This is a genomic window from Microbacterium sp. KNMS (assembly GCF_053851835.1).
Map to the genome: position 1 here is coordinate 1 of NZ_JBSQBP010000013.1, position 54,679 is coordinate 54,679.

At 70.5% G+C, this 54,679-nt stretch carries 58 protein-coding genes, 2 tRNA genes, 1 pseudogene and 1 riboswitch; of the genes and pseudogenes, 37 read left to right on the top strand and 24 right to left on the bottom strand.

The window, feature by feature from the left end; translation table 11 throughout:
• Nucleotides 1-124 precede the first annotated feature (124 nt).
• Genes ACWXWW_RS09480 through ACWXWW_RS09490 form a run of 3 tightly spaced genes read right to left on the bottom strand, consistent with a single transcriptional unit; the run spans nucleotide 125 to nucleotide 3,321 of the window.
• On the bottom strand, nucleotides 125-1,444 hold the full coding sequence (locus ACWXWW_RS09480) for an ABC transporter substrate-binding protein (protein WP_455969743.1): 1,320 nt from the start codon (nucleotides 1,442-1,444) through the stop codon (nucleotides 125-127).
• A 34-nt stretch (nucleotides 1,445-1,478) separates the two neighbouring features.
• Nucleotides 1,479-2,390: a carbohydrate ABC transporter permease gene (locus tag ACWXWW_RS09485; RefSeq protein ID WP_271172542.1), complete on the bottom strand. Its 912-nt coding sequence runs from the start codon at nucleotides 2,388-2,390 to the stop codon at nucleotides 1,479-1,481.
• A gap of 1 nt (nucleotide 2,391) precedes the next feature.
• The gene (locus ACWXWW_RS09490; protein ID WP_455969794.1) at nucleotides 2,392-3,321 is read right to left on the bottom strand and encodes a carbohydrate ABC transporter permease; all 930 of its coding nucleotides are present in this window, start codon (nucleotides 3,319-3,321) and stop codon (nucleotides 2,392-2,394) included.
• Nucleotides 3,322-3,439: 118 nt separating this feature from the next.
• Between ACWXWW_RS09490 and ACWXWW_RS09495 the strand changes: the two genes are divergently transcribed.
• The 3 genes from ACWXWW_RS09495 (at nucleotide 3,440) to trxA (ending at nucleotide 5,933) form a co-directional block, all read left to right on the top strand.
• On the top strand, nucleotides 3,440-4,501 hold the full coding sequence (locus ACWXWW_RS09495) for a LacI family DNA-binding transcriptional regulator (RefSeq protein ID WP_455969744.1): 1,062 nt from the start codon (nucleotides 3,440-3,442) through the stop codon (nucleotides 4,499-4,501).
• Nucleotides 4,502-4,575: 74 nt separating this feature from the next.
• On the top strand, nucleotides 4,576-5,544 hold the full coding sequence (gene trxB, locus ACWXWW_RS09500; protein WP_271172541.1) for a thioredoxin-disulfide reductase: 969 nt from the start codon (nucleotides 4,576-4,578) through the stop codon (nucleotides 5,542-5,544).
• Nucleotides 5,545-5,606: 62 nt separating this feature from the next.
• A complete protein-coding gene (gene trxA, locus ACWXWW_RS09505; RefSeq protein WP_271172540.1) occupies nucleotides 5,607-5,933 on the top strand; it encodes a thioredoxin in 327 nt (108 codons plus the stop codon).
• Nucleotides 5,934-6,014: 81 nt separating this feature from the next.
• Here the strand turns inward: trxA and ACWXWW_RS09510 are convergent, their stop codons facing one another.
• The 13 genes from ACWXWW_RS09510 to rpmH all read right to left on the bottom strand — a co-directional run bounded on the left by ACWXWW_RS09510 (nucleotide 6,015) and on the right by rpmH (nucleotide 15,407).
• On the bottom strand, nucleotides 6,015-6,368 hold the full coding sequence (locus tag ACWXWW_RS09510; protein WP_324013296.1) for a tryptophan synthase subunit alpha: 354 nt from the start codon (nucleotides 6,366-6,368) through the stop codon (nucleotides 6,015-6,017).
• Between the two features lie 161 nt (nucleotides 6,369-6,529).
• On the bottom strand, nucleotides 6,530-6,787 hold the full coding sequence (locus tag ACWXWW_RS09515; protein WP_271172539.1) for a DUF7218 family protein: 258 nt from the start codon (nucleotides 6,785-6,787) through the stop codon (nucleotides 6,530-6,532).
• A 14-nt stretch (nucleotides 6,788-6,801) separates the two neighbouring features.
• Entirely contained in the window at nucleotides 6,802-7,719 is a 918-nt protein-coding gene (locus ACWXWW_RS09520; RefSeq protein WP_271172538.1) for an SDR family oxidoreductase, read from the bottom strand.
• 118 nt (nucleotides 7,720-7,837) lie between these two features.
• A complete protein-coding gene (locus ACWXWW_RS09525; RefSeq protein ID WP_282978368.1) occupies nucleotides 7,838-8,236 on the bottom strand; it encodes a VOC family protein in 399 nt (132 codons plus the stop codon).
• A gap of 22 nt (nucleotides 8,237-8,258) precedes the next feature.
• Nucleotides 8,259-9,272: a ParB/RepB/Spo0J family partition protein gene (locus ACWXWW_RS09530; protein WP_455969745.1), complete on the bottom strand. Its 1,014-nt coding sequence runs from the start codon at nucleotides 9,270-9,272 to the stop codon at nucleotides 8,259-8,261.
• Complete coding sequence (locus ACWXWW_RS09535; protein WP_271172535.1) at nucleotides 9,272-10,198, bottom strand: ParA family protein; 927 nt, start codon at nucleotides 10,196-10,198, stop codon at nucleotides 9,272-9,274. The genes ACWXWW_RS09530 and ACWXWW_RS09535 overlap by 1 nt, the downstream gene beginning before the upstream one ends.
• Nucleotides 10,199-11,455: 1,257 nt before the next feature.
• The gene (locus ACWXWW_RS09540) at nucleotides 11,456-12,148 is read right to left on the bottom strand and encodes a class I SAM-dependent methyltransferase (RefSeq protein WP_455969746.1); all 693 of its coding nucleotides are present in this window, start codon (nucleotides 12,146-12,148) and stop codon (nucleotides 11,456-11,458) included.
• A gap of 200 nt (nucleotides 12,149-12,348) precedes the next feature.
• Entirely contained in the window at nucleotides 12,349-12,996 is a 648-nt protein-coding gene (gene rsmG, locus ACWXWW_RS09545; protein ID WP_455969747.1) for a 16S rRNA (guanine(527)-N(7))-methyltransferase RsmG, read from the bottom strand.
• On the bottom strand, nucleotides 12,996-13,490 hold the full coding sequence (locus ACWXWW_RS09550) for a Jag family protein (protein WP_324013303.1): 495 nt from the start codon (nucleotides 13,488-13,490) through the stop codon (nucleotides 12,996-12,998). The genes rsmG and ACWXWW_RS09550 overlap by 1 nt, the downstream gene beginning before the upstream one ends.
• 40 nt (nucleotides 13,491-13,530) lie before the next feature.
• Nucleotides 13,531-14,562: a membrane protein insertase YidC gene (gene yidC, locus ACWXWW_RS09555; protein ID WP_455969748.1), complete on the bottom strand. Its 1,032-nt coding sequence runs from the start codon at nucleotides 14,560-14,562 to the stop codon at nucleotides 13,531-13,533.
• A 5-nt stretch (nucleotides 14,563-14,567) separates the two neighbouring features.
• Entirely contained in the window at nucleotides 14,568-14,918 is a 351-nt protein-coding gene (gene yidD / locus ACWXWW_RS09560) for a membrane protein insertion efficiency factor YidD (protein ID WP_271172530.1), read from the bottom strand.
• Entirely contained in the window at nucleotides 14,915-15,253 is a 339-nt protein-coding gene (gene rnpA / locus ACWXWW_RS09565; protein WP_271172529.1) for a ribonuclease P protein component, read from the bottom strand. The genes yidD and rnpA overlap by 4 nt, the downstream gene beginning before the upstream one ends.
• A 16-nt stretch (nucleotides 15,254-15,269) precedes the next feature.
• Nucleotides 15,270-15,407: a 50S ribosomal protein L34 gene (gene rpmH, locus ACWXWW_RS09570; RefSeq protein WP_156242570.1), complete on the bottom strand. Its 138-nt coding sequence runs from the start codon at nucleotides 15,405-15,407 to the stop codon at nucleotides 15,270-15,272.
• A gap of 258 nt (nucleotides 15,408-15,665) precedes the next feature.
• Here rpmH and ACWXWW_RS09575 point away from each other — a divergent pair.
• The 8 genes and pseudogenes from ACWXWW_RS09575 to ACWXWW_RS09610 all read left to right on the top strand — a co-directional run.
• Nucleotides 15,666-15,834, top strand: a pseudogene (locus ACWXWW_RS09575) (chromosomal replication initiator protein DnaA); the annotation flags it as partial.
• Entirely contained in the window at nucleotides 15,807-17,066 is a 1,260-nt protein-coding gene (dnaA, locus tag ACWXWW_RS09580) for a chromosomal replication initiator protein DnaA (protein WP_374727778.1), read from the top strand. The pseudogene ACWXWW_RS09575 and the gene dnaA, both read left to right, overlap by 28 nt.
• A gap of 515 nt (nucleotides 17,067-17,581) precedes the next feature.
• Nucleotides 17,582-18,727, top strand: a complete 1,146-nt coding sequence (gene dnaN / locus ACWXWW_RS09585) for a DNA polymerase III subunit beta (RefSeq protein WP_271172527.1) — start codon at nucleotides 17,582-17,584, stop codon at nucleotides 18,725-18,727.
• A 115-nt stretch (nucleotides 18,728-18,842) separates the two neighbouring features.
• Nucleotides 18,843-20,027 carry a DNA replication/repair protein RecF gene (gene recF / locus ACWXWW_RS09590; protein WP_455969749.1) on the top strand — a complete coding sequence of 395 codons (1,185 nt, stop codon included), beginning with the start codon at nucleotides 18,843-18,845 and terminating at the stop codon, nucleotides 20,025-20,027.
• On the top strand, nucleotides 20,020-20,505 hold the full coding sequence (locus tag ACWXWW_RS09595; RefSeq protein WP_271172525.1) for a DUF721 domain-containing protein: 486 nt from the start codon (nucleotides 20,020-20,022) through the stop codon (nucleotides 20,503-20,505). The genes recF and ACWXWW_RS09595 overlap by 8 nt, the downstream gene beginning before the upstream one ends.
• A 122-nt stretch (nucleotides 20,506-20,627) precedes the next feature.
• Complete coding sequence (gene gyrB / locus ACWXWW_RS09600; RefSeq protein ID WP_282978355.1) at nucleotides 20,628-22,700, top strand: DNA topoisomerase (ATP-hydrolyzing) subunit B; 2,073 nt, start codon at nucleotides 20,628-20,630, stop codon at nucleotides 22,698-22,700.
• 98 nt (nucleotides 22,701-22,798) lie between these two features.
• Complete coding sequence (gene gyrA, locus ACWXWW_RS09605) at nucleotides 22,799-25,363, top strand: DNA gyrase subunit A (protein ID WP_455969750.1); 2,565 nt, start codon at nucleotides 22,799-22,801, stop codon at nucleotides 25,361-25,363.
• The gene (locus ACWXWW_RS09610; RefSeq protein ID WP_271172522.1) at nucleotides 25,360-25,764 is read left to right on the top strand and encodes a DUF3566 domain-containing protein; all 405 of its coding nucleotides are present in this window, start codon (nucleotides 25,360-25,362) and stop codon (nucleotides 25,762-25,764) included. Before gyrA ends, ACWXWW_RS09610 begins: the two co-directional genes overlap by 4 nt.
• A 58-nt stretch (nucleotides 25,765-25,822) precedes the next feature.
• On the opposite strand, the gene aztA is transcribed toward ACWXWW_RS09610, so the two are convergent.
• A complete protein-coding gene (aztA, locus tag ACWXWW_RS09615) occupies nucleotides 25,823-26,452 on the bottom strand; it encodes a zinc ABC transporter ATP-binding protein AztA (protein WP_455969751.1) in 630 nt (209 codons plus the stop codon).
• Between the two features lie 55 nt (nucleotides 26,453-26,507).
• Between aztA and aztB the strand changes: the two genes are divergently transcribed.
• The 6 genes from aztB (at nucleotide 26,508) to ACWXWW_RS09645 (ending at nucleotide 31,166) form a co-directional block, all read left to right on the top strand.
• Nucleotides 26,508-27,437, top strand: coding sequence for a zinc ABC transporter permease AztB (gene aztB / locus ACWXWW_RS09620; RefSeq protein ID WP_455969752.1), 930 nt, complete (start codon nucleotides 26,508-26,510; stop codon nucleotides 27,435-27,437).
• A gap of 14 nt (nucleotides 27,438-27,451) precedes the next feature.
• Nucleotides 27,452-28,699 (top strand): ABC transporter, encoded by a 1,248-nt coding sequence (locus ACWXWW_RS09625; RefSeq protein WP_455969753.1) that lies wholly within the window; start codon nucleotides 27,452-27,454, stop codon nucleotides 28,697-28,699.
• Complete coding sequence (aztC, locus tag ACWXWW_RS09630) at nucleotides 28,696-29,595, top strand: zinc ABC transporter substrate-binding protein AztC (RefSeq protein WP_455969754.1); 900 nt, start codon at nucleotides 28,696-28,698, stop codon at nucleotides 29,593-29,595. The genes ACWXWW_RS09625 and aztC overlap by 4 nt, the downstream gene beginning before the upstream one ends.
• Nucleotides 29,596-29,618: 23 nt before the next feature.
• Nucleotides 29,619-30,821 carry a zinc metallochaperone AztD gene (gene aztD, locus ACWXWW_RS09635; protein ID WP_455969755.1) on the top strand — a complete coding sequence of 401 codons (1,203 nt, stop codon included), beginning with the start codon at nucleotides 29,619-29,621 and terminating at the stop codon, nucleotides 30,819-30,821.
• Between the two features lie 184 nt (nucleotides 30,822-31,005).
• Nucleotides 31,006-31,079, top strand: a tRNA-Ile gene (locus tag ACWXWW_RS09640).
• Between the two features lie 14 nt (nucleotides 31,080-31,093).
• A tRNA-Ala gene (locus ACWXWW_RS09645) sits at nucleotides 31,094-31,166 on the top strand.
• A gap of 57 nt (nucleotides 31,167-31,223) precedes the next feature.
• On the opposite strand, the gene ACWXWW_RS09650 is transcribed toward ACWXWW_RS09645, so the two are convergent.
• Nucleotides 31,224-31,643, bottom strand: a complete 420-nt coding sequence (locus ACWXWW_RS09650; RefSeq protein ID WP_455969756.1) for a hypothetical protein — start codon at nucleotides 31,641-31,643, stop codon at nucleotides 31,224-31,226.
• A 99-nt stretch (nucleotides 31,644-31,742) separates the two neighbouring features.
• Nucleotides 31,743-32,729, bottom strand: coding sequence for a LacI family DNA-binding transcriptional regulator (locus ACWXWW_RS09655; RefSeq protein ID WP_455969757.1), 987 nt, complete (start codon nucleotides 32,727-32,729; stop codon nucleotides 31,743-31,745).
• A gap of 139 nt (nucleotides 32,730-32,868) precedes the next feature.
• Between ACWXWW_RS09655 and ACWXWW_RS09660 the strand changes: the two genes are divergently transcribed.
• Together ACWXWW_RS09660 and ACWXWW_RS09665 are read left to right on the top strand one after the other, a co-directional pair.
• The gene (locus ACWXWW_RS09660) at nucleotides 32,869-34,068 is read left to right on the top strand and encodes a Gfo/Idh/MocA family protein (protein ID WP_455969758.1); all 1,200 of its coding nucleotides are present in this window, start codon (nucleotides 32,869-32,871) and stop codon (nucleotides 34,066-34,068) included.
• On the top strand, nucleotides 34,065-35,081 hold the full coding sequence (locus tag ACWXWW_RS09665; protein WP_455969759.1) for a sugar phosphate isomerase/epimerase family protein: 1,017 nt from the start codon (nucleotides 34,065-34,067) through the stop codon (nucleotides 35,079-35,081). The genes ACWXWW_RS09660 and ACWXWW_RS09665 overlap by 4 nt, the downstream gene beginning before the upstream one ends.
• A gap of 111 nt (nucleotides 35,082-35,192) precedes the next feature.
• On the opposite strand, the gene ACWXWW_RS09670 is transcribed toward ACWXWW_RS09665, so the two are convergent.
• Entirely contained in the window at nucleotides 35,193-35,756 is a 564-nt protein-coding gene (locus ACWXWW_RS09670; RefSeq protein WP_455969760.1) for an NUDIX hydrolase, read from the bottom strand.
• A 211-nt stretch (nucleotides 35,757-35,967) separates the two neighbouring features.
• Between ACWXWW_RS09670 and ACWXWW_RS09675 the strand changes: the two genes are divergently transcribed.
• From ACWXWW_RS09675 to aroQ, 15 genes are all read left to right on the top strand, one after another.
• Nucleotides 35,968-36,723, top strand: a complete 756-nt coding sequence (locus ACWXWW_RS09675) for a DUF2520 domain-containing protein (RefSeq protein WP_455969761.1) — start codon at nucleotides 35,968-35,970, stop codon at nucleotides 36,721-36,723.
• Nucleotides 36,720-37,571 (top strand): pantoate--beta-alanine ligase, encoded by an 852-nt coding sequence (gene panC, locus ACWXWW_RS09680; RefSeq protein ID WP_455969762.1) that lies wholly within the window; start codon nucleotides 36,720-36,722, stop codon nucleotides 37,569-37,571. Before ACWXWW_RS09675 ends, panC begins: the two co-directional genes overlap by 4 nt.
• Nucleotides 37,571-37,960 (top strand): aspartate 1-decarboxylase, encoded by a 390-nt coding sequence (gene panD / locus ACWXWW_RS09685; protein ID WP_271172509.1) that lies wholly within the window; start codon nucleotides 37,571-37,573, stop codon nucleotides 37,958-37,960. Before panC ends, panD begins: the two co-directional genes overlap by 1 nt.
• Nucleotides 37,957-38,826, top strand: coding sequence for a 3-methyl-2-oxobutanoate hydroxymethyltransferase (gene panB / locus ACWXWW_RS09690; protein WP_455969763.1), 870 nt, complete (start codon nucleotides 37,957-37,959; stop codon nucleotides 38,824-38,826). The genes panD and panB overlap by 4 nt, the downstream gene beginning before the upstream one ends.
• Nucleotides 38,827-38,865: 39 nt before the next feature.
• A riboswitch (TPP riboswitch) is annotated at nucleotides 38,866-38,973 on the top strand.
• A complete protein-coding gene (gene thiC, locus ACWXWW_RS09695) occupies nucleotides 38,972-40,702 on the top strand; it encodes a phosphomethylpyrimidine synthase ThiC (RefSeq protein ID WP_324013332.1) in 1,731 nt (576 codons plus the stop codon). Its footprint overlaps the riboswitch before it by 2 nt.
• A complete protein-coding gene (locus ACWXWW_RS09700) occupies nucleotides 40,689-41,864 on the top strand; it encodes an FAD-dependent oxidoreductase (protein ID WP_455969764.1) in 1,176 nt (391 codons plus the stop codon). Before thiC ends, ACWXWW_RS09700 begins: the two co-directional genes overlap by 14 nt.
• Entirely contained in the window at nucleotides 41,861-42,100 is a 240-nt protein-coding gene (gene thiS / locus ACWXWW_RS09705) for a sulfur carrier protein ThiS (RefSeq protein ID WP_271172505.1), read from the top strand. The genes ACWXWW_RS09700 and thiS overlap by 4 nt, the downstream gene beginning before the upstream one ends.
• 1 nt (nucleotide 42,101) lies before the next feature.
• Nucleotides 42,102-42,866, top strand: a complete 765-nt coding sequence (locus ACWXWW_RS09710) for a thiazole synthase (protein ID WP_271172504.1) — start codon at nucleotides 42,102-42,104, stop codon at nucleotides 42,864-42,866.
• Nucleotides 42,863-44,035 carry a ThiF family adenylyltransferase gene (locus ACWXWW_RS09715; RefSeq protein WP_455969765.1) on the top strand — a complete coding sequence of 391 codons (1,173 nt, stop codon included), beginning with the start codon at nucleotides 42,863-42,865 and terminating at the stop codon, nucleotides 44,033-44,035. The genes ACWXWW_RS09710 and ACWXWW_RS09715 overlap by 4 nt, the downstream gene beginning before the upstream one ends.
• Before the next feature lie 78 nt (nucleotides 44,036-44,113).
• Complete coding sequence (locus ACWXWW_RS09720) at nucleotides 44,114-45,376, top strand: histidine kinase (protein WP_455969766.1); 1,263 nt, start codon at nucleotides 44,114-44,116, stop codon at nucleotides 45,374-45,376.
• Nucleotides 45,364-46,041, top strand: coding sequence for a response regulator transcription factor (locus tag ACWXWW_RS09725; RefSeq protein WP_282978334.1), 678 nt, complete (start codon nucleotides 45,364-45,366; stop codon nucleotides 46,039-46,041). The genes ACWXWW_RS09720 and ACWXWW_RS09725 overlap by 13 nt, the downstream gene beginning before the upstream one ends.
• The gene (locus tag ACWXWW_RS09730) at nucleotides 46,038-46,949 is read left to right on the top strand and encodes a hypothetical protein (RefSeq protein WP_324013339.1); all 912 of its coding nucleotides are present in this window, start codon (nucleotides 46,038-46,040) and stop codon (nucleotides 46,947-46,949) included. Before ACWXWW_RS09725 ends, ACWXWW_RS09730 begins: the two co-directional genes overlap by 4 nt.
• Before the next feature lie 343 nt (nucleotides 46,950-47,292).
• A complete protein-coding gene (locus ACWXWW_RS09735; RefSeq protein ID WP_271172499.1) occupies nucleotides 47,293-48,774 on the top strand; it encodes a threonine/serine exporter family protein in 1,482 nt (493 codons plus the stop codon).
• Nucleotides 48,775-48,783: 9 nt separating this feature from the next.
• On the top strand, nucleotides 48,784-49,203 hold the full coding sequence (locus ACWXWW_RS09740) for an NUDIX hydrolase (protein WP_271172498.1): 420 nt from the start codon (nucleotides 48,784-48,786) through the stop codon (nucleotides 49,201-49,203).
• A gap of 14 nt (nucleotides 49,204-49,217) precedes the next feature.
• Nucleotides 49,218-49,664 (top strand): type II 3-dehydroquinate dehydratase, encoded by a 447-nt coding sequence (gene aroQ / locus ACWXWW_RS09745; RefSeq protein ID WP_271172497.1) that lies wholly within the window; start codon nucleotides 49,218-49,220, stop codon nucleotides 49,662-49,664.
• A 7-nt stretch (nucleotides 49,665-49,671) separates the two neighbouring features.
• On the opposite strand, the gene ACWXWW_RS09750 is transcribed toward aroQ, so the two are convergent.
• A complete protein-coding gene (locus ACWXWW_RS09750; protein ID WP_421074858.1) occupies nucleotides 49,672-50,163 on the bottom strand; it encodes a hypothetical protein in 492 nt (163 codons plus the stop codon).
• Complete coding sequence (locus ACWXWW_RS09755; RefSeq protein ID WP_455969767.1) at nucleotides 50,160-50,753, bottom strand: RNA polymerase sigma factor; 594 nt, start codon at nucleotides 50,751-50,753, stop codon at nucleotides 50,160-50,162. The genes ACWXWW_RS09750 and ACWXWW_RS09755 overlap by 4 nt, the downstream gene beginning before the upstream one ends.
• 161 nt (nucleotides 50,754-50,914) lie before the next feature.
• On the opposite strand from ACWXWW_RS09755, the gene ACWXWW_RS09760 reads away from it, so the two are divergent.
• Nucleotides 50,915-51,445, top strand: coding sequence for a hypothetical protein (locus ACWXWW_RS09760; protein ID WP_282978327.1), 531 nt, complete (start codon nucleotides 50,915-50,917; stop codon nucleotides 51,443-51,445).
• A gap of 3 nt (nucleotides 51,446-51,448) precedes the next feature.
• Here ACWXWW_RS09760 and ACWXWW_RS09765 read toward each other — a convergent pair whose 3' ends face one another.
• On the bottom strand, nucleotides 51,449-51,949 hold the full coding sequence (locus tag ACWXWW_RS09765) for an aminoacyl-tRNA deacylase (RefSeq protein WP_324013349.1): 501 nt from the start codon (nucleotides 51,947-51,949) through the stop codon (nucleotides 51,449-51,451).
• 93 nt (nucleotides 51,950-52,042) lie between these two features.
• Nucleotides 52,043-52,573, bottom strand: a complete 531-nt coding sequence (locus tag ACWXWW_RS09770) for a DNA helicase (protein WP_336619499.1) — start codon at nucleotides 52,571-52,573, stop codon at nucleotides 52,043-52,045.
• A 97-nt stretch (nucleotides 52,574-52,670) separates the two neighbouring features.
• On the opposite strand from ACWXWW_RS09770, the gene ACWXWW_RS09775 reads away from it, so the two are divergent.
• Both ACWXWW_RS09775 and ACWXWW_RS09780 read left to right on the top strand, forming a co-directional pair.
• The gene (locus ACWXWW_RS09775; RefSeq protein WP_324013353.1) at nucleotides 52,671-53,228 is read left to right on the top strand and encodes a peptidylprolyl isomerase; all 558 of its coding nucleotides are present in this window, start codon (nucleotides 52,671-52,673) and stop codon (nucleotides 53,226-53,228) included.
• A 12-nt stretch (nucleotides 53,229-53,240) separates the two neighbouring features.
• Nucleotides 53,241-54,143: a rhomboid family intramembrane serine protease gene (locus tag ACWXWW_RS09780; RefSeq protein WP_271172490.1), complete on the top strand. Its 903-nt coding sequence runs from the start codon at nucleotides 53,241-53,243 to the stop codon at nucleotides 54,141-54,143.
• The last annotated feature ends 536 nt before the right edge of the window (nucleotides 54,144-54,679 follow it).

Here is a 54,679-nt window from a genome sequence, read left to right on the forward strand (position 1 = left end):
GGGGGGGGGGGGGGGGGGGGGGGGGGGGGGGGGGGGGGGGGGGGGGGGGGGGGGGGGGGGGGGGGGGGGGGGGGGGTTGTTTTTTTCCCCCTCCCCCCCCCCCCCCCGCGAGGGGAGGTCGCGGCTACTCGACCGTGAAGCCCTGGTCGGCTCCGTACTTCACGAGGGTCTGCTGCCACTCGGCGAGGCCCTCGGCGATCGTCGTGTCGCCGACGTACGCCTTGCCGACGGAGTCGTTGAACACGCTGTTCGCGTACACCTGGAACGGCAGGTACTCCCAGCCCTCGACGACGTTCGCCGACGACTCCGAGAGAACCTCGTTCACGGTCTGACCGCCGAAGTACTCGAACTCCTTCGCGAGGAACTCCTCCGACTCGAGGTCCGCGACCGTCGCGGGGAACCCGCCGCCGTCGATGCGCAGCTGCACGCCGTCGCCGTTCGCGGCGAACTCGAGGAAGTCGTAGGCGAGCGCCTTGCTCTCGCTGCTCTCGAGCACGCTCATCGCGCTCCCGCCGTTCTCGGCGGTCGCGGTGCCGCCCTCCTCCCACTGCGGCATGGGCGCGACGCGCCAGTCTCCCGCCGCGTCCGGAACACCGGTCTCGAAGTTGCCGGGCATCCACGCGCCGATGGTGAGCGTCGCGATCGTGCCGTTGCCGAGACCCTGGTACCACTCGTCGCTCCACGAGCTGATCGGCGCGACGAGGTCCTCCTCGACGAGCTGCTGCCAGTACTCGGCGAAGCGCGTGGAGCCCTCGTCGGCGAGGTCGATCGAGACGTCGGTGCCGTCGACCTGGAACGGCTGACCGCCCGCCTGCCAGATCATCGAGGTCGCGAAGCCCGCGTCACCCGTGTCGTTCGTGATGTAGAGGTCGGGATCCGCCTCGTGGAGAGCGCGCGCGGCCTCGAGGTACTCGTCCCACGTGGTCGGCACCTCGATGCCGTGCTCGTCGAAGACGGCCTGGTTGTAGAAGAGCGCCATCGGGCCCGAGTCGAGGGGCAGGCCCCAGACGCCCGTTCCGCCGTAGTTCACGGCGTTCCAGGGTCCCGGAGCGAACGCGTCGGCGAGATCGGCGGCGCCGAACTCCGTCAGGTCGGCGAGCGACTCGCCGATCGCGAACTGCGGCAGCGCGTAGTACTCGACCTGGGCGAGGTCGGGGGCACCGGATCCGGCGGTGATCGCGTTCTGCAGAGCGGTGTACTGGTCGTTGCCGGTGCCGACGTTGACGACGTCGATCGTGACGTCGGGGTGCTCCTCCTGGTACGCGTCCGCGATGGTCTCGACGGTCGGATCCCAGGCCCAGACGGTGAGCTCGCCGCCCTCCTCGGCGGCGGTGTCGGGGTCGGCGGCGCCGCCCGAGCACCCGGCGAGGGCGAGGGCTGCGACGCCCGTGAAGGCGGTGCCGATGAGGGCGCGGCGGCCCAGGCGGCGGAAGGTGCGGGTCATGTGGTTGGCACTCCTTTGTGGTGGGTGAGGACGGTCACTCCTTGACGGACCCGGCCGCGAGGCCGGACTGCCAGAAGCGCTGGAGGAAGAGGAAGGCGATGATGAGCGGGACGATCGTGAGGAGCGACCCGGTCAGGACGAGGTCGAAGATCGCTGTGCCGCCGGCGGTCGCGGCCTGCGCGTTCCACTGGTTGAGGCCGATGATGAGCGGGTACCAGTCGGGGTCGCGCAGCATGATGAGCGGCAGGAAGTAGTTGTTCCACGTCGCGACCATCGTGAACAGCAGCACCGTGACCATCCCGGGAGCGAGCAGGCGCAGCGCGACCTGCCAGAAGATCCGGAACTCGCTGGCGCCGTCGATCCGCGCGGCCTCCATGAGCTCGGTCGGGATGGCCTCGCTCGCGAACGTCCACATGAGGTAGAGGCCGAACGGCGAGATGAGCGACGGGACGATGACGGACCACGGCGTGTTCGTGAGACCCATCTCGCTGAACATGAGGAAGGTCGGCACGGCCAGGGCCGTGCCCGGCACGGCGACCGCCCCGATGACGACCGCGAACACGGCCTTCTTGCCCGGGAAGTCGTACTTCGCGAGGGCGTAGCCGCCGAGGACGGCGAGCAGGGTCGCCCCGCCCGCGCCCACGATCACGTACAGGAGGGTGTTCGCGAACCAGCGCAGGAAGATGCCGTCGTCGTAGGTCAGCGCGCGGCCGATGTTGTCGAACAGCGCGAACTCGTCGCCGAACCAGAGGCCGAACGTCGTGAAGAGGTCGTCCTGCGTCTTCGACGCGTTGATGAACAGCCAGACGAGCGGGATGAGCGAGTAGATGAGGATGATCGCGGTGAGCGCGGTCAGGAGCACGCTGCGACGCGGGCGGTCGATCGTGCCGAGCGGGCGGCGCGCGCGAGCGCCGGGGCGGAGGGTGACGAGGCTCGTGGTGGACATGTCAGTCGGCCTTCCGCATCCCGCGCAGCTGCACGACGTAGGCGATGACCATCGTGATCACGCCCATGATGATCGCGACGGTCGCGGAGTAGTTGAGCTGCTGGCCCGAGAACGCGAGGTTGTAGGCGTACAGGTTGGGCGTGAACGAGGTCGTGATCGCGTTCGGCGCGAGCGACTGCATGATGCTCGGCTCGTTGAAGAGCTGGAAGCTGCCGATGATCGAGAAGATCGTCGCCACCACGAGCGATCCGCGGATGGCCGGGAGCTTGATCGCGCGGATGACCCGGAACTGGCTCGCGCCGTCGATCGCCGCCGCCTCGTAGAGCGAGGTCGGGATCACGCGCAGCGCCGAGTAGAAGATGAGCATGTTGTAGCCCGCGAACTCCCACGTGACGATGTTGCCGATCGACGCGAGCACGAGGTCGGGGGAGAGCAGCTCGGGGAGCGCGATGCCGAGCAGGTCCTCGAGGTTGCCCACGAGCCCGAAGCGCTCCCCGTACATGAAGCCCCACATGAACGCGGCGACGACGGCCGGCACCGCGTAGGGCAGGAAGATGCCGATGCGGAAGAAGTCCGGTCCGTACAGGCGGCCGCTGTCGATCGCGAGAGCGGCGATGAGCGAGATGCACAGCATGATGGGCACCTGCACGACGAGGAACAGCGCGACGCGGACGAAGCCCTCCCAGAACGCGGCGTCGGAGAACGCCGCGACGTAGTTGTCGAGGCCGACGAAGACCGTGCCGCCGACGAGCTGCGAGCGGAAGAGGCTGAGGTAGATCGAGTACGCGATCGGGGCGAGGAAGACGAGCGCGAACACGATCATGAACGGAGCGAGGAACCCCCATCCGGTCCATCGGCCGCGTGCATGGCGCGCGGCTCTCGTCTGCGCCCGGCCCGGTGGCTTCACCGAGACGGCAGGCGACGTCGTCATCATCCTGGGGTCCTCCGCTGCGTCGACAGGAGTGTGGGAACAACTATGTTTGCGTAAACATCGTACGCGACATCGATGAGCGCGCAACTCGGCGGGGTCACGATACGGTTTCAGGACGATGGACGAAGACGCTTCCCCCCGCCCCCGGCGCCGACGCCGCACCTCCGAGGGACGCCGCGTGTCGATGGCCGATGTCGCGGCCCATGCCGGCGTCTCGGCGCAGACCGTCTCGCGCGTGGCGAACGGCTTCGGCGGGGTGCTCGACGAGACCCGCGAGCTGGTCATCGCGGCGATGGACGAGCTCGGCTACCGGCCCAACAGCGCGGCGCGCGCCCTCAAGCTCGGGTCCTTCCGGACGATCGGCGTGGTCTCCAGCACGCTGTCGACGATCGGCGACATCCGCACGATCGAGGCGATCGCGCACTCGGCTGCCGTCGAGGGGTACACGACCACGCTCATCCCGCTCCGCGCGCAGGCCGAGGGCGGCGTCAAGCGCGTGTACTCGCGACTCCAGGAGCTCGCCGTCGACGCGCTCATCCTCAACATCGAGAAGCAGCTGCTGGATCGCGCGGAGACGCTCGTCCCGCCGGGGGTCCCGATCGTGCTCATGGACACGAGCGCGGATGACACCCACGTCGTGGTCGACACCGATCAGTTCGACGGCGCGCGCCAGGCGACCGAGCACCTGCTCTCGCTCGGACACCGCACGGTGTGGCATCTGACCGGCCCCGAGGAGTCGCATCCCGCGCAGCGCCGCGCGGACGGATGGCGGCAGACGCTCGAGCGCGCCGGGCGCGACGTGCCGCCGCTGCTCCGCGGCGACTGGTCGGCGCAGTCCGGCTACGAGATCGGACGGACTCTCGCCGCGGATCCGTCGTGCACGGCCGTCTTCTGCGCGAACGATCAGATGGCGCTCGGCCTCTACCGTGCGCTGCGGGAGGCCGGGCGCCGCGTGCCCGACGACGTGAGCGTGGTGGGCTTCGACGACACGGCCGACGCCGTCGCGTACGACCCGCCGCTCACGTCCGTGCATCAGGACTTCGCGGACGCCGGTCGACGGGCCGTCGCGGCCGCTCTCGCTCAGCTGCGGACCGGAGCCGAAAGCCGACCGGGGGTCGACGTCGTGCCGACCGAGCTCGTCGTGCGCGAGAGCACCGCCCCGCCGCCACGGCCGTCCTGACACATTGACGGATATCTATGGAATACCGCAGACTTACCATGGGTTGAGTCATCCAGACACCTCAGGAGGCGCGCGTGCGACAGCTCATCATCATCGGATCAGGCCCGGCCGGATTCACGGCGGCGATCTACGCGGCGCGCGCGAACCTGCAGCCGCTCGTCGTGGCCAGCTCGGTCGAAGTGGGCGGCGAGCTCATGAACACGACCGAGGTCGAGAACTTCCCCGGGTTCCCCGAGGGCATCATGGGCCCCGAGCTCATGCAGAAGATGCAGGAGCAGGCCGAGCGCTTCGGCGCCGAGGTCCGCTATGACGACGTGACCGAGCTCGACCTCGCGGGCGATGTGAAGCGCGTCACCCTCGGCAGCGGCGCCGTGGAGGAGGCCCAGGCCGTCATCTTCGCCACGGGCTCCGCCTACCGCAAGCTCGGCGTGCCCGGCGAGGAGCGCCTGTCCGGTCACGGCGTCTCGTGGTGCGCGACCTGCGACGGCTTCTTCTTCCGCGAGAAGGAGATCGCGGTCGTGGGCGGCGGCGACTCGGCGATGGAGGAGGCGACGTTCCTCACGAAGTTCGCGTCGAAGGTCTACGTGATCCACCGCCGCGACAGCCTCAAGGCCTCCAAGATCATGCAGGACCGCGCCTTCGCGAACGAGAAGATCGAGTTCGTGTGGAACGCCGAGGTCGCCGACGTGCAGGGTGAGTCGGCCGTGGAGGGCGTGACGCTGCGCGACACCGTCACCGGCGAGACCCGCGATCTCGCGCTCGACGGCCTGTTCGTGGCGATCGGCAACGACCCCCGCACGCACCTCGTCCACGACAAGCTCGAGCTGACCGCCGACGGCACGATCGCGGTCGACGGCCGCTCGTCGCGCACGTCCGCGCGCGGCGTGTTCGCCGCCGGCGACGTGATCGACCCGTCGTACCGCCAGGCGGTCACCGCGGCCGCGTCGGGCACGGTCGCCGCGCTCGACGCCGAGCACTTCCTCGCGTCGCTGGGCGATGCGGGTGAGCCGGCCCCGACCGAGGACCAGCTGGTCGAAGCCTGACCCGGGGAACATCGCACCGCCATCCGGTGTTCTCCCCCTTAGCTGCTGAACAAGGAGATCCCATGAGCAACGTCAAGGCCACTTCGTCGGCCACTTTCGAGCAGGATGTGCTCCAGGCCGACGGCCCGGTGCTGGTCGACTTCTGGGCCGCCTGGTGCGGTCCGTGCCGCATGGTCGCGCCCGTCCTGGACGAGATCCAGGCCGAGAATCCCGACAAGATCACCATCCTCAAGCTCAACGTCGACGAGAACCCCGACCTCGCGATGAAGTACCAGATCACGTCGATCCCGGCGATGAAGGTCTTCCAGAACGGCGAGGTCGCCTCGACCATCATCGGCGCCAAGCCCAAGTTCGCGCTCGAGCAGGATCTCGCCCCCTACCTGGGCTGAGACTCCGCGCAGGAGCGACTCCTGCGCCGCGTGCACCTCGAAGCCGTCCTGCGGATCCGTCCGCAGGGCGGCTTCGCCGTGTCAGCCGCGATCGACGACCCGGACGACGGCGTCCCAGCGGCGATGGGTGTTCTCCTGGCCGATGAGCCGCCAGACGGCCTTCGTGAGCTCGGGGTACTCGGCCGCGATGAGCCGCAGCACGCGCTGATTGCGCGCGTGCGTGGGCCGCAGACCGCCATCCGCCTCGATGTGCTCAGCCCGCAGGGTGAAGACGACGAGCTCGTCGACCGTGGGGAGGTCCTCCATGAAGTCCCAGGGATCCTCGCCCTCGCGCAGCCGCTCGTGGATGAGGGCCGCGAGTTCGTCAGCCGCCTCGGCGCGCAGCACCTCGACGCTCGCGCGGCGGCGGGGGAGGGATTCGGCGGGCAGCTCCACCCGTCAAGCGTACGCGCGTGCACGCGCACGAGGGCCGCGCGCACCCCATTCCGCCCGCGCTCTCCCGCGCTTCCCGACTCTGCATGTCTCATTCGACGAGGGATCCGGGTCCGGATGGCCTCGCCGAGTGAGACATGGAGGGGGTGCGGCCGCGGGGCGGCTCAGTGGTTGCGGAGCCGGTCGATGAGCTCGCCCTTGCGGAGCTTAGAGTACCCCTCGATTCCGAGCTCCTTCGCGCGCTTCTTCAGCTCCGGCACCGTGCGCTCCTCGTAGTCCTCCGCCTTGCCGCCGCGCTTGCCGACCGAGCTCCGGCCGTCTCGCGCGGCCGCGTTCGCGATGCGCGCGGCCTTCTCGGCCGACGCACCGTCCTCGCGGAGCTCCTCGTAGAGCTTCTCGTCCTTGATCCTCGGGTTGGGCATCTGCGTGCCTCCTCTCAGAAGGGGCGGCCCCCGGTGACCGGGATGACCGCACCGGTGACATACGTCGCCTCGTCGCTCGCGAGGTACACGTAGGCGCCCGCGAGCTCGGCCGGCTGGCCGGCCCGGCCGAGCGGAGTGTCCGAGCCGAAGGTCTTCACCTTGTCGGCGGGGAAGCCCGTCGCGGGGATCAGCGGCGTCCAGATGGGGCCAGGAGCGACCGCATTGACCCGGATGCCCTTCTCGGCCAGCTCCTGCGCCAGAGCCTGCGCATAGGCCACGAGAGCGGCCTTGCTCATGGCGTAGTCGAGCAGCCCGGGGGAGGGCTCGGACGCCTGGATCGACGTCGTGACGATGATCGAGCCGCCTGCCGGCATGTGCGGCACGGCCTCGCGGGCCAGCACGATGGCGGAGACGAGGTTCGTGTGGAACACGCGCTCGATCTCCGACACCTGCATCGACTCGATGCCGTCGCGCTGCTTCTGGTAGGCGGCGTTGGGAATGAGGATGTCGATGCCGCCGAGGGCCTCGCGCGCCGCGCGCACGAGCTCGACGGTCTCCTGCTCGGAGGTGAGGTCGACGGCGAATGTCGCGCAGACGCGACCCTCCGCCTCGACGAGACGCCGCGTCTCGGCTGCGTCGGCCTCCTCCTCGGGAAGGTGCGCGATCGCGACATCCGCGCCCTCTCGCGCGTACGCGAGCGCGACCGCGCGGCCGATGCCCGAGTCGCCGCCCGTGATGAGCGCCTTGCGCCCGATCAGGCGGCCTCGACCGACCCAGCTCGACTCGCCGTGGTCGGGCTCGGGGGTCATCTCCTCGGTGAGCCCCGGCTGGGTCTCCTGCTCCTGCTCGGGGAAGGGGCCCCCGTCCTTCGCGTCGCGGGGGTCCTGCCCGCTCTGCGCTCCGCTCGTGCCTGCGTTCTCGGTCGTCTCCATGGGGCTTCCGTCCTCCCGGCTCGGTGTCTCGACAGGTCGTGCGGTTTCGACGTTACGAATCCGTGACCCTGCTCGAAACCCCTTGACGGTCGTGCGGCGCATGCCCTACGGACAGCGCTCAGGCCCCGCGGTAACCGATCAGCCAGCGCAACCCGTGCGCATCCACGACGATCCCGTCCCAGTCGCCCCAGGGGCGCCTCTCGAGCGGCGAGACGATGGTTCCCCCCTGAGCCAGCGCGTCGAACCAGCGGTGCAGCGTCGCCGCGTCAGATCGCCCCAGGAGCGACAGCATGACCCCGGTCAACGCGACCGCGTCCTCGTCGGCGCCGGCGTCCGCGCCCTGAAGCGAGACGGGCCCGAGGAGGTCGCCGTGCGCGATGTCGTCGGCAGGGCCGTCGGTGCGCCCGAACTCGCCGTACGTGTGGAGTTCGAGCTCACCGCCGAACACGGCGCGATAGTGCTCCAGGGCCTCCCGGCAGGTGCCGGGGAAGAAGATGTACGGCGTGGGCGCGGTCATGCGACCACGCTAGCCGCCGCCCTCACTCGCCGTAAGCGGTCTCGCCGATCTCCTCGAGCATCCGATTGAGGTCCTGGATCGAAGCGAAATCGATCGCGACCTGGCCTTTTCTTGCCGTCAGCTTGATCCGGACCTTCGTGCTCAAGCGGTCGCCGAGTCGCGTCGCCACTTCATCGAGGTAGGCGCGCCGCGCTCCACTCTGAGGGCGAGGCGTGCGCTGGGGAGCTGCGGTGCCGGCCGCCGCGATCTGCTTGGCCGCGGCCTCGGCAGCCCGGACCGACAGATCCTCGTTGACGATCTTGTCCGCGAGCTGCTGCATCTGCTCCTCGGTCTCGAGGGAGAGGATCGCGCGCGCGTGGCCGGCGCTGAGCACGCCCGCCGCCACGCGCTGCTGCACGGGCACCGGCAGCCGGAGGAGACGGATGGTGTTGCTGATCTGGGGGCGCGAGCGTCCGATCCGAGTCGCGAGCTTCTCCTGTGTGATCCCGAAGTCCTCGAGGAGCTGCTGGTACGCGGACGCCTCTTCGAGCGGATTCAGCTGCGACCGGTGGAGGTTCTCCAGCAGGGCGTCGCGCAGGAGGTCCTCATCCGCCGTGTCGCGGATGATCGCCGGGATCTCAGTCAGTCCGGCCTCTCGCGACGCTCGCGTGCGGCGCTCGCCCATGATGAGCTCGTACGTCCCGTCGCCTTTGTCGCGCACGACGACCGGCTGCAGGACGCCGAACTCCTTCACGCTGTGGACGAGCTCGGCGAGATCGTCGGGGTCGAAGTTCGTGCGCGGCTGACGCGGGTTGGGGACGATCGCCTTCGGGTCGATGTGCACGAGGCGCGCACCCGGGACCTCGACGAGCTCTTCGCCCGACGTGGGGGAGGCCTCCTCTTTCGACGCGCGCTTCCGCGGCGCGGTCTCGCCGGCGCTCGAGCCCTTGGTCTTCGTCGACGACGGGAAGAAGACGTCGACGGGACGCTCGTCGCTCAGCTCCGAGGTCGGAATGAGCGCTCCGATGCCGCGACCCAGACCAGTACGTTTCGCCATCAGGATTCCCCTTCCTTCGCGTCCGCGCTTCCGCGTCGCACGATCTCGAGCGCGGCCTCGCGGTACGCGATCGCACCTGCGGAGTTGCCGTCGTATGTGATGACCGTCTGCCCGAAGCTCGGTGCCTCGGAGACGCGCACGGAGCGCGGAATGACGGTGTCGAGCACCTCGCCCGTGAAGTGCCCTCGCACCTCGTCGGCGACCTGCTGAGACAGTCGCGTGCGCGCGTCGAACATGGTGAGAAGGATGGTCGACAGACGCAGGCGCGGATTGAGGTGCTTCTGGATCATCTTCACGTTCCCGAGGAGCTGGCTCAATCCCTCGAGCGCGTAGTACTCGCACTGAATCGGGAGGAACACCTCGGTCGCTGCCGTGAACGCGTTGATCGTGAGAAGCCCCAGCGAGGGAGGGCAGTCGATCAGGACGAAGTCGAGGCGCTCCTCGCGATCCTCGAGATACTCCGCCAGAGCGGTCTTCAGTCGCTGCTCACGGGCGACCTGCGTGACCAGCTCGATCTCAGCGCCGGCGAGGTGGATGTTGCTCGGTGCGCACACCAGTGTCTCGCCCTCAGGGCTCTGCTGGACCACATCCTTCAGTGGAACGTCGTCGATCAGGACGTCGTAGATGCTCGGGCTCTCGGCGTTGTGGGGGACACCGAGCGCCGTCGACGCGTTCCCCTGCGGATCGAGGTCGATCACGAGGACACGACCGCCCAGCGAGGCGATCGCGGCAGCGATGTTCACTGTCGTCGTGGTCTTGCCGACCCCGCCCTTCTGGTTCGAGATCGTCATGATCCGAGTGGGGCCGGTGAACGACACCTCGACGTCCGCAAGCGCGCGGCGACGGGCTGTGAGGTCGGCCAGCTCCCGCGCGATCGGACTGTCGTCAGGCTCCGTGATGTTGCCGGACTGTTTCACGTGAAACACTCATCCCTTCGCCGCGAGCAGACGCTCTCCACTCTAACGGGCGATACCCCGCCACGCCTGCAGGGGCACCCAGGTAGAAAATGGGTGTTCGCGCCGACGGGATGTTTCACGTGAAACGTCACGTCGATCACGGCGTTCGCCGTACGACCGGTCCGGTTCTCGCGGCGCTGGCCCGCAGTGTTTCACGTGAAACATCGTGTGCGGCAAGGCCGCACTCGAGCCCGGGATAAGCCGTGCGAGCCATCGTGCCTGTGCAACCGAGATGCGCGCGGGGTAGCACCCGTGTCTTGCAGAGCGATGAGTTCACGGTCCGGATTGCAGCCGCGGTCCGATTCGGTCCGCCGCCCAGGTGTTTCACGTGAAACGTCCCGACCGGTCTGGTCTCGAGCCAACGGGCCAACCGCGTCTCCGGAGTCGATAGAGGGCGAGCGGAGGGTCGAACGTGGCTACCGCGGGGGAGACCGATGGGCAGGAGCCATCGAGGAACGCCCCCGCGTCGAATCATGGGGACAACCGCGCTCCACTGCGCCTGACGAGTGAGCTTCCTGCGGAGCGCGATTACGCCCTGGAACGGACGAGCAGCCCCCACGATCAGGCGGGCTTCCGCACCGACGTCTCGTCGCTCTTCCAGATCCCTCACCCTGCCTCGTCCGAAGCGTCACATTCCGCTTCCGCCTTCGACGCGCCACCCACACGGAGCCACATGGCTCTGTTCCACGTGAAACGCCTCGCCATATCCTCACAACGCGTCGTCCCCTCCGGACAAACGCGCCTTAGGACGGCATGGACGCGACAGCTCGCGCGACACCCGCTGGCCGCGACCGCGGTCGCCGCGCTCTGCAGTGTTTCACGTGAAACGCGTCATCTCCTCGTCTTCAGTGCCGAGTGGTGTGCGCGTGCGGGCGAGCGCCGGTACGCCCGGGTCCACTGCGCCGGTCGAGACGCAAATGCGTTCCGATCCTCGTGATCGTCCCATCCGGGCGCGTACTCGCGGTGAACCGGAAGATCCAGATTCATCGATGTCGCGCGCGGCCACTCCCGCCGCCCGTCACTCCGCATCGTCATCGCCCGAGAGCGTGGCCGGCCACGCATCCAGGAGCAATCCCGCGAAGCAGGGATGCGATCCGCGAGGGGCCGCGGCGTTTCACGTGAAACGCCACACGAACCCGGTGCACACACGCAACAGATCCAGCCACTCCCGAAGGGGTTTCACGTGAAACACATCTGCACCCAGGACCACGCCCGGTGCGCAGCGACTCACACCTCGTGCGGTCTCGACGCGATGCCCAGAAGGTGCGGTGACAGGTCCGCGCCATACGGACTCGCCTCCAGGCGCTTCGCAAGCACGTCCCCGGCTGCGACCACCTCCTCGTCCGGCGCCATCAGCTCGAGACCCATCCCGCCGGGACCTTCCAGCCCCACGACCTCCACGTCCACGAAGCCGGCCTCCGAAAGCTCGTGGGAGAGCTCCGCAGCCGTGTGATGATGGCCACCCGGAAAGCGCCCCGCGGCGGGCTCCAGCGATCCCGCCGTGGTTCCGTTCTCGAGCAGCACGCGCACCTCATCCGCGGGCAGATCGCGAAATCCACGAGCCAGCACCGTCTTGGTCAGTGCAGAGAGGCGAGAGATCGCTCCCGCGAACACGACTCCACCCGGGCGCAGGACGCGGAGCGCCTCAGTCAACGCGCGCAGCCGATCGGCCCGATCCTGCAGGTGGTAGAGCGGCCCGAGCATGATCACCGCGTCCGCGCTCGCGTCGACGTCTTCCAGAGAACGTGCATCCCCGACCAGGGCCCTCACCCCGGGGATGCGGGCAGCGACGTCGACCTGCGCAGGCACCGGATCGACCAGGGTCACAGCATGCCCGTCGGCAACCAGCCAGCGCGCGTGCATGCCGGTCGCGCCGCCGACGTCCAGCACGGTCAACGCGGGCTCCAGCCGAGCGCGCACCAGCGACTGAACACGGAGGAACTCAAGCCGACCCGCAGCCGATCGCGAGGACAGGCGCTCGCCCTCGTCGAAATGCTCCCCGTCCTACGCGCGGATGCGTTCGTCGCGCTCGCGTTGATCTATGCTCCGAGGCTACCGAGGGGCGGCGCACGGAACCATCCCCAGTCGTGCGCCGAAGGGAATCCCAGATCAGGTGGCAATTACGCGCGGACGAGAGCGCGCACGACCCGCGTGGGCTCGGAGACCGTGCCCTCGCCGACCATCTCCACACGGACATCCGACAGCTTGTACTTCCGGATGGCCTTCGCCGCGGCATCGATCTCGTTCGGAGCGCTCTGCCCCTTCAGAAGGATCAGCTCTCCGCCGTCGCGCACGAGCGGAGCGGTCCAGGGGATGAGCGTCCTCAGCGCCGACACCGCGCGTGCCGTGACGGCGTCGAGCACACCTTCCCAGCGCCCCGCCTCTTCGGCGCGTGCGCGTTCGACCACGACGTTGTCGAGGCCCAGCGCCGCGACCTGCTCGTTGAGCCAGGTCGTGCGACGCTCCATCGGCTCGATGAGCACCCATTGCACGTCCGGCCGCGCGATCGCCAGCACGAGCCCCGGCAGGCCGGCACCCGACCCCACGTCGCCGACGCGTCCGCCCTCGGGGAAGAGGGGCGCCGTCACGGCGGAGTTGAGGATGTGGCGCGACCACAGGCGCGGAACCTCGAGGGGGCCGATCAGCCCGCGCTCCTCGCCGTGCTCGGCGAGTGCCTGCGTGTACGTGCGCGCCAGATCGATCCGATCTCCGAAGAGCGCGGCCGCCTCGGCGGGCTCGGCCTCGAGGCCGGCGGGGGAGGAGGCCATCAGCCGCGGCGGATGACCGTGTGGCGGTCGGGTCCCTCGCCGTACGACTCCGAGACGAGACCGCGGTCCGCAGCGATGTCGTGCACGAGCTTGCGCTCGTACGACGACATCGACGGAAGGGACGCCTGCGTGGCCCCCTCCTCGAGCTTCGCGACGGCCGCATCGACGAGCGTCTCGAGCTGTCGACGGCGGACGTCGCGCGAGCCGCCGATGTCCAGGATGAGCCGCGAGAAGGCGCCGGTCTCGCTCTGCACCGCGAGCCGGGTGAGCTCCTGCAGAGCCTGCACGGTGTCCGGGTGCGAGATCACGCGCAGCGACGCGTCGTCCGACTCGACCGACACGTACGCGCGCCCCTGGCGCACGTCGAGCGTGAGGTCGCCGTCGATGTCGGCGATATCGAGAAGGCCCTCGAGGAAGTCGGCGGCGACGTCGCCCTCGCGCTCGAGGTCGGCCTCGGTGGGGGCGTCGGCCGCGGTGGCGGGCTGCGTGTTCATGGCGTCCATTCTCGTGTGGCCGGTCCGGGCGGAGGGGGCGTCAGCTCGACGCGCCGTCGGGCCGCTGCTGCTTCTTCGCGCGCTTCGCGCTCATGGGCTGCTGGCGCTTGGGCTGCTTCGCGCGGGCCTCCTCGGCCTTGCGCAGCAGCTCCTGCTGCTCGGCCTCGTACTCGGCCATCGTGACGACCTTGCCCTGGCTGTTGATCGCCTTGCCCTTGCGGGCGAGACGCGCCTCGCGCTCCTTCGCGGCATCCGAGCCGGGCGTCGGGAGCTCGCGGATCACGAGGAACTGCTGGCACATCGTCCAGAGGTTGTTGAAGAACCAGTACGAGACGACGCCCAGCGGGAAGAAGACGCCCGAGAAGATCATCGCGAACGGGATGATGTAGAGCATGATGCGCTGCATCTGGTACGCCTGGCCCGTCTTGGCCTCGGGCGAGAGGTTCTTCGAGACGATCTGCAACTGCGTGAAGAACTGCGTCGCGATCATCAGCGCGACCATGATCACGAGGATGATCGTGGTGCCGACCCAGCCGTCGGGGCGGTGCTGGATGGCGTCGACGAGCGTCTCGCTCAGCGGGGCGATGTCGAACAGCTTCGCGTTGTTGAACTGCTGCGTGAGCTCCGGCGACAGCAGGCCGACGCCGCCCTTGTTCGCTGCCGCGTGCGCCTTGATGTCGTACAGCGTGTAGTACAGCGAGAAGAAGACCGGCATCTGCACGAGCAGAGGCAGGCAGCTCGACACCGGCGTCGTGCCGTGCTTCTTGTACAGGGCCATGGTCTCGCGGCTCATCGCCTCGCGAGAGAGCTGATCGCGCTTACCCCGGTACTTCTCCTGGATCTTCTTCATCTCAGGAGCGATTTCCATCATCTTGCGCTGGCTCTTGATCTGCTTCACGAAGAGCGGGATCAGAGCCGTGCGCACGATGACGACGACGCCGGCGATCGAGAGGACCCAGGTGAGTCCGCCGTCCACCGGCATGCCGAAGAAGGTGAGGACGGCGTGCCAGCCGACGAGGATCATTTCGATGACCCAGCGGATGGGCCAGAGGATGATTCCGAGGAAGTCCACGGAGGTCAGTCCTTTCGTAGCGGCACGACGAAGCCGTGACGGGTGAGGTCGTAGCGGAAGCGCGGGTGCGGCGTCACGTCATCTTCGCCGCCCGCAGCCCACGGGTGGCACCGGGCGATGCGCATCGCCGCCAGTCCCGATCCTTTCACGAGACCGTGCTGCTGCACGGCCGTCACCGCGTATGCGGAGCAGGAGGGGTAGTACTTGCAGACGTCGCCGTAGAGGTGCGAGATCGTCGCGCGATATCCGTGCAGGAGCACGAGGCCGGCGTTGCGCGGCAGCAGCGGGAGCGCCCGAACGGCGTCGGATACGCGAAACCGCGCCGACCCTGTGGCCGACGCGGGCAGCACGCTCATGCCGCCGCCTTGCGCGCGAGGCAGCGCGTCACCTCGGAGCGGAGCTCCTGGAAGGTGGCGTCGGCCGCCGAGGGCAGGGCGCGGATGACGACATCGGCCCCCGGTCGCACGTCCGGAAGCGCCTCCGCGCACACCGCCTTGAGGCGGCGGCGCACGGTGTTCCGGGTGACGGCGTTGCCGACGGCCTTGCTGACGATGAATCCGAACCGCGGCGCGCGCTCCTCGAAGGAGTGCACGACGTGCGTCACGGTCGACGCACCGGCGCATCGAGAGCCTCGACGCACGACCTTGCGATAGTCGGCGCCGAGGACCAGGCGATGCGGCCTCGCGAGCACGGACTCGTCGTCGGGATTACGCCGAGAGCTCGACGCGACCCTTGCCGCGACGTGCGGCGAGGATGGCGCGGCCGGCGCGGGTGCGCATACGAGCGCGGAAGCCGTGCTTCTTGGCACGACGGCGGTTGTTGGGCTGGAAAGTGCGCTTGCTCATGGAATCACTCCGGAGGGATGGTCACCGGAATCATGTGACCGGAGACGAGAGTTGGTGGAGCCCGGAAGGGCATAAGTCAACCGATTTAGAGTACGCCGACCGAGGGCGATCCTGCAAATGAGGCGGACAACCTGACAGTATCTCCACAGTGTCGGATCCGCGCCCGCAGGAACACGCGAGCGCGCGCCAAGACGGAGTTTGCCGTTCGCCATCCATCCACTAGCGTGTCACGAAGTTATCCACAGGCTAGGGGAGGCCATGAGCGCGCACGAGATCCCGGACGTCCCCGTCTGGCGCACGGTGCTGGCGGAGCTGGCCAGCGACGATCGGATCACTCCTCTTCTCGAGGGATACCTGAGTCTCGCCGTCCCTCAGGGCGTCATGGGGGGCACCCTCTACATCGACGTGCCGAACGACCTGACGGCCGCCCAGATCAACAAGCGCATGCGCGAGCCGATCATGGAGGCGCTCGAGCGCATCGGCGCCGACGCCAAGTCGTTCCGCGTGTCGGTGAACCCCGAGCTCACCGAGGCGTCTTTCGACGCGCCCGCGCCGCCGGTCCCCGTGGAGGCTCCGCAGCGCCCTGTCGCGTCGACGTCCGCTTCGGCGCCGCCGCAGAGCAGGTCGCGGGAGGACACGCGCCTCAACCCGAAGTACACCTTCGACAACTTCGTCATCGGCCAGTCGAACAGGTTCGCGCACGCCGCGGCCGTCGCCGTCGCCGAGGCGCCGGCGAAGGCGTACAACCCGCTCTTCATCTACGGCGACTCTGGCCTCGGCAAGACGCACCTCCTCCATGCGATCGGCGACTACGCGCTCAACCTCTATCCGGGCGTCCGCGTACGATACGTCTCGAGCGAGGAGTTCACGAACGACTTCATCAACTCGATCGCGAACAACCGCGGCGCCGCCTTCAACGCGCGGTACCGCGAGGTCGACATCCTGCTGATCGACGACATCCAGTTCCTGCAGGGCAAGGCCGAGACGCAGGAGACCTTCTTCCACACGTTCAACACGCTGCATGACCACGACAAGCAGGTGGTCATCACGAGCGACGTCGCGCCCAAGCTCCTCACGGGCTTCGAGGACCGCATGCGCAGCCGCTTCGAATGGGGCCTCATCACGGATGTCCAGGCACCCGATCTCGAGACGCGCGTCGCGATCCTGCGGAAGAAGGGGCAGGCCGAGCGCCTCGACATCCCCGACGACGTGATCGAGTACATCGCCTCGAACGTCTCCACGAACATCCGCGAGCTCGAGGGCGCCCTCATCCGCGTCTCGGCGTTCGCGAGCCTCAACAGGTCGCCCGTCTCCCTCGAGCTCGCCCAGACCGTGCTGCGCGACATCGTCGACCAGTCCGAGGACACCGTCGTGTCGCCGAACGACATCATCAGCGTGACCGCCGGCTACTTCAAGCTCACCGCCGACGATCTGCACGGCTCGAGCCGCGCGCAGTCCGTCGCGCAGGCCCGTCAGATCGCCATGTACCTCTGCCGCGAGCGCACGAGCCTCTCGCTCCCCAAGATCGGGCAGCTCTTCGGAGGGCGCGACCACACGACGGTGATGTACGCGTACCGGAAGATCAACGAGCTCATGAAGGAGAAGCGCTCGGTCTACAACCAGGTGCAGGAGATCACCACGCAGCTCGGGCGGCGCTGACCCGCCCTTCCCGCACGAGGGCTCGGAACCACGCGTTCCGGGCCCTCGTCGGCGTCTGCCGGGCAATACGGCCTCGATCGGGACATGCGCTTTCCGTCACCTGTACGCCGCGTGACGTATGCCTGAACGCGCTCTTGACGCAGGGCGCGTCGACCCCCTATAACAAGTTCTCCCCATGTGAAAACTCCTGTGGATAACTGGGGAGACACGCCTCAGACGGTGTGGAGGACACGCCACGGATGTGTGGAACCGCCTGTGACAGCGGCTCGGCGGCCATCCGAGCCGTCCACGACGCGTCCGCAGCTCCTCCACAAGTCACACACATGTCGTTCCCTACTCCCGCCTTGCATCCACAGAGTTATCCACACTGTCCACAGCGGTTAACACGGTTAAGAGATCTCTTGTCTGAAAGGGCCTCCGATGACCTTCTCGACGGACGGTCGAACGCGGGGCACTAGCATGGGAGACCCGTGGGCCAAGAGCGCCCGTTGTTGTGATTCCGAGGGGAGCGACACGTGAAGTTCCACGTGAACCGCGACGTCTTCAGCGAGGCCGTCTCATTCGTCGTCAAGCTGCTGCCGCAGCGCAACCCTCAGCCGATCCTGGCGGGCGTGCTCATCGAGGCGAACGGCGACGGCAGCCTCGCCCTCTCGGCGTTCGACTACGAGGCGTCGGCGCGCACGACGATCGAGGCCACGGTGGACGAGCCGGGCACGATCCTCGTGCACGGCCGACTGCTCTCCGACATCGCGAGCCGCCTGCCGAACCAGCCGATCCAGATCTCGACCGAGGACGACGGCAACATCGCGCTGACGTGCGGCTCCGCGAGCTTCGCCCTCGCGTCGATGCCGGTTGAGGAATACCCCGCGATCCCGGAGGTCACGGGCGAGTCGGGCCTCGTTCCCGGCGACGACTTCGCGACCGCGATCTCGCAGGTCGCGTTCGCCGCGTCGCGCGATGACGTGACCCCCGTCCTCACCGGCGTACAGCTCGAGGTCTCGGGCACGGGCCTGAGCCTCGTCGCGACGGACCGGTACCGCGTCGCGCTCCGCGACATCCCGTGGGACGGCAGCCAGCAGGAGGCGACGGCGCTCGTGCCGGCGCGCACGCTGCAGGAGGTCGGCAAGACCTTCTCCCACGGCGGCAACATCTCGATCGCGTTCTCCGGCTCGGGCGACCGCGAGATCATCGCCTTCACGGCCGGCAACAAGACGGTGACGTCGCTGCTCATCAAGGGCAACTTCCCGCCGGTCCGCCGTCTGTTCCCCGCGCAGACCGAGCACTACGCGGTGGTGAGCACCGCCGACCTCGCGGAGGCCGTGCGCCGCGTGTCGCTCGTGCTCGACCGCTCCGCGCCGCTGCGCTTCACGTTCTCGACCTCTCAGGTCACGATGGACGCCTCGGGCGGCGACCAGGCCCGCGCATCCGAGTCGGTCGACGCGCACCTCACGGGCGGCGACGAGGTCACCCTCGGGCTCAACCCGCAGTACCTGCTCGAGGCGCTCGGCGCCGTGAAGAGCGAGTTCGTGCGGGTGACGTTCACGTCGAGCGACAACGCGAACAAGCTGAGCCCGATCCTCATCACGAGCCAGACGTCGGTCGACCAGGCGGGTCAGGACTCGTTCAAGTACCTGCTCCAGCCGAACCTGCTGCTGAGGTAGGACCCGGGCGCGGGCCGCGCGCCGCTGATCGGTCGTTGAGCGAGCGGAGCGAGACGAAACGTCGCGACACGACGTCCTGGATCGCCTCCGCGCATCCCGGAAGGAGGTCGAGGACATGATCGTCGAGCACCTCAGCCTCGTCGACTTCCGCAACTACGCAGAGGCCGAGCTCGCCCTGCAGCCGGGGCCGAACGTCCTCGTCGGGCGGAACGGCCAGGGCAAGACCAATCTCGCCGAGGCGATCGCGTATCTCGCGACGCTCGGCTCGCACCGGGTGTCGTCGGATGCCCCGCTCGTGCGCGAGGGGAAGGACGCCGCGTTCGTCCGCGCGCGTCTCGCGCACGGCGCCCGTCGGGTGACCCTCGAGCTCCAGATCAACAAGCAGGGGTCGAACCGCGCGCGCGTGAGCGGCTCTCCCGTGCGCACCTCCGAGCTGCCGCGCTACGCGCAGGCCGTGCTCTTCGCCCCCGAGGACCTGCAGATCGTGCGCGGCGACCCCTCGCAGCGTCGTCGTTTCGCCGATCAGCTGCTCATCCAGCGCACACCGCGCATGGCCGGCGTCATCGCCGACTACGAGCGGACCCTGCGGCAGCGCACCGCGCTGCTGAAGTCCGCGCGGGCGCGCGGTCTCAAGGGGGCGCAGCTGTCGACGCTCGACGTGTGGGATGACAAGCTCGTGGCGCTGGGCTCGCAGCTCATCGACGCGCGCGTGCGCCTCGCGCAGGATCTCGCCGAGCCCGTCGCCGCTGCCTACGCGGGGGTGGCGGGCGAGGACCATCGCCCCGAGCTCAGCTGGGTGCTCTCCGTCCGCGGCGCGGATCCCGAGGAGGGGGATGAGCTGCTCGCCGGCGCGGACGAGGGCTCGACCGAGGAGCTCTTCCGGTCCGCGCTCGCGGCGCGCCGCGCGCAGGAGCTCGACCGCGGGCTGACCCTCGTCGGTCCGCATCGGGACGACCTGCTCCTCACGGTTCGCGGCCTCCCCGTGAAGGGCTACGCGTCGCACGGCGAGTCGTGGTCGGTCGCGCTCGCCCTGCGCCTCGCGTCGGCCGAGCTGCTGCGCGCCGAGTCTCAGGGCGGCGACCCCATCCTCATCCTCGACGACGTGTTCGCCGAGCTCGATGCCGACCGCCGCCGGCGCCTGGCCGACGTGGTCGCCGACTTCGAGCAGGTGCTCGTCACCGCGGCCGTCGCCGCGGACGTGCCCGAGCCGCTGCGTGCGAACGCGGTGCGCATCGAGGCCGGAGCCGTCCTCGGGCCGCTCGCGGACCATCCGCTCTCTCCGGAGCCCTCGGATGGCTGAGCCCGAGGTCCCCGAGACGATCGCGACGTACCTGCGGCTGCGCGGGCTCGAGCCCAGCAAGAGGTATCGCAAGAAGCGGCGGATCGTCGACGACGACGATGAGAACGCGCCGTTCGCGCCGGGGCGCGACCCGAAGCCGCTGGGAGAGGCGCTCGACGTGCTCACCCGATCGAGCGGATGGGAGCCGCACCTCCAGCGCGAGGACCTCGCCCTGAACTGGGAGGAGATCGCCGGGCCCGACAACGCCGCGCACTCCCGGATCGAGACCTTCTCGAACGGCGTCGTCGTCGTGCGGTGCGACTCGACGCCGCGCAGCAAGCAGATGCATCTCATGCGCGCGCACTTCCTCACGCGGGTCGTGCAGCTGTACCCCGAGGCGGGCGTCACCGACATCCGCTTCTTCGGGCCCGACGTGCCCTCCTGGAATCACGGCATCAGGCGCGTTCCAGGGCGCGGCCCGCGCGATACCTACGGCTAGCACGGGTCGGATCGTAGGCTGCCTGTTTTTCTCGCGTGAGACGGGCGGTGACGGCCGCGGCCGAGCGCTCGGGACGATAGACTCGGAAGGCTGCCGATCACAGATGTGGAGCACTTCTTCCTATGACGAGCGAAACCCCTCAGAACGAGTCCGAGCCGATCGACGATGGTCGGGCAGACGAGAGGGGCGACGCCGCATCGGGCCCCCGCAAGGTGCAGAACGAGTACGGCGCCGATGCGATCCAGGTCCTCGAGGGCCTCGAGGCCGTGCGCAAGCGCCCGGGCATGTACATCGGATCGACCGGTCCGCGCGGTCTGCACCATCTCGTCTACGAGATCGTCGACAACTCGGTCGATGAGGCGCTCGCGGGCTACTGCGACACGATCGTCGTGACGCTGCTCGCGGATGGCGGTGTCCGGGTCGTCGACAACGGCCGCGGCATCCCCGTCGCGATGCACAAGACCGAGGGCAAGTCGACGCTCGAGGTGGTCCTCACCGTGCTGCACGCCGGCGGCAAGTTCGGCGGCGGCGGCTACGCGGTCTCCGGCGGTCTGCACGGCGTCGGTTCGTCGGTCGTCAACGCGCTCTCGACCCGCCTCGACGCGGTGGTCAAGCGCGACGGCTACGTCTGGCGCCAGTCGTTCTCGGGCGGCGGCGTGCCGATCGCGCCGATCGAGCAGGGCGAGGCCACCGAGGAGACGGGCACGAGCATCACGTTCTGGCCCGACGCGGAGATCTTCGTCGAGGGCGTCGAGTTCGACTACGAGACCCTCCGCACCCGCTTCCAGCAGACGGCGTTCCTCAACAAGGGCCTGCGCATCGAGCTGTCGGACGAGCGCGAGTCGTCGGCGGAGGAGGTCGAGGCCGAGGACGGCTCGACCGAGATCGTCAAGCGCCACAACGTCTTCCACTACGAGCGCGGCCTCGTCGACTACGTCGAGTACCTGAACAAGGTGCGCAAGGCCGAGCGCGTGAACGAGGAGATCGTCGTGCTCGAGTCGGAGCAGGGCGATGGCCGGATGGCCGTCGAGATCGCCATGCAGTGGACGACGAGCTACACCGAGAACGTCTTCACGTACGCGAACATGATCAACACGCACGAGGGCGGCACCCACGAGGAGGGCTTCCGCGCGGCGCTCACCTCTCTCGTCAACCGGTACGCGCGTGCGAACAACATCATCAAGGAGAAGGACGACAACCTCACGGGCGACGACGTCCGCGAGGGGCTGACCGCCGTCATCTCCGTGAAGCTCTCCGAGCCGCAGTTCGAGGGCCAGACGAAGACGAAGCTCGGCAACACCGAGGCCAAGGCCTTCGTGCAGAAGGTCGTGAACGACCAGCTCGCCGACTGGTTCGAGCGGAATCCTGCGCAGGCGAAGAACATCATCCGCAAGGCGATCGACGCGGCGACGGCGCGGATGGCCGCGCGCAAGGCGCGCGAGACGGCGCGGCGCAAGAGCGTGTTCGAGTCGGCCGCGATGCCCGACAAGCTCAAGGACTGCACGTCGAAGGACCCGTCGATCAGCGAGATCTTCCTCGTCGAGGGAGACTCCGCAGGCGGCTCGGCCGTGGGCGGCCGCGACCCGCACACGCAGGCGATCCTCGCGCTGCGCGGCAAGATCCTCAACGTCGAGCGCGCGCGCATCGACAAGGCGCTGGGCAACAAGGAAGTCCAGGCGATGATCCAGGCGTTCGGCACGGGCATCGGGCCCGAGTTCGACATCGAGAAGGCGCGCTACCACAAGATCGTGCTGATGACGGATGCCGACGTCGACGGCCAGCACATCACGACGCTCCTGCTGACGCTGCTGTTCCGCTACATGCGCGGGCTCGTCGAGGCCGGCTTCGTGTACCTCGCGATGCCGCCGCTCTACCGCCTCAAGTGGTCGAACGCGCCGCACGAGTACGTCTACAGCGACCGCGAGCGCGACGCGCTCCTCAAGGAGGGCGCGGCCGCCGGCAAGCGCCTCCCGAAGGACGCGGGCATCCAGCGCTACAAGGGTCTCGGCGAGATGAACGACTCGGAGCTGTGGGACACGACGATGAACCCCGAGACGCGCACGCTGCGTCAGGTGACCATCGACGACGCCGCCGCGGCCGACGAGATCTTCTCGGTGCTCATGGGCGAGGACGTCGAGTCCCGCCGGAGCTTCATCCAGCGCAACGCGAAGGACGTGAGGTTCCTGGACATCTGACGACTCCGGCGAGCGAGACGCCACCCGGTCGTCGAGCGAGCGAAGCGAGTCGAGACGTCGCACGCCGACCTCACGAACTGATCCGAAACTGAGAGACCATGACTGACGAGAGCAACGACGAGCAGCGCCCCGACCTCACGGCGGCCCACAACCACGGCCGCATCGACCAGGTCGACCTGCAGTCGGAGATGCAGCGCAGCTACCTCGACTACGCGATGAGCGTGATCGTGGGGCGTGCCCTTCCGGATGTGCGCGACGGCCTCAAGCCCGTGCACCGCCGCGTCGTGTACGCGATGTACGACGGCGGCTACCGGCCCGACAAGAAGTTCTCGAAGTGCGCCCGCGTGGTCGGCGAGGTGATGGGTCAGTACCACCCGCACGGCGACACCGCGATCTACGACGCCCTCGTGCGCCTCGTGCAGCCCTGGTCGCTGCGGTACCCGCTGGCGCAGGGACAGGGCAACTTCGGGTCGCCCGGAAACCAGGGCGCGGCCGCGCCCCGGTACACCGAGACGAAGATGGCCCCGCTCGCGCTCGAGATGGTGCGCGACATCGAGCAGGAGACCGTCGACTTCCAGGACAACTACGACGGCGAGACTCAGGAGCCGTCGGTCCTCCCGGCGCGCTTCCCGAACCTCCTCGTCAACGGCTCGGTCGGCATCGCGGTCGGCATGGCGACGAACATCCCGCCGCACAACCTGCGCGAGGTCGCCGACGGCGCCCTGTGGGCGCTCGACCACCCCGACCTGCCGCGCGAGGAGCTGCTCGGCGGCCTCATGCAGCGGATCCCCGGCCCGGACTTCCCGACCGGTGCGCAGATCCTCGGCACGAAGGGCATCCACGAGGCGTACCGCACGGGGCGCGGGTCGATCACGATGCGCGCGGTCGTCGAGATCGAGGAGATCCAGGGCCGCACGTGCCTCGTGATCACCGAGCTCCCGTATCAGGTGAACCCCGACAACCTCGCCGTGAAGATCGGCGAGCTCGCCCGCGAGGGCAAGGTCACCGGGATCGCCGACATCCGCGACGAGACGTCGGGCCGCACGGGCCAGCGTCTCGTGATCGTGCTCAAGCGCGACGCGGTCGCGAAGGTCGTGCTGAACAACCTCTACAAGCACACCGAGCTGCAGACGAACTTCGGCGCGAACATGCTCGCGATCGTCGACGGCGTGCCGCGCACGCTCCCGCTCGACGGCTTCGTGCACTACTGGATCGCCCACCAGCTCGACGTCATCGTCCGCCGCACGGAGTTCCGCCTCCGCAAGGCCGAGGAGCGCATGCACATCCTGCGCGCGTACCTCAAGGCGCTCGACGCCCTCGACGAGGTGATCGCGCTCATCCGCCGCTCCCCGACGGTCGACGAGGCGCGCGAGGGCCTCAAGGCGCTCCTCGAGATCGACGACATCCAGGCCGACGCCATCCTGCAGATGCAGCTGCGCCGCCTGGCCGCCCTCGAGCGCCAGAAGATCATCGACGAGGCCACCGAGCTCGAGGCGCAGATCGAGGACTACAAGGCGATCATCGCCGACGAGGGCCGTCAGCGCGTGATCATCCGCGAGGAGCTCACCGAGATCGTCGACCGCTTCGGCGACGAGCGCCGCACCCACATCCTCCACGGCTTCGACGGCGACGTCTCGATCGAGGACCTCATCGCCGAGGAGGAGATGGTCGTCACGATCACGCGCGAGGGCTACATCAAGCGCACGCGCAGCGACAACTACCGCTCCCAGCGCCGCGGCGGCAAGGGCGTGAAGGGCGCGCAGCTGCGCGCCGACGACGTCGTGGAGCACTTCTTCGTCACGACGACCCACCACTGGCTCCTCTTCTTCACGACGAAGGGCCGCGTCTACCGGACCAAGACCTACGAGGTTCCCGAAGCCGGCCGCGACGCGAAGGGCCTGCACGTGGCGAACCTCCTCGCGCTGCAGCCCGACGAGCAGATCGCCCAGGTGATCGAGCTGAAGTCGTACGACGACGCCGAGTACCTCGTGCTCGCGACGCGCTCGGGCCTCGTGAAGAAGACGCGGCTCACGGAGTACGACTCGAACCGCCAGGGCGGCATCATCGCGATCAACCTGCGCGACGGCGACGAGCTCGTCAGCGCGCTCACGGTGAACGCGGACGACGACATCCTCCTCATCAGCCACCACGGCATGTCGCTGCGGTTCTCGGCGACCGACGACGCGCTGCGTCCGATGGGCCGCTCGACGAGCGGCGTGAAGGGCATGTCGTTCCGCGAGGGCGACGACCTGCTGTCGGCATCGGTGGCGGCACCCGGCGCTTACGTGTTCGTCGTGACCGACGGCGGCTACGCCAAGCGCACCGCGATCGAGGAGTACCGGGTCCAGGGCCGCGGCGGTCTCGGCATCAAGGTCGCCAAGCTCAACGACGACCGCGGCGTGCTGGCCGGCGGCCTCATCGTCCAGGAGGATGACGAGGTTCTCGTGGTTCTCGAAAAGGGCAAGGTGGTACGCTCTGCCGTGGCCGAGGTACCTGCGAAGGGCCGCGACACGATGGGTGTCGTCTTCGCGCGGCCCGACAAGAACGACCGCATCCTCGCGATCGCCCGAAACACCGAACGCGGGCTGAGCGACGAGAGCGGGGAAGACGCCGACGAGGCGGCCCCGGGATCCGAGACCCCCGAAGGAACCACTGACGCATGAGCACAGTAGCGGACAAGCTCGCCAAGAAGCAGGCGCACAAGACCAGCGCGAAGCAGGTGCGTCTGCGCCTGGTGTACGTCGACTTCTGGTCGGCCGTGAAGCTGTCCTTCCTCGCCGCGGTGGCGCTCGCCGTCGTGACGATCGTGACGTTCTTCCTCATCTACATGGTCGTGCAGACGACGGGCCTCATCGCCCAGGCCGATGAGCTCATGGCGGCGTTCTCCGACGGCGAGCTGACGCTGTCCGCGTTCGTCGGGCTGCCGCAGGTGATGGCGTTCGCCGCGGTGGTGGCAATCCTCAACCTCATCGTCGTGACCGTGCTGGGCGCGGTCGTGGCGGGGATCTACAACCTCGCCGTGAAGATCACGGGCGGTCTGCTCGTGGGCTTCACCTCGAACTGACCCGCCTCACGCGGAAAGGGCCGGGCATCCTCGGATGCCCGGCCCTTTCGCGTTCGCCTCAGGCGACCACGCGTCCCCCTTCGAGGCGGATGACCCGGTCGGCCGCCGCGATCGACGTCTCGTCGTGCGTGACGCAGGCGACCGCCGCTCCGCGCGCGGCCTCCTCGCGCAGGATGGCGCGGGTCCGGTCGCGGCTGCGCGAGTCGAGCCCGGCGGCGGGCTCGTCGAGGAGCAGGATGGCCGGGCGACGCACGATCCCCTGCGCGAGCAGGGCGCGCTGACGCTGCCCTCCGGAAAGGCTGGAGAGGGGGCGCTCCTCGAGCCCCGTGAGCTCGACGCGCGCGATCGCGTCGGCCACGGCTCGCCGGCCATCCGCTCGGCGACGACGGGTCCCGCGCGCCCAGGTGCCCATCGCGACCGTCTCGCGCACCGTCACGGGCAGGGTGTCTGGTGCCTCGGGGCGCTGCACCACGAGGGCGACGGCGCCGTCTCGAGAGACACGACCTGACCGCGGCGTGCGCACGCCGGCGAGGAGCTCGACGAGGGTCGACTTCCCCGAGCCGTTGGCGCCCGCGATCGCCGTCACCTCCCCGAAGGCGAGATGCATGGAGATGTCGTGCACGGCATCCTCTGCTCCGTAGGCGAAGCACAGCGAATGGGCGAGCAGGGCGGGGCGGTGGGAGCGCATCCCGCCCACTATAGCAATTGATAATCGTTCTCATTTTGGGTTAGGCTCGACCACCGTGTCCTCCTGGCTCCTCGATCCCCTCAGCGCGGCGTTCGTCCTGCGCGCCCTGACCGGCGGCGTGCTCGTCGCCCTCATCTGCGGCATCGTCGGCACCTGGGTGGTCATCCGCGGCATGGCCTTCCTCGGCGAGGCGATCGGCCACGGCATGCTCCCCGGCGTCGCGATCGCGACCGTGCTGGGGCTGCCGGTCCTCATCGGAGGCGCGGCGAGCGCCGTCGCGATGAGCGCGGCCATCGGAGCGCTGCAGCGGCGGGGGCGTCTGTCATACGACACGAGCATCGGGCTGCTCTTCGTCGGGATGCTCTCCCTCGGCGTGATCATCGTGTCGCACTCGCGCACCTTCGCCACGGATGCCACCGCCATGCTCTTCGGCGACGTCCTCGCGGTCGACCTCGGCGACATCGCGCTCCTCGCCGGCGCGCTCGTCGTCACCGTCGCGGTCGCCGCCCTGTTCCATCGCGCGTTCGTCGCGTCGGCGTTCGACCGGCGCATCGCGCACACCCTCGGCCTGCGCCCCCGTCGTGCGCAGCTCGCGCTGGTCGGGCTCGTGACGCTCGCGGTCGTCTCGTCGTATCAGGCAGTCGGGTCGCTGCTCGTCGTGGGGCTCCTGCTCGCACCGGCGGTCGCCGCGCGGCCCTGGACGACGCGCATCCCCGTCACGATGGCGCTCGCGGGCGCGATCGGCGCGCTCTCGGTGCTCGTGGGCCTCCTCGTGTCGTGGAACGCGGGCACCGCCGCCGGCGCCTCGATCGCGGGCAGCGCCATCCTCCTCGCGGCGCTGTCCGGCGTCGTCCGATCGAGCATCGACCGGATGCGCCGCCGCACCGCGGCCCATGGCCCGGAGACCGCGGATGGGCCGACGCACGCCTCCGCGACCGCGCGCTCGCGCGAACCGCACATCGCCCGAACGGCGGCGATCCGATGACCCGGAAGGAACCCATGCCCCGAAACCTGCCCCGCCTCCGACTCTCGATCGCTCTGGGTGCAGGAGCTCTGCTCCTCGCCGGATGCGCCGGAACCGCGCCCGCGGCCGAGCCGCCGGCGAGCTCGTCACCGGCAGCCGACGGACACGGATCGGTGGCCGGCGCCGCTCAGGTCGACGAGCCGCCGCTTCAGCTCGTCTCGATCGACGAGGACGGGACCGTCGGGGTGCTCGACCTGCTCGACGGAACGGCCGTCGAGCTCGGCGAGATCGGCGCTCCGACCGCGGTCGCGACGGATGGCCGCTACGTCTTCGCGACGACCGAGGCCGGGGTCGAGATCGTCGACAGCGGCACGTGGACCTGGGATCACGTCGACCACTTCCACTACTACCGCGCGGAGCCGCGCCTCGTCGGCACGCTCGAGGGGTCGGGCACCGCCGCGGTCTCGACGGGACCGCTCGCGACGGCCGGCGCGACGGGCATCGTCCTCGGCGCCGACGCCGTGCTGCTCGACAACAAGGCGCTCTCGAACGGCGAGATCGTCGAGACGCTGCGTCTCGACGCCGGTTCCGCCGACGGCGTCATCGCGCCGCTCGGTGCGGGCGCGCTCGTGAGCGAGGCCGACGCGGACGGTCGCGTGCAGAGCCTGCGCTTCGCCCCGGCGGAGGGCGACCAGGCGGAGGCCGAGACGCCGTGCGTCGACGCCGAGGACACGATCACGACGCGCGTCGGGCTCGTCGTCGGCTGCGCCGACGGCGCCGTGCTCGCGACGGTCGACCGCGGCGAGCCCGTCTTCGAGCGCATCCCGTACCCCGAGGGCACGACCGCCGAGCGTGCGACCGCGTTCGACGGCCGCAAGGGGCGCCCGACGGTCGCCGCTCTCGCGGGGGAGCGCGGCTTCTGGCTGCTCGACACCCGGGAGCGGGCGTGGCGGCTCGTCGAGACGGAGGCACCGCTTCTGCGTGTCGCGGCGGTCGACGACGCGGACGGTCACGTCGTCGCGCTCGATGCGGAGGGCCGCGTGCGCGTCTACCTCGCCGAGACCGGCGCGGAGATCGGGGCGTCCGAGCCGCTCCTGCCGCAGACGCTGGCCGACGCCGACGCGCTCGCGGGCGTCTCGCTCACGGTCGATGCGCAGCGGGCGTACGTGAACGCGCCGCTCGAGGGGGTCGTCCACGAGATCGCCTACGCCGACGGCGCGCGCGTCGCGCGATCCCTCGAGACGCCGACGGCTCCCGCGTTCGTCGCGGAGGTCGGGCGATGAGGCGGATGGCTGCCGGACTGCTGGCTGCGCTCGCGCTCGCGGTGAGCGGGTGCGCGGCCATCGTGCCCGCGGACGAGACGCCGCGGATCGTCGTGACCACGAACATCCTCGGCGACGTCGTGCAGAGCGTCGTGGGCGACGAGGCGGAGGTGCTCACCCTCATGAAGCGCAACGCCGATCCGCACTCCTTCGAGATCTCGGCACAGGAGGCCGCGTCGCTCGGCGATGCCGACCTCATCGTGTCGAACGGGCTCGGCCTCGAGGAGGGGCTGCAGCAGCACCTCGACCGCGCGGAGGCGGAGGGGGCGCGGATGCTCGCGGCCGGCGACGTCGTCGACGTCCTGCCGTACGCCGAGGGCGGTGCGCCGGACCCGCACTTCTGGACCGACCCTGCGCGGATGGTCGAGGTCGTCGATGCGCTCGAGGCGGCGGTCGCCGACATCCCGGGGATCGATTCCGCCGTCGTCGGAGGCAACGCGGACGCCTATCGGAGTGAGCTCGCGACGCTCGACGAGGAGATGACCGCGGCGTTCGCGGCGATCCCCGAGGAGCGACGTGCCCTCGTCACGAACCACCACGTCTTCGGATACCTCGCCGACCGCTTCGACTTCCGCGTGATCGGCGCGGTCATCCCCGGCGGCACCACCCTCGCGGCGCCGAGCGCCGCCGACCTGCGCGACCTCGCGGGCGCGATCGAGGAGGCGGGGGTTCCGACGATCTTCGCGGAGTCCTCGCAGCCCGACCGGCTCGTGCAGGTGCTCGCGAGCGAGGTCGGCATCGAGGTCGACGTCGTCGAGCTCTTCACGGAGTCGCTCACGGAGCCCGGAGAGGGCGCCGACACCTACCTCACCATGATGCGCGCGAACACCGAGCGCATCTCCCAGGGCCTGAGCTGAAGGCCATCCCGGAAAGGAACACGATGACACGACACACACGACGTCTGACGGCGGCGGCCGTGATCGCGGGGGTCTCCCTCCTCGCGACCGCGTGCGCGACCACGTCGGGCTCAGGTGCCGCCCCCGACACCGCGAGCGAGGAGCCGGCGGCTCCGGCGGAGGGTCGCGTCGCGGTGGCCTACGAGAACGGCATCGCGGTGCTCGACGGCACCTCGCTCGAGGTGGTGAACACCTTCGAGACCGAGGAGTTCACGCGGCTCAATCCGTTCGGCGACGGACGGACGATCGCCGTGACCACGTCGAAGGGGTTCCAGATCCTCGACACGGGAGCGCCCGAGCTCACCGACCTCGTGTTCGAGGCGGCTGCCGCCGGGCACGTCGTCGTGCACGAGGGGAAGACGGTGCTCTACGACGACGCGACGAGCGAGACGACCATCCTCGACACCGACGTGTTCGCTGGTGGCTACGACGCGCTTCCGGAGGGCGAGACGCACCGCTCCGAGGCCGCGCACCACGGCGTCTCGATCGTCCTCGAGGACGGCACGCTGCTCACGACCGTCGGCGACGAGACCGCGCGGTCGGGTGCCGTCGCGCTCCACGCGCACGACGACCACTGGGATGAGCTCGCGTCGAGCGACGAGTGCCCCGGCATCCACGGCGAGGGGACCGCGGCCGGTGAGGCCGTGATCTTCGGCTGCGAGGATGGCGCGCTCCTCTTCCACGACGGCGCGTTCGAGAAGTTCACGGCGCCCGACGAGTACGGGCGGATGGGCAACGCGTACGTCTCGGAGACGAGCCCGATCGTCGTCGGCGACTACAAGAGCGACCCCGACGCCGAGGGCTACCTGCTCAACGCGGTGACGCTCATCGACACCGCCGCGCACACCTACGAGGTCGTGGAGCTGCCGGACGAGGTGCAGTACACGTACCGCGATGTCGTGCGCGGGCCGGAGGATCTCGCGTACATCCTCTCGACCGACGGACAGATCCACGTGCTCGACCCCGAGACGGGCGAGATCGTCCACGCGTTCCCCGTCGTGGAGGCGTGGGAGGGGCCGGCTGAATGGCAGGACCCGCACCCCACGATCAAGGTGAACGGCGACATCGCCTACGTCACCGAGCCCGCTTCGAACGCCGTGCACGCCGTCGACCTGACGACGGGCGAGACCGTCGCGACCGTCGAGCTCGACGCCGCTCCCAACGAGATCGCGGTCGCGCTCGGCTGAGCGGCCCCTTTCCGGTGAGACTAGCCCCCGTCGCCCGGACTAGCGCTCCGGGCACAGGTATCGGCGACCGGGGCTAGTCTCACCGGCGATCGGGTGCGACACCCCCGGGAGGGCGGCGTCGATTGGCGCCGGCCTCCCGGTTCGGGTATGCTCTTGCAGGTTGAGAGTTCGGCTCTCGCAAGACGGGGCTATAGCTCAGGCGGTTAGAGCGCTTCACTGATAATGAAGAGGTCCCAGGTTCAAGTCCTGGTAGCCCCACTCCGTCTCCTCTCGGGGCCTTAGCTCAGTTGGTAGAGCGCTTGCTTTGCAAGCAAGATGTCAGGAGTTCGAATCTCCTAGGCTCCACACGCAGGAATCGCCCCGGCCACTCGGCCGGGGCGATTCGCGTTTCCGCGCCGGAGCTCACCGGGAGCGCGGCAGCTCGACGGGGCTGCGGGATCGATCGATCGCGACACCACTCGGATCAGCGGCATCGACAAGCAGGTGGACGGTCGACCCGGGGGAGAAGCCGGCGACGAGCGCGCGATCGATGCGGACGACGAGCTCCGCATCGTGCGAGGATCCGCGGAACGGGAAGCGCACGTGCAGGCGCATCGCCGGGGCCTCCTCGCCGCCGCCCGGGTGCCTGGCCCACGACGTGATGCCTGCCTCGACGCGGACTCCGCCCACCTGGAGGCGGTCGGCGCGGGACCTCTCCTCGCCGACCGGCCGGTAGCTCCGCGCGAGCGCCCGGGCGACCACGACGGCGATCGCGACGATCACGGTGAAGAAGCCGGCGATCGCCAGGATCGCCGGCAGCGGCATCGCGTCTGCGTTCTCCATCCACCGTCAGCGTCGCGCGGCGAGGGGGCATGCGGTGAACGGACGGGGAACACTCGCTGCCGACGCGCTGCAGGAGAGGGTGCGGCTGACGACCCTTCTCTACCGTGCGAGGGGCGGCGCCGTCGATCCCCGGTCGATGAGCGTCGGCGAGAGGCGGATGTGCCGGGGCTCGGCCTCGGGGTCGTCGAGCCGGGCGAGGATGGCGCGCGCGGTCTCCGCTCCCACGTCGCGGCTGCGGTCGTCGATCGTCGTGAACGACAGGTAGCGGCTGTTCGCGAGGGGCGAGTCGTCGTAGCCGACGAGCGACACGTCATGCGGGATGGCGAGACCTCGGTCGCGCAGGGCGGCCGCGGCGCCCAGCGCCATGACGTCGTTCGACGCGAAGATCGCGGTCACGTCCGGATGTGCCTCGAGCAGCTGCCGTGCCGCGCGGTAGCCCCCCTCATCGCTCGTCTCGTGCTCGCCGCCGGTCAGCAGCGGATGGAGCCCGGCTTCGCGCATCACACGGGTGTACGCAGCGCGCCGCAGGGCCGCCGACCCTCCTCCGCCGGTGAGATGCCCGATGCGACGATGTCCGAGCTCGAGGAGATGCCGCGTCGCGATCCGCGCGCCCTCGGTGTCGTCGTTCGCGACCGTGTCCGCGCCGGGGATCGAGCCCGCGCGCCCGCCGACGACGGCGACCGGGACGGGGATGCGCAGGGCCGCCGCATCCGGCTCGGCGGCGACGACGACGGCCTCGGCATGGGTCGCGATGAAGCCCTCGACCGCGTGCGCGTCTCGGCGGAGGTCGGCCACGCTGACCTGGAAGCCGGCGGGGTCGAGCACATCGCGCATGCCATCGAGGAGGTCGACGAACCAGAGGTTGCGGAAGTCGTCGATCACGAGGCCGATGTTGCGTGTGCGCACCCCGGCGAGCGCGGTGGCGGCTCGGCTCGGACGGTAGTCGAGTGCGCGGATGGCCTCCTCGACCGCGCGACGCCGCTCCGGGCTGACCTTGGGCGAGCCGCGGAGAACGAGGGAGACGAGCGACTTCGACACGCCTGCGCGCTGGGCGACGTCGTAGATCGTCGGTCGGGACGCGGTCATGAGATTCCCCTTTGACAGGACATTACGTCGTAGTATACCGTGATCGTTGTACCGCTCCAACGCGCGGTTCATCCCCATCCTCGCACCTGCAATGACGCCGCGGCCGGAAGGCCGGGCGAGACCTCGAAGGAGAGAGCCGATGCCCGAGAGCCTCGGAGTCGCCGTCATCGGAGCCGGCATGGCCGGCCGCGCCCACGCCGCGGCGTACCGTGCGGCGTCCACCGTCTACGCCTCGACGCTTCCGCCCATCCGCCTTGTGTCGATCGGCGACGTGAACGCCGAGTTCGGCTCCCTCGCCGCGCGGCGCTTCGGCTATGAGCGCAGCGACACGTCGTGGCAGGCGATCGCCGAGGCGCCCGACATCGACGTCGTCAGCGTCGTCGTCGCGAATCATCTCCACCGCGAGATCGTCGAAGGGCTCCTCGCCGCCGGCAAGCACGTCCTGTGCGAGAAGCCGCTCAGCGACAGCCTCGACGACGCGGTCGCGATGGCCGACGCCGCGCGCTCGGCGACGAGCATCGCGCGCGTCGGCTTCACCTACCGGCGCTCGCCCGGCATCGCGTATCTCCGCGACCTCGTGCGCAGCGGCGTGCTCGGCCGCGTGCTCCACGTCAGCGGACGCTACTGGACCGACTACGCCGCCGACCCGCACATCCCGATCAGCTGGCGCTTCAAGGGCGCGCAGGGCTCGGGAGCGCTCGCCGATGTGGGCAGCCACCTCGCGTACATCGCCGAGTTCATCGGCGGCGACATCGCGGAGGTGTCGGGTGGGCGCTTCGCCACCGTGATCTCCGAGCGCCCCGAACCCCTCGGCGCCGTCATCGGCCACGAGCACGGCGCCGTGTCGGACACGTTCGACACCGTCGAGAACGACGACTACGCCGCGTTCTCGTTCGACTTCGCGGATGGCGGAGCAGGGGCGATCGAGGTCTCCCGCGTCGCCTCGGGGCACGCGAACACGCTCGTCCTCGAGGTGTTCTGCGAGAACGGCTCGGCGTCGTTCGACTTCCGCACGCCGTCCGAGATCGGACTCATGCTCAACGAGGGACCGGTCGCGCAGCGCGGCTTCCGGCGGGTGCTCCTCGGCCCCGAGCATCCGTACCTCAGAGGAGGTCTCGCCATGGACGCGACCGGTGTCGGGTTCGGTCAGAACGAGGGCTTCGTGTACCAGGCGCGGGCGTTCCTCGAGGAGGTCGCCGGCATCGAGGAGGCGGCATCGCTGCCGCGATGCGCGACGTTCGACGAGGGGGTCCGCAACATGCGGCTGCTCCAGGCGGTGGCGGAGTCTGCCGCGCGACGCGGCGCGGCGGTCGCGATCCCGCAGGAGGTGCGCGCATGAGGCTGGGTGTCTACAACGCGATCCTGCACGACCGCACGCTTCCCGAGGCGCTCGAGGTCATCGCGTCGCTCGGTCTCACGGGGATCGAGCTGAACGCGGGCGGATTCCTGCCGGCGGTCCACATCCCGTCCCTCGACGACATCCTCGTGTCCGACGCCGCGCGCGACGACTTCCTCGGGCAGTTCGAGGGGACCGGCGTCGAGATCGCCGGCCTCAACTGCAATGGCAACCCGCTGCACGCGAAGGCGGACATCCGCGCGCGGCACGCGGAGGACGTGCGCCGATCCATCCGCCTCGCTGCCCGCCTGGGTCAGACGCGCGTCGTCACGATGTCGGGTCTGCCCGGATCCGACGAGACGGCGCGATTCCCGAACTGGATCGTGAACGCCTGGAACTCGGCGCACCTCGACGTGCTCGACTACCAGTGGCGGGTCGTCGGCGACTTCTGGCGGGAGATCGACCGACTCGCTGCCGACCACGGCGTCAAGGTCGCGCTCGAGCTGCACCCGCAGAACGTCGTCTTCAACACCCGCGACGTGCATCGTCTCGTCGAGACGACGGGCGCGACGCACATCGGCGTCGAGCTCGACGCGTCGCACCTCTTCTGGCAGCAGATGGACCCCGTCGCGGTCGTGCGAGAGCTGGGCGAGCTCGTCTTCCACGCAGCGGCGAAGGATGTCCGCATCAACCGCGAGACCGCACAGCTCTACGGCGTGCTCGACAACGGCTTCCGGCGGCTCGACCCGTCCGAGTCGCGCACGAGCCTGGGCGGCGACGAGTGGGCGAACGAATGGCCGAAGCCCGCCGCCTGGGACTTCGTCGCGCTCGGCAAGGGGCATGACACGGTGTACTGGACGGAGTTCCTCCGTGCTCTGCACGAGGTCGACCCGGACATGTGGGTCAACATCGAGCACGAGGACGTCGAGCTCGGCCGCGTCGAAGGGCTCCAGGTGGCCGCGGCCGTGCTGCGGGACGCCGATCGAGCTCTGCAGGAGTCGCTCGGGCAGGGGTGAGTTCGCACAGGGCGGTTCTCGAGGCCCGGTCGCGGCGTTTCGACTCGCTCGTTCCTCGCTCGCTCAAGGACCGGGGGAGGGATGGCCGATGGCGCCTTGCAGAGGGATGTGTCAGCGGGCGACCGCGTACGCCGCCCGCACACGTGCGAGGCGCTCGTCGAAGGCGGGCGGCAGCGGCGAGGGCAGGTCGCCGAGGGGGAACCACGCCAGGTCGTCCGACTCATCGCTGACCTGGAGGGCAACGGCGTCGCGGTCGACGACGGCCGCGACGCCGACGTCGAGGTGCGATGCGCATCGGCCGAACCGCGAGCTCAGCGGATGGTGGTCCAGATCGACGACCCGGACGTCGCGGAGGAGACCGCGGGAGACGCCCGTCTCCTCCTCGAGCTCGCGTGCGGCGGCCTGCGCGAGCGACGTGTCCCCGGCCTCCAGGTGGCCGCCCGGCTGCACCCAGAACCTCCCCTTGCCGTGGAGGCAGAGGAGGATCTGCTCGCCGGTCGAGTCGAAGACGAACAGGCTCGCCGTGAGGTGCGCGGGCGGTCCCTCGCGGTCGAGCGCGGCCGCGCCGTGCGCCTCGAGAGCCGCGACGAAGTCGTCGTGCGCGGGGACCGACGGCCCCACCAGGGCGACGGCCTCGCGCGCGGACGCGAGCAGGGAGGAGCGCGTGTCGATCACGGCTTCGAGCCTGTCACAGGCCGCGGAGCGGAGCGAGGATCCGAGTGGCCGACAGTCGTCGGTGAAATCACCATGCACAGACATAAAGCGAACCAGGGAGCAGATCGGTAAGACACTGACCGGTACCACTGTGCATATTGCCGCCCGATTTTGCTCGATCGGCCCATGAGGCGGATACTCATGTCGCGCGCGTCCCCCGCGCACCGAGACCATGAGCATCCTCCGCACCCCGCACAGCGCCCTCGAGAGCGTCACGGTGGTCGGCCCCGGCCGACTCGGCCGGAGCATCGCCCGTGCCCTCCGGGCGGCCGGCGTCGTCGTGCACGGCCCGGTCGGGCGCGGCGAGGAGATCCCCGACGCGCCGGTCGTGCTGCTGTGCGTTCCGGACGGCGAGATCGCTGCCGCGGCGCACGCCGCGGCGGCGGCGGGGCGGATGATCGGCCACACCTCCGGCGCGGTGCCGATCCACGATGTCGACTTCGGCCTCCACCCCCTGCAGACGTTCACCGGCGATGACGACCCGGCCGTGTTCCGCGGTGTCGCGTGCGCGGTCGCGGGGCGCTCGGACGAGGCGCTCGAGACCGCGACGGGCATCGCGCTCCTGCTCGGCGCACGCGCGTTCCCTCTCGATGAGGCCCACCGGGCGGCCTACCACGCAGCCGCGTCGGTCGCGGCGAACTTCCTTGTGACCATCGCCGATGCCGCGGAGCGGATCGCCGAGACCGCGGGCATCCCGGCCAAGGAGGCGCGCCTGCTCCTCGCGCCGCTCGTGCGGCGCACCGTCGAGAACTGGGCGTCGGGAGGGCCCGCGACAGCCCTGACGGGCCCGATCGCCCGCGGGGACGAGGAGACGGTCGAGCGCCAGCGCGCGGCGATCTCGGCCGGCCGGCCCGAGCTCGTCCCGCTCTTCGACGAGCTGTGCGAGGCGACCCGCGCGCTCGCACGCAGGAAGGAGCACGCGACATGAGGATCGTGCGCACCGTGTCCGACATGCGCGCCGCCGTGCGCGCCGCGCGAGCCGAGGTCGCCTCGATCGGCCTCGTGCCCACGATGGGGGCCTTCCACGAAGGACACCTCTCGCTCATGCGCCGTGCGCGGGAGGCGTCCGACGTCGTCGTCGTGTCGCTCTTCGTCAACCCGACGCAGTTCGGGGCGAACGAGGACCTCGGCTCCTATCCGCGCGACGAGGCCCGGGATGCCGCGCTCGCCGAGGAGGCGGGAGCCGACATCCTCTTCGCGCCGTCCGTCTCCGAGATGTATCCCGACGGCTTCGCCACGACCATCCATGTCTCCGGCATCACCGAGGTGCTGTGCGGCGCGCACCGCGGCCCGCACCACTTCGACGGCGTCGCCACCGTCGTCGCCAAGCTGCTCTCGATCGTCACCCCTGACGTCGCCTTCTTCGGACAGAAGGACGCGCAGCAGGTGCTCGTCGTGCGCCGGCTCGTCCGCGACCTCGACCTGCCCGTGCGGATCGAGGCGTGCCCGATCGTCCGCGAGCCGGACGGCCTCGCGATGAGCTCGCGCAACGTCTACCTCGATGCCGCAGCGCGGGCGCAGGCGACCGCGCTGAACCGGGCGCTGACCGCGGCGGAGGATCTCGCGGCGCGGGGCGAGCGGGATGGCGCGGTGCTGCTCGCGGCCGCGCGATCCGTCCTCGCGGAGGCCGGCATCGAGCCCGAGTACCTCGAGTTGCGCGACGCCGAGCACCTCCGCCCTCTCGTCCGCGTCGATCGGGACGCGCTGCTCGCGGTCGCGGCCAGGGTCGGCGCCGCACGCCTCATCGACAACCGCATCCTCAAGGGAGAATCCTGATGCGCCGCATCATGCTCAAGTCGAAGATCCATCGCGCCACCATCACGGGAAGCGACCTCAACTACGTCGGCTCGATCACGATCGACCCCGATCTCCTCGAGGCGGCGGACATCCTCGAGCACGAGCAGGTGCACGTGCTCGACGTCGACAACGGCGCGCGCTTCGAGACGTACACGATCGCGGGGGAGCGGGGCTCGGGGGTCATGCAGGTCAACGGCGCTGCCGCCCGGCTCGTGCACGCGGGCGACACGATCATCGTCGTCTCCTACGCCGAGTACGACGAGAAGGACCTCGAGACGTACGAGCCCGTCGTCGTGCACGTCGACCGGGGCAACGGCATCATCCAGGTCGATGACGCGGTCGACCGTCTCCTGACGGCGCGCGCATGAGCACGCGGCCGGCGGCCCGCCCGCGCGTCGCGCCGGCCGACCTCGCCGCGCGCAAGGCCGCGGGCGAGCGCATCGCCATGGTGACCGCGTACGACCATCCCAGCGCGCAGGTCGCCGAGGCGGCAGGCGTCGACGTCGTGCTCGTGGGCGACTCGGCCGCGATGACGGTGCTCGGATACGACAGCACCGTGCCCGTCACCGTCGACGAGATGATCATGCTCACGGCCGCGGTCCACAGGGGTCTGCAGAGCCCTCTGCTTGTCGCGGACCTGCCGTTCGGCTCGTACGAGGCCTCCGACGAGATCGCCGTCGCGACCGCGCAGCGCTTCGTGAAGGAAACGGGGTGCGATGCGGTCAAGATCGAGCGCGGCGGCACGTCGGTCGATCGCGCGCGCGCCATCGTCCGCGCGGGCATTCCCGTCATGGGGCACGTCGGCCTCACGCCGCAGACGGCGACCGCCCTCGGCGGATACCGCGCGCAGGGGCGGACCGCCGACGACGCACTCGCGGTGTGCGAGAGCGCACTCGCGCTGCAGGAGGCCGGGTGCTTCGCGATCGTCTTCGAGGCGATCCCGAGCGACGTCACAGACGCCCTGATGCCCCGGATGAACGTCCCCGTGATCGGCATCGGAGCGGGCCCCGCCACCGACGGCCAGGTGCTCGTATTCCATGACCTTCTCGGCATATACGGGGGTCGTGCGGCGCGTTTCGTCAAGCGGTACGCCGAGCTGCGGGGGGACATGATCGCCGGCGTCGAGCGCTATGTCGCGGAAGTCCGCGCGGGACAGTACCCAGCGACCGAGCACGGCTACTCCATGCCCGAAAAGGAATCTACCCGTCTGAGGGAGCTGCTCGACGCGCTCTGACCCGCCGACTTGCGCGGCCGCGGCTCCCTGCTACTCTGATCCGGTCCACACGGGAGTCCCAGCAGGGGCTGAGAACGAGCTGACGCTGCTCGCGACCGTCGAACCTGTTCGGGTCATGCCGGCGTAGGAAGTAGGAGCAGCTCTTTTGCGCACCCTGGAAGCGACGCATTCGCTCGCATATCTGCACGACGACGAGCACGGGATCCGGGTGCCGGTCACCCGCATCGCGCTCACGGACTCGCCGAACGGCGAGCGGAACGAGCCGTTCACGGCCTATCGGACGTCGGGCCCGGGCAGCGACCCGGTGCGGGGACTGCCGCCGCTGCGGGCCGACTGGATCGCCGCACGCGGCGACGTCGAGGAGTACGACGGGCGCCCGCGCGACCTTCACGACGACGGCCGAGCGGCCGCGCGGCGCGGCGCCGCCTCCGCGGAGTGGCGGGGAGAGTCCGCCCGCCCGCGCCGCGCACGTCCCGGCCGGCGCGTGACGCAGATGCACTACGCGCGGCAGGGCGTCATCACGCCCGAGATGCGCTTCGTCGCGCTGCGCGAGGGGTGCGACGTCGAGCTCGTCCGCTCGGAGCTCGCGGCGGGGCGCGCGATCATCCCGAGCAACATCAACCACCCCGAGAGCGAGCCCATGATCATCGGGCGGGCGTTCCTCGTCAAGATCAACGCGAACATCGGGAACTCGGCCGTCACGAGCTCGATCGCCGAGGAGGTCGAGAAGCTCCAGTGGGCGACGACGTGGGGCGCCGACACGGTCATGGACCTCTCCACGGGCGACGACATCCACACGACCCGCGAGTGGATCATCCGCAACGCGCCCGTGCCGATCGGGACGGTCCCGATCTACCAGGCGCTCGAGAAGGTCGACGGGCAGGCGCATCGCCTCACCTGGGAGATCTTCCGCGACACCGTGATCGAGCAGTGCGAGCAGGGCGTCGACTACATGACGATCCACGCGGGCGTGCTGCTGCGCTACGTGCCGCTCACGGCAGAGCGGGTGACGGGCATCGTCTCGCGCGGCGGCTCGATCATGGCGGGCTGGTGCCTCGCCCACCATCGCGAGAACTTCCTCTACACGCACTTCGACGAGCTGTGCGAGATCTTCGCGCAGTACGACGTCGCGTTCTCGCTCGGCGACGGCCTGCGCCCCGGCTCGACGGCCGACGCCAACGACGCGGCGCAGTTCGCCGAGCTCGACACGCTCGCCGAGCTCACGCACCGGGCGTGGGAGCACGACGTGCAGGTCATGGTGGAGGGGCCCGGGCACGTGCCGCTGCACCTGGTCCGGGAGAACGTCGAGCGCCAGCAGGAGCTCTGCTCGGGGGCGCCCTTCTACACGCTCGGCCCCCTCGTCACCGACGTCGCCCCGGGGTACGACCACATCACCTCGGCGATCGGCGCGACCGAGATCGCACGGTGGGGCACCGCGATGCTCTGCTACGTCACGCCCAAGGAGCACCTGGGGCTGCCTAACCGCGACGACGTGAAGACGGGCGTCATCACGTACAAGATCGCGGCGCATGCAGCCGACCTCGCGAAGGGCCATCCGGGGGCGCGGGATCGGGATGACGCGCTGTCGAAGGCGCGCTTCGAGTTCCGCTGGCGCGATCAGTTCGCCCTCTCGCTCGACCCCGACACGGCGGAGGCCTTCCACGACGAGACGCTCCCGGCCGAGCCGGCCAAGACGGCGCACTTCTGCTCGATGTGCGGCCCGAAGTTCTGCTCGATGCGGATCTCCCAGGACATCCGCGACCGCTTCGGCGGCGCCGAGGAGCAGGAGGCGATCGCGGCCATGCGCCGGAAGTCCGAGGAGTTCGTCGCCGCCGGCGCGTCCGTCTACCTCGACGAGCCCCGTGTCCGGAGCTGACAGCAGGGTCGACGTCGCCGTCATCGGCGCAGGGGTCGTCGGCACGGCGATCGCCGTCGCGTGTGCGCGCGCGGGGCGCTCGGTGCGACTCATCGACCCCCGCCCGGGAGACGGCGCAACGTATGCCGCGGCCGGAATGCTGAGCCCCGCGGGCGAGCTCCAGCACACCGAGCGCGCTGCCGTGGCGCTCCACCGCGCCGCGGCGGCCGCATACCCCGACTTCGTCGCATCGCTGCCCGGCGGCGCTGCGGCGTGCGGGTACGAGGCCGCCCCGACGCTTCTCGTCGGGGTCGACGACGCCGACCGCCGTCGGATCGTCGAGCTCGTGGACGCGGCGCCCGCGGTGCAGGCGGAGCGACGGAGCGTCCGAGAAGCGCGGGCCGCCGAGCCTCTGCTCGCGCCCGGACTCTCGTGCGCGTACGCGGCGGACGGCGACCATCGCGTCGATCCGCGTGCCCTCGTCCGCGCGCTTCGGGGCGCGCTCGCGCCATCCGCTCTCCGTCCGCTCGCGGCGAGGCGCCTGCTGCGCGGGCGGGGCGGTGCTGTGCACGGTGTCGAGCTCTCCGACGGGACGGCGATCGCCGCGGCCGAGGTGGTCGTCGCGAACGCGCTCGGCGCGGCGGACCTGGGCGCGACGCCGCCCGGCGTGCTGCGCCCGGTGCACGGAGACATCCTCCGCCTCCACGCGGCGGGCCTCCCGCGCCTCGCGCACACGGTCCGCTCCCTTGTCCGCGGCCGTGCCGTCTACCTCGTGCCGCGTGTCGACGGCGGACTCGTCGTGGGCGCGACCGAGCGCGAGGACGCCGACGACGCGGTCTCCGCGGGGGGCGTGTCGGCGCTGCTCCGCGATGCGGCCGAGGTGATGCCGCTCGTCGACGAGTACCGCTTCGTCGAGGCGACCGCCCGCGCCCGCCCGGCGACCCCCGATCATCTGCCCCTCGTCGGGCGGACCGCCCCGGGCCTCGTCGTCGCGACGGGAACGCATCGCAACGGCGTGCTGCTCGCCCCGCTCATCGCAGACCTCTGCCGCCGCATCGTCGACGACGTCGCCCCGCCGCGCGGCGTCGAGGCCGACCTGCTCGACCCTGGGCGGTTCGCCCCCACCCGCCTCCAACCCGGGCGCGACGCCGCGCCCCGTGACCGTGAAGGAGTCCTCGCATGATCGAGATCGATGTCAACGGAAGTGCTCTGCGGCTGCCCGAGGGGGCGGCCGTGTCGACGGTCGTCTCGGCGCTCACGGGCCGCGCGGTGACGCCCGAGGGCACGGCCGAGGACGGCGCGCCCCTCGGCGTCGCGGTCGCGGTCGACGCGGTCCTCGTGCCGCGCGCCCGCTGGGGGTCGCATCGGCTCGGCCCGGGCGCGCGGGTCGAGGTGCTCACCGCGGCGCAGGGCGGCTGACGTGGAGCCGCTCGTCATCGACGGCGTCGCCCTGTCGTCGCGGCTCATCGTCGGCACGGGCGGTGCGCCGAGCCTCGAGGTGCTCGACGAGGCTCTGCGGGCGTCGGGCACCGAGCTCACGACGGTCGCCGTGCGGCGATACGGAAGCGGAGCGGGCGGCCTCTACGCCCTGCTGCGCGAGCGCGGCATCCGCCTCCTCCCCAACACCGCGGGCTGCCGCACGGCGCACGACGCGGTGCTCACGGCCGAGCTCGCGCGCGAGGCGTTCGGCACGAGCTGGATCAAGCTCGAGGTCGTCGCCGACGACACGACGCTCCTGCCCGACCCGGTCGAGCTGCTCGACGCCGCGGAGCGGCTCGTCGCGGAGGGCTTCACGGTCTTCGCGTACACGAACGACGACCCCGTCACGGCGCTGCGGCTCGAGCAGCTCGGGGTCGCGGCGGTCATGCCCCTCGGCGCGCCGATCGGGACGGGCCTCGGCATCCTCAACCCCCACAACATCGAGCTCATCGTGTCGCGCGCATCGGTTCCCGTCGTGCTCGACGCGGGCCTCGGCACGGCGTCGGAGGCGGCGCTCGCGATGGAGCTCGGCTGCGACGCGGTGCTCCTGGCGACCGCGGTGACCCGCGCGCACGACCCCGTGCGGATGGCCGCCGCGTTCCGCCATGCGGTCGAGGCGGGCCATCTCGCCGCGCATGCGGGGCGCATCCCCCGCCGGCGGCATGCCCGCGCATCGTCGGAGACCGAGGGGATGGCGGTCCTGTGACGGCGCTCGTGGCACCCGGTCCGGCGCTCTCCGACGATGAGCGGGAGCGGTACGGCCGGCAGCTCATCTTGCCCGGCATGGGCGATGCCGCGCAGCGCCGCCTCCGTGCGGCGCGCGTGCTCGTCGTGGGCGCGGGCGGCCTCGGCTCGCCCGTGCTGCTGGCGCTCGCCGCGGCGGGGGTGGGCGTGCTCGGCGTGGTCGACGACGACGCCGTCGAGCTCGGCAACCTGCAGCGCCAGGTGATCCACCGGGTCGCGGACATCGGACGACCGAAGACGGCATCCGCACGCGACGCCATCGCGGCGCGGAACCCCGGGATCGAGGTGCGCGCCCACGCCCTGCGTCTGGATGCGCGGAGCGCGGCCGGCGTTCTCGCGGACTACGACCTCGTCGTCGACGGCTCGGACAACTTCGCCACGCGGTACCTCGTCGACGACACGGCGGCGGCGCTCGGCCTTCCGCTCGTCTGGGGGTCGGTCCTCCGGTGGGAGGGCCAGGTCGGGGTCGTCTGGGCTGAGCGCGGCACGCGCTACCGCGACCTCTACCCGGATGCGCCGGGAGCGGCGCTCGACTGCGCGACGGCGGGCGTGTTCGGCCCGCTGTGCGCGCTCGTCGGCGCCCAGATGGCGGCCGAGGCGATCAAGCTCATCACGGGAGCAGGACGCCCCCTCCTCGGCCGCGTCGTCGTCGTGGACGCACTCGGCGCCGGATGGCGCGAGGTCGCGTTCGCGGCGGATGGCCCGGCGCAGGCCCCAGCGGATGGCCCGGCGGAGGCCACGGGGGACGGCGGGGCGGGGGCCACGGAGGATGGCGCGGTGCCGATCGTCTCGGCCGCCGAGCTCCGCGCTGCCCTGGCCGGGGGCGCCGCGCCTCTCGTCGTGGACGTGCGCGCGCCATCCGAGCCCGGGGCCATCCCGCACGCCGTCCGCTGGACGCTCGACGAGATCGAGGCCGGGGAGGAGCCGCCCGAAGCCGTCCGGCGTGCGCTCGTCGAGCGGCGCGAGGTCGTCGTGCACTGCGCCCTCGGGGTGCGGTCGCGCCGCGCGGCCGAGGTGCTCCGCGGGCGCCCGGAGTGGCGCGCTCACCCGCTCCGCTCGCTCGCGGGTGGGATCTCGGCGTGGCACGCGCTCGAGCAGGCCCCGGCGCCGACGTGCGCCGCGGCGCCGTGACGCGATTCGGGAAAACCCGAAAGAACGTCTCCGGCTGACTCTGGGGCGCCCGCGCGAGGGCCGCCCTAGCTTGGAGGCATGACCACACAGCTCGCCTCCGCTTCGACCGCGAGGACGTCGCGCCCGCTCCGGGTGGCCGGGGCGATCGCCCATCTCGCGGCGCTCGGCTTCCTGGGCGCCTTCGCGTTCACCGCTCTCTTCGGGCTGCTCGGCTTCGGCCTCGGCACCCTCCCGCTCCTCGGCTTCGGGCTCCTGCTGCTCGTCGCCTTCGTCTACGTCCTCTTCGCCGTCGCCTGGCTCGAGACCGCGCGTGTCGACGGGCTGTACGGCTTCGGCCTGCCCGCGCTCGCATGGCGCCCCCGCGTCGGCCCCGGCTTCGGCGGCTGGATCCGCACGCTCCTGCGTCAGGCGGTCGACCCGCGCATGTGGCGGGCGATCGCCAACCTCGCGATCGCGACGGTCTTCGGCGTGATCGTCATGGGGCTCTTCCGCCTGCTCATCTGGTCCATCGCGATCTGCTTCGCTCCTCTCTCGGGCGCGGACACGGTGCGCGGCGCGTTCGGCCTCGAGTTCGCCGCCGCGTGGGCGCCGCTCGCCGGCATCCTGGGCGTCATCGTGACCGCTGCCGGGATCGTCGGGCTCGCGCTCCTGCACGGCGTGCTGAGCCGCGCGATCGTCGTGCCGTCGCAGGAGGAGCAGCTGGCCGCGCAGGCCCGCACCTCCGACGCGCAGCGAGCGGGCGCCGTGCGCGCCTCCGAGGTGGAGCGGACGCGCATCGAGCGCGATCTCCACGACGGCGTGCAGCCCCGTCTCGTCTCCGTCGGGATGACCCTCGGCCTGGCCCAGCAGAAGATCGACAGCGACCCCGATGCCGCCCGCTCGCTGATCGAGGAGGCGCACACCTCGACGAAGGCGGCCATCACCGAGCTCCGCCAGCTCGCGCGCGGCATCCACGCGTCCGTGCTCGACGACCGCGGCCTCGACGCGGCGCTGTCCGCGCTCGCCGGGCGCTCGCACATCCCCGTGCACCTCGACGTGCGGATGGACGGCCGGTGCAGCCGGGAGGCCGACGCGGCGGTCTACTTCGCGATCGCGGAGTCGCTCACGAACGCCGCGAAGCACTCGCGTGCCGCGGAATGCCGGGTGGTCGTGCGCCGTCGCGACGACGGCGTGCTCTGGGCCCGGGTCGAGGACAACGGCATCGGCGGGGCACGCGTGCTCCCCGGCGGCGGCCTCGACGGCATCTCGAACCGCATCCTGTCGGCGGGCGGCACCGTCCGCCTCGACAGCCCGAACGGCGGACCGACCGCCCTGGAGGTGAGCGTGCCATGCGCATCCTGATCTGCGAGGACTCAGTCCTCCTGCGCGAGGGCCTCGTGCGCCTCCTCGAGGACGCCGGCCACGAGATCGTCGCGGCCCTTCCCGACGCGCGCGATCTGCTGGCGACCGTGGAGGCATCCGCCCCGGATCTCTGCATCCTCGACGTGCGCCTCCCTCCGACCTTCACCGACGAGGGGATCCGCGCGGCGATCGAGGTGCGGGCGGCTCATCGCGAGCTCCCCGTCCTCGTCCTCTCGCAGTACGTCGAGGAGCGCTACGCGAGCGAGCTGATCACGGCGCAGGGCGGCGCGATCGGCTACCTCCTCAAGGACCGGGTGGCCGACGTCGCGGAGTTCGTCGAGTCGGTCGACCGCATCGCGCAGGGCGCGACCGTGCTCGACCCCGAGGTCGTCGCGCAGCTGCTCAGCCGGCGCACCCGCGACGAGCGGATGACGCGGCTCACGGAGCGCGAGCGCATGACGCTCGCTCTCATCGCGGAGGGCAAGTCGAACCAGGCGATCGCCGGCGTGCTCTTCGTCTCGGAGGCGAGCGTCGAGAAGTACGTCACCTCCATCTTCCAGAAGCTCGGCCTCGAGCCGGACGAGTCGGGCAACCGCCGCGTTCTCGCAGCTCTCGCCCACATCGAGAACACGGGCGGAACGCCCCAGACAGGAGCGACACGATGAGCACCCCCACCACCCCGCCGGCCTTCGATGCGTCGGCGTACGATCCCGCGGCCGTGCCCCCGCGCCCGGCCCCTCCCACCCCTCCCGCATCGGGCGGCAAGGTCGTCGCGCTCGTCGTCGCGGTGATCGGCGGCGTGGCGCTGCTGGGCACCGCCATCGGCTCGGGCGTCGCCGCGGCGCGCGGCGCGTTCTCGGTCGACGAGACCCTCACGGCGGCGGCCGCCGGCGTGACCTCCCTCGACATCGACGCCTCCGGGGCCTCCTTCGCGATCGCCTACGGCGACGTCGACGAGGCCGTGCTGGAGGTCACGAACGCGGATGACGGATGGCGCGTCTCGCGCGACGGCGGCGAGCTGTCGGTCGACCGCCGCGACGGGTTCTTCCGCGGCTGGTGGTTCGGCGGCGACTGGTTCGGGGGCGACTGGTTCGACGACGAGCAGACCGTCGTGCTGACGCTGCCGGAGCGCCTGAAGGGCGCGGGCCTCGATGTCGACCTCTCGCTCTCGGGCGGCAGCCTCACGGCCGAGGGCGACTTCGGCGAGGTCGACGCCGAGGTCGGGGCGGGGTACCTGAGCCTCGACGGCTCGGCCGCGTCGCTCGAGGTCGATCTGAGCGCGGGCCAGGCCGACCTCGCGCTCGCCGACGTCGCGGAGGCCGGCTTCACGGTCGCTGCGGGCCGTCTCGACGCCGAGCTCACGGGCGACGCGCCCGCCGAGGTGACCGTCGATGTGAGCGCGGGCTCGCTCGACCTCGTGCTCCCCGACGAGACCTACGCCGTGCGCTCCGACGTCTCGGCAGGCGACTTCGACAACCGCCTCGACGTCGAGAGCTCGTCGCCGCGCGAGATCTCGGTGCAGGTCGCGGCAGGGGATGCGACCCTCCGACCGGGTGGCGCCTCCGCGCGCTGACGGGCTGCCGCACCGCGAGCCGGCCCCGGGTTCCGCCCGGGGCCGGCTCGCTGCGCGTTCGGTCGCTGCGGGATGCCCCGGGCCCGGTCGTTGAGCGAGCGGAGCGAGTCGAAACGCGGGGGCGTTCGGAGGCTGGGTTGCGGCATTTCGTCTCGGTCGCTGCGCTCCCTCGCTCAATGTCCGGAGGGGGACTCCGGATCGTCTCGGTCGCTGCGGGATGCCCCGGGTCCGGTCGTTGAGCGAGCGGAGCGAGTCGAAACGGGGTGAGGTTCCGAAAGACGTGCGGAGCGGAAATCCCGGATCGTTCGGCGAACGGTGAACCTCGTGGCACAGGATGGAGGGCATGGCTCAGGATCGTCGTCGGCGCGTGATGGAGAGCGTCCGCAGGGCGCTGTGGAGCGACGCGTCGAAGGCCGCCCCCACCGAGCTGCTCACGGTCGTCGACGACGCGATGGCCGTGCGGATCATCGACCTCGCGATGCGGGTGGCCGAGGTCATGCTGTCGGTCGGCGCGTCGGCGAAGGAGGTCGTGCTCGCGGCCCTGCGCATCACCCGCGCCTACGGGCTCAAGAGCGTGCACGTCGACGTGACCTACAACTCCGTGACGGTGTCGGATCACCGCGGAGGCGACGACCTGCCGATCACCCTCATGCAGGTCGTGCGGTCGGCCGTTCCCGATCACGCGAAGCTCCAGCGCCTCCAGGCGCTCGTGACCGAGATCGAGGAGGGCCTCGAGCTCGGCGAGGCGCGGGCGCGGTTCCGCCAGATCCGCCGCACGCCGTTCCTCTATCAGCCCGGCGTCGTGATCACGGTGCAGGCGCTCCTCGCGGTCGGCGTCGGCGTGATGTTCGGCGCGTCGTGGATCGCGCTGGCCGTGACCTTCCTCGCCGCACTGGGCGTCGCCGGATCCCAGGCGGGGCTCGCGAAGCTGCGCGTGCCCATGTTCTTCAGCCAGGTGGTCGGCGCGTTCACGCTCGTCGCCGTCACGGTCGTCGTCGCGCTTCTGTCGCGCCTCGGCGTCGAGCCGTTCACCGATGTCCGCTCGACGATCGTCGTCTCCTCGGGCATCGTGCTCATGCTCGCGGGTCTCGCCGTCGTCGGCGCCGCGCAGGACGCGATCGACGGATTCGCGCTCACCGCGGGTGGGCGCATCCTCGAGCTCACCCTGCAGACCCTCGGCGTCGTGCTCGGCATCGTGGTCGGCCTGCAGCTCGCGAGCGCGCTCGGCGTCGGCCTGCAGCTGCCGAGCGAGGCGCTGCCGTTCGGGCCGTTCGCGGGTCAGATCGTCGGCGCGGTGATCGTGGCGATCACCGTCGCGGTCATGAACGGCGCCGGCCTCCGCATCGTCGTCGTGAGCGTCCTGCTCGCGACGATCGCCTGGACCGGCTACGCGGTGCCCTCGGCGGCCGGACTCGACGCGGCCGGAGCGAGCTTCGCGGGCGCCTTCGCCGCGAGCCTCGTCGGCGCGCTCATCGCCCAGCGCCTGCACGTGCCATCCGTCGCCGTGACGACGGCCGCGATCGTCCCCCTCGTCCCGGGCTCCGCCGTGTTCCGGGGTCTTCTCGGGATGGTCGAGGCCGGCGACGACACCGCGCGGCTCATCGTCGCGACGCAGGCGCTCGTGACCGCCGGCATGATCGGCATCGCGCTCGCCGCGGGCGCGACCCTCGGCCTGTTCATCGGCTCCCCGCTGCGTGCGACCCTGGACGGCGTGCGGATGAGGGTGCGGACCACCGCGCGGCCCCGCGCCGCCGCCGGCACCGGCAAGCTCGTGCCGGTCCCGCCGCGCGGCGAGGCCGACGGCGCCGCGATCCGGGATCAGTAGGCTGACGTCATGGACCTGAGAGTCGCCGCCTACGCCGTCATCGTCGACGAGGCCGAGCGCGTGCTGCTCTCGCGCTGGATCGAGGGGTCGAAGCCCGCCTGGACGATGCCGGGCGGCGGGATGGACCCCGGCGAGCATCCCGCTCAGACCTGCCGACGCGAGGTGCGCGAGGAGACGGGCTACGAGGTCGAGCTCGGGGACGTCATCGGGATCGACTCGGTCGTCATCCCCGCCCGCAAGCGGCTCGCGGGGACCGGCGACATGCAGGCGCTGCGGATCGTCTACCGGGCGACGATCACGGGCGGGTCCCTCGCCTACGAGCTCGACGGGTCGACCGACATGGCCGAGTGGATCCCGCTCAGCCGCGTGCGGTCGATCGAGCGGGTCTCGTTCGTCGACACCGCCCTGCGGATGGCCGGACTCCTGTGACGAAGGGAACGCACGTGAACGGTCGGATCCTGCTCGTGAACGGGCCGAATCTCAACCTCCTCGGCACGCGCGAGCCCGAGATCTACGGCTCGGACACGCTCGACGACGTCGTGGCGCTCGTCGAGCGGACGGCCGCGGATCTCGGGTTCGAGGTGCGGGCCATCCAGAGCAACCACGAGGGCGCGCTCGTCGACGCGATCCACGAGGCGCGGGGCGACTGCGACGCGGTGGTGATCAACCCCGGCGCGCTCACCCACACGTCGGTCGCGCTGCGCGACGCCCTCACCGGCGTGCACCTGCCCTTCGCGGAGGTGCACATCTCGAACGTGCACGCGCGCGAGCCGTTCCGCCACCACTCGTACCTGTCGGATGTCGCCAGCTGCGTGATCGTCGGAGCGGGCGTGCAGGGCTACGCGTTCGCGGTGCAGCGCCTCGCGGCTCTGCTCGCTCCCGCGCGCTGACCGCGGCCTACTCGAACGGGGCCGCGAGGCCGAGACCCTCGCAGAAGTCCTCCGTGGATGCATACTGCTCGTTGGGCAGCACGGCGAGCCGGCGATCCTGCATCATGCACACGGTCGGGTTCACGACCCGCACCATCTCGACGTCGCCGTCGGTCGGCACCGCGTTGTAGCCCGCCATGCAGAACTCGAGGGCCTGCGCGACCCGGTCCTCGAGAGCGAGCGTGCGGTCGCGATCCCGGTCGTCGTCAACGAACGACGTCGTGCCGTGCGGCGCAGACAGGTCTGCCGTCGTGTAGCAGTCGAAGCTCACGTTGAGGTCGTCGGGCTTCGCCATCTCGACGAGGATGGCGCCCGCGGTGGTGACGGCGACGACGAGCGCGGTCGTGGCCGCGGTGAACGTCAGCCGCGAGCGACGCCGTGCGCGGTTCCGGGCGATCTCGGCGAAGATCTTGCGGCGCATCGACGCGACCTGGTCGTCGGTCGGGGGGTGCAGTCTCATGATCCCTGCTCACGGAAGGCGCCGCGGAGGGAGCTGCGCAGCTCGGCCCTGGCACGCGACAGGCGGTTTCGCACCGTCCCGTCGGTGACGCCGAGCGCGTGCGCCGCCTGCCGGTAGGTCATCCCCCGGTCGAGGCAGAGGTGGACCAGCTTCTGGTCCCGCGGCGAGAGTCGGCCGATCGCCTCGGCGATCGTCAGGGAGAGCTCGGCCTGCAGGGCGCGGCTCTCGGGCGACGCCGTCGGATCGGCGACGTCGTGCTCTCCGGCATCGATGTGCGCGTGATCCTTCGCGCGCTTCCGCAGATGCGCGTACGACAGGTTGCGGCACGTGACCATGAGCCAGGGGAGGGCGGATCCGTCGGCGGTGCGGATCCTCGCGGCCTTCTTGAACGCGACCACGAAGACCTCCTGCGTCACGTCCTCGACGTCGCGCGGTGAGATGCCGAGGCTCAGCGCGAAGCGGAAGACCGTGCGCACGTGGCGCTCGTAGATCGTGGCGAACGCCGTGTGGTCTCCGCGTGCGACCGCGTCGAGCAGCGCCTCGTCGGCCTGCGACGGCACGGCTGCCACGTCGTGTTCCACTGCGTTCACACCCTGTAATGCTCCGGTGTCCCGAATCGTCTCACACTTCGTCCGCGGCGTGTCCCCCATTCGGAGGACACAACGCCTTGACACCGCCCGCGCGGCGTGCGAGATTCCGGGGACGGGGTTCGTCGATCGGGGCTCCGGATAGAGGAGTCGGCATGGGCGCCATGAGGAAGCGAATCGGAGCGGTGCTCGCCTGCATCGCGGCTGTCGGGGCGAGTGCGATCGCGGCGGCGCCCGCGACGGCATCGGCCGAGCAGGACTGCGGCGTCTTCGTTGACACCGGCGAAACCATCTGCGTGCCGCGCGGGGAGGACCTCCACGCCGCCGTCCTCGAGCAGACCGGCCAGGTCGTCGTCGACGCGGCCGCGCCATCCGCCCGCTCGTCGAGTGCCGACGGGATCGAGGCGGGCGTCGCGGCGACGTACCTGCTCGCGCGCCTGTACGACGGCACGTCGTACAGCGGCTCGTACTGGGACCTCTACGGATCGAGCTCGTGCGTGTCGGGGCAGTGGATGGGCAACGCCAACATCTCGTTCCAGGACCGCGCCTCGTCGATGCGCGGCTACTCGAACTGCAAGGTGAAGGTCTACGAGCACACGAACTACGGCGGGGCGTCGTACGGCTACTACTCGTACTCGAGCTCGATCAGCAGCACGATGAACAACAAGGCGTCCTCGGTCCGCGTCTCGGGATAGCGGTCAGCGGATGGCCTCGATCGGGTCCGTGATGTCGGCGACGGTCGCGCCGTAGGCGGCGATCAGGGCGTCCGCGTCGACGAACAGCGTGTAGCCGTGGGCTCCCGCGCCCATCGAGACGCGCTTGCCGACCATCCGCTCGTCCGCGTAGACGGGCCAGTCCCGCGTGGATCCGAGCGGGACGATCGTGCCGCGCTCGTACCCCGTCGCCTCGAGAGCGAGGGGCGGCTCGGGCAGGCGCAGCCTGTTCACGCCGACCACGGCGCGCAGCTTCGACCACGAGATCGAGCGATCGCCGGGCACGAGCGCGAAGTAGAACCGGTCGCCCTTGCCCTTCACGACGAGGGTCTTGACGATGTCGGAGGGCGCGATGCCGCGGAGCGCGGCGGCCTCCTCGAGAGACGCGGCACGCGGAGACGCCTGCACGTCGATGTCGAGTCCGCGCTGCGCGGCGGCCGCGCGGACGCGCTCGAGCCCGTCCTGCGTCGTCGTGCCGTCGGCCATCCGCTCTCCTCCTCAGCGTCGCGCTCCGCGAGGAGCACCCGCGAGCGCAGCGGAACGGCGCGGCGGGTCGCCCCGCCGCGCCGGATCCTCAGGTCAGGCGTCGGGCGCCGCGAGCGGGTCGTCGGCCACCCAGAGCTCGTCGTCGGCGCGCAGCGTCTGCCACGCGGCGTAGAGCACGCCCGCGGCCGCGGCGATGCCGAGGATGAGGGCGATGACCGGGCCCGCGCTCGACTTCTTCTTGGGAGCGACGACGGGGAGCCCGGCGCGCGAGCGGGCGAGCTTGTCGCGCGTCTCGGCGGCGACGTCCCAGGCCGAGAGGGCCTTGCCCACGACCGCGCCGGCGACCGGGACGACCGATCCGTCGATGAACTTCTTCGAGGCCTTGACGCCCTGGTCCACGAACGGGCGAGCCCGGTTCACGTAGGGCTCGAGGATCTCGTGGTACTTCTCCTCGACCGCGGGTGCGACCTGCTTGCGCCCGAACGTCTCGAGCTGGCGACCCGCCTGCCGTGCGACGTCGGCGGCGCCGGCGGCGACGACCTGCTGCGCCTCCCAGACGTGCGCCGCGGACTGCTGGAGCTTCTTGAGCTCCTTCTTCTGCTTCCTGCTGAGGCTGAGGCTCACGTGTGCCCTCCCGCGTCGATGGGGTCTGCTTTCGACCATCCTGCCAGATGGCATCCCCGATCAGCTCCGGCCTTGCGGACTCTGAGAGAATGTGCCCATGACTCAGCACACCGCCGTCGCGACCATCCACACGAACCACGGCGACATCGTGGTCAACCTCTTCGGGGACCACGCACCCCGCACCGTCCAGAACTTCATCGGGCTGGCGGACGGCTCGCAGGAGTGGACCGACCCGCGCACGGGCGCAGCCGGCGAGGGCCCCCTCTACAAGGACGTCATCTTCCACCGCATCATCCCGAACTTCATGATCCAGGGCGGCGACCCGCTCGGCCAGGGCGTCGGCGGCCCCGGCTACACGTTCGACGACGAGATCCACCCCGAGCTCGACTTCAACGCGCCCTACAAGCTCGCCATGGCCAACGCGGGCAAGCGCCCGAACGCCATCACGGGCAAGCTGAGCGGCACGAACGGGTCGCAGTTCTTCATCACGACCGACCCCACCCCGTGGCTGCAGGGCAAGCACACGATCTTCGGCGAGGTCGCCGACGACGCGTCGCGCGCCGTGGTCGACGCGATCGCCCAGGTTCCGACCGGCGCGGCCGACCGCCCGCGCGAGGACGTCGTCATCTCGTCGATCGACGTCGTCGCCGTCTGACACGGCGCTCGCGTGACCACCGCCGACCGACCCCGGAATCCCGACGACTACTGCTATCGGCACCCCGATCGCCAGAGCTTCGTCCTGTGCCAGCGCTGCCTGCGCACGATCTGCGCGGACTGCCAGACCCAGGGGCCGGTCGGCGTCGTGTGCCCGGAGTGCATGAAGGAGCAGCGCAAGAGCCGCACACCCGCCCAGCGCCGCGCTGAGCGACGCTGGCGCGGAGGCGGCGCGGTCGCGATCGCCGGCGGCCGTCCGCGCGTCATGGCGTGGATCGCGGGCATCACGGCCGTCGCCTACCTCCTCCAGATGGTCGACGGATACGGCTTCGGCGGCGCCATCGGCGTCCAGCAGTGGCTCGCGTTCTACGCTCCGACGCTGTACCCCGAGCTGACCGGCACCACGCAGCCCTGGCGGCTCGTGACGGTCGCGCTCGTGCACGGCGGCTTCTGGCACGTGGGCCTCAACCTGCTGTCGCTGTGGATGATCGGCCGCATCCTCGAGCCGATCATCGGCAGCGGGCGCTTCCTCGCGGTGTACGTCCTCTCGACGATCGGCGGCTCGGTCGCGGTGGCCCTGCTGGCCTTCTCGACGCCCGTCGTGGGCGCCTCGGGAGCCGTGTTCGGCCTCCTCGGCACGCTGCTCGTCATCGGGCGCCGGCTGGGCGGCGACATCCGCGGCATCCTCGTCGTGCTCGGCATCAACCTCGTCATCGGGTTCATCCCGGGGTTCAACGTCTCGTGGCAGGCGCACGTCGGCGGCCTCATCACGGGCCTCGTCGTCGGACTGGTCCTCGCTCGGACGAGCGGCCGCAACCGCCGCGGTCTGCAGATCGCGTTGCTGTCGCTCGTGGGCGTCGCGCTCCTCGTGCTCCTCGCCGTGCCGCCCGTGCTGGGATACCCGTCGCTCACCTGACACGCAGGGCAGACGCCAAGGGGCCGGATCCGTCTGGGATCCGGCCCCTTCGCGTGTCTGGGGCGGCGCCTGCCGCGTGGGGCCGCTTGCGGGCGCGGATGGCGGCCACTCGCGGCAAGGACCGGCTGCGTCGGCGGGACGCTTGCCGCGAACGGCCGGTTGCACGCGCGGATGGCGGCCACTCGAGGCACGTGCGCGGCTCGCGACCCCCACGAAGGCAGGCCGCGCACGGCCGAATCGGGCGAGTTCTCCACAGGCTGTCCACAGCTGTGGGAAGGTTCTCCACGGTTAACCCCCCGTTCTCCACCCCCTCTCCACGGGGTTCTCCACCTGGTTCCCCCACTTCTCCACGGGGTTATCCACAGATCTATCCCCACCTGGGGATGAATTACACCTCTGTTATTCACAGGTGTGAGGCGAGCTGGGGATGAATCACACCGTTGTCATTCGGATGGTCCGGGCCGGGAGATCGCTGGGGAGAGGGAGCCCGGCCTCGGCTCGGACGGCCCCCTGGCGTAAGCTCGCAAGCGGATCGT

Bases quoted from the DNA above. Each gene is read 5' to 3' on its own strand.
- ACWXWW_RS09480 (WP_455969743.1), bottom strand. From the start codon at position 1,444: ATGACCCGCACCTTCCGCCGCCTGGGCCGCCGCGCCCTCATCGGCACC.
- ACWXWW_RS09485 (WP_271172542.1), bottom strand. From the start codon at position 2,390: ATGTCCACCACGAGCCTCGTCACCCTCCGCCCCGGCGCTCGCGCGCGC.
- ACWXWW_RS09490 (WP_455969794.1), bottom strand. From the start codon at position 3,321: ATGACGACGTCGCCTGCCGTCTCGGTGAAGCCACCGGGCCGGGCGCAG.
- ACWXWW_RS09495 (WP_455969744.1), top strand. From the start codon at position 3,440: ATGGACGAAGACGCTTCCCCCCGCCCCCGGCGCCGACGCCGCACCTCC.
- trxA (WP_271172540.1), top strand. From the start codon at position 5,607: ATGAGCAACGTCAAGGCCACTTCGTCGGCCACTTTCGAGCAGGATGTG.
- ACWXWW_RS09515 (WP_271172539.1), bottom strand. From the start codon at position 6,787: ATGCCCAACCCGAGGATCAAGGACGAGAAGCTCTACGAGGAGCTCCGC.
- ACWXWW_RS09520 (WP_271172538.1), bottom strand. From the start codon at position 7,719: ATGGAGACGACCGAGAACGCAGGCACGAGCGGAGCGCAGAGCGGGCAG.
- ACWXWW_RS09525 (WP_282978368.1), bottom strand. From the start codon at position 8,236: ATGACCGCGCCCACGCCGTACATCTTCTTCCCCGGCACCTGCCGGGAG.
- ACWXWW_RS09530 (WP_455969745.1), bottom strand. From the start codon at position 9,272: ATGGCGAAACGTACTGGTCTGGGTCGCGGCATCGGAGCGCTCATTCCG.
- rsmG (WP_455969747.1), bottom strand. From the start codon at position 12,996: ATGGCCTCCTCCCCCGCCGGCCTCGAGGCCGAGCCCGCCGAGGCGGCC.
- ACWXWW_RS09550 (WP_324013303.1), bottom strand. From the start codon at position 13,490: ATGAACACGCAGCCCGCCACCGCGGCCGACGCCCCCACCGAGGCCGAC.
- yidD (WP_271172530.1), bottom strand. From the start codon at position 14,918: ATGAGCGTGCTGCCCGCGTCGGCCACAGGGTCGGCGCGGTTTCGCGTA.
- rpmH (WP_156242570.1), bottom strand. From the start codon at position 15,407: ATGAGCAAGCGCACTTTCCAGCCCAACAACCGCCGTCGTGCCAAGAAG.
- recF (WP_455969749.1), top strand. From the start codon at position 18,843: ATGATCGTCGAGCACCTCAGCCTCGTCGACTTCCGCAACTACGCAGAG.
- ACWXWW_RS09595 (WP_271172525.1), top strand. From the start codon at position 20,020: ATGGCTGAGCCCGAGGTCCCCGAGACGATCGCGACGTACCTGCGGCTG.
- gyrB (WP_282978355.1), top strand. From the start codon at position 20,628: ATGACGAGCGAAACCCCTCAGAACGAGTCCGAGCCGATCGACGATGGT.
- gyrA (WP_455969750.1), top strand. From the start codon at position 22,799: ATGACTGACGAGAGCAACGACGAGCAGCGCCCCGACCTCACGGCGGCC.
- ACWXWW_RS09610 (WP_271172522.1), top strand. From the start codon at position 25,360: ATGAGCACAGTAGCGGACAAGCTCGCCAAGAAGCAGGCGCACAAGACC.
- aztA (WP_455969751.1), bottom strand. From the start codon at position 26,452: ATGCGCTCCCACCGCCCCGCCCTGCTCGCCCATTCGCTGTGCTTCGCC.
- ACWXWW_RS09625 (WP_455969753.1), top strand. From the start codon at position 27,452: ATGCCCCGAAACCTGCCCCGCCTCCGACTCTCGATCGCTCTGGGTGCA.
- aztC (WP_455969754.1), top strand. From the start codon at position 28,696: ATGAGGCGGATGGCTGCCGGACTGCTGGCTGCGCTCGCGCTCGCGGTG.
- aztD (WP_455969755.1), top strand. From the start codon at position 29,619: ATGACACGACACACACGACGTCTGACGGCGGCGGCCGTGATCGCGGGG.
- ACWXWW_RS09650 (WP_455969756.1), bottom strand. From the start codon at position 31,643: ATGGAGAACGCAGACGCGATGCCGCTGCCGGCGATCCTGGCGATCGCC.
- ACWXWW_RS09655 (WP_455969757.1), bottom strand. From the start codon at position 32,729: ATGACCGCGTCCCGACCGACGATCTACGACGTCGCCCAGCGCGCAGGC.
- ACWXWW_RS09660 (WP_455969758.1), top strand. From the start codon at position 32,869: ATGCCCGAGAGCCTCGGAGTCGCCGTCATCGGAGCCGGCATGGCCGGC.
- ACWXWW_RS09665 (WP_455969759.1), top strand. From the start codon at position 34,065: ATGAGGCTGGGTGTCTACAACGCGATCCTGCACGACCGCACGCTTCCC.
- ACWXWW_RS09675 (WP_455969761.1), top strand. From the start codon at position 35,968: ATGAGCATCCTCCGCACCCCGCACAGCGCCCTCGAGAGCGTCACGGTG.
- panC (WP_455969762.1), top strand. From the start codon at position 36,720: ATGAGGATCGTGCGCACCGTGTCCGACATGCGCGCCGCCGTGCGCGCC.
- panD (WP_271172509.1), top strand. From the start codon at position 37,571: ATGCGCCGCATCATGCTCAAGTCGAAGATCCATCGCGCCACCATCACG.
- panB (WP_455969763.1), top strand. From the start codon at position 37,957: ATGAGCACGCGGCCGGCGGCCCGCCCGCGCGTCGCGCCGGCCGACCTC.
- thiS (WP_271172505.1), top strand. From the start codon at position 41,861: ATGATCGAGATCGATGTCAACGGAAGTGCTCTGCGGCTGCCCGAGGGG.
- ACWXWW_RS09720 (WP_455969766.1), top strand. From the start codon at position 44,114: ATGACCACACAGCTCGCCTCCGCTTCGACCGCGAGGACGTCGCGCCCG.
- ACWXWW_RS09725 (WP_282978334.1), top strand. From the start codon at position 45,364: ATGCGCATCCTGATCTGCGAGGACTCAGTCCTCCTGCGCGAGGGCCTC.
- ACWXWW_RS09730 (WP_324013339.1), top strand. From the start codon at position 46,038: ATGAGCACCCCCACCACCCCGCCGGCCTTCGATGCGTCGGCGTACGAT.
- ACWXWW_RS09735 (WP_271172499.1), top strand. From the start codon at position 47,293: ATGGCTCAGGATCGTCGTCGGCGCGTGATGGAGAGCGTCCGCAGGGCG.
- ACWXWW_RS09740 (WP_271172498.1), top strand. From the start codon at position 48,784: ATGGACCTGAGAGTCGCCGCCTACGCCGTCATCGTCGACGAGGCCGAG.
- ACWXWW_RS09750 (WP_421074858.1), bottom strand. From the start codon at position 50,163: ATGAGACTGCACCCCCCGACCGACGACCAGGTCGCGTCGATGCGCCGC.
- ACWXWW_RS09760 (WP_282978327.1), top strand. From the start codon at position 50,915: ATGAGGAAGCGAATCGGAGCGGTGCTCGCCTGCATCGCGGCTGTCGGG.
- ACWXWW_RS09765 (WP_324013349.1), bottom strand. From the start codon at position 51,949: ATGGCCGACGGCACGACGACGCAGGACGGGCTCGAGCGCGTCCGCGCG.
- ACWXWW_RS09775 (WP_324013353.1), top strand. From the start codon at position 52,671: ATGACTCAGCACACCGCCGTCGCGACCATCCACACGAACCACGGCGAC.